A 56,312-nucleotide genomic window follows, 5' to 3' on the forward strand; every position below is an offset into this window, starting at 1 on the left:
GGGCGGGTCATCCGTTCGTTTTTGTGAAGGCCCGCCGTGACGCAGCCCTGCTTCCTCCCTGCTTTTGCGCCCATGCGCGGTCGCCTCGCCACCCGAAAATCGGAGGATTGAACGCGTGTCGGAAAAACTCGGATTGATGATTTGCGGCCATGGCAGCCGCAACAAAGCGGCGGTCGACGAATTTGCCCGTCTTGCAACGGAAGCGCGCAAGCTCTTCCCGCAATGGCCGGTCGAATACGGTTATCTGGAGTTCGCCGAACCGGTTCTGCGCACCGGCCTCGATAAGCTGGTGGATCTCGGTTGCACGCGCATTCTCGCCGTTCCAGGCATGCTGTTTGCCGCTGGTCACGCCAAGAACGACATCCCCTCCGTCCTCAACACCTATCAGGCCGAGCGCGGCGTTCCGATCGATTATGGCCGCGATCTCGGCATCGATCCGCGTATGATCCGTGCCGCCTCCGACCGCATCTCGGAAGCTCTCGCCGCGGCGCCCTCCGACGTGCCGTTGCATGAGACGCTTCTCGTCGTCGTCGGACGTGGCGCCTCCGATCCCGACGCCAATTCCAATGTCTCCAAGATCACCCGCATGCTGTGGGAAGGCTTCGGTTTCGGCTGGGCGGAGACCGCTTATTCCGGCGTTACGTTCCCGCTCGTCGAGCCGGGCCTCGAGCATGCGGCGAAACTGGGCTACCGGCGCATCATCGTCTTCCCGTACTTCCTCTTCACCGGCGTCCTCGTCAGCCGCATCTACATGGCGACGGATGCCGTGGCGGCACGTCATCCGGAGATCGAGTTCCTCAAGGCGGGCTATCTCAACGATCATCCGCAGGTGATCGCGACCATGGCTGACCGGGTCAACGAGATCCTGAACGGCGCCAATCTCATGAACTGCCAGATGTGCAAGTACCGGGAGCAGATCCTGGGCTTCGAGGCGGAGATCGGTCTGCCGCAGGAAAGCCACCACCATCATGTGGAAGGCGTCGGCGCCGCCTGCGATCTGTGCAACGACGATGGCAGCTGCAACGGCCGCTGTCAGGACGAGCCGCACACGCACGGACATGGGCATGATCACGACCATGGGCACCACCAGCACGGCCACGGCCATGATCATGACCACGGACATTCCCACGATCATGATCATCCGCATACCGGGCACGATCACGGGCACAGCCACGATCACGATCACGACAATGGTCATGGCCATGACCACCATCATCATCCGTATCCGCATGCCGATCACCCGCTCGGCCCGCGTTCGATGAAGCGGCACTGAGCGAACATGGACTATCTGCGCGACGGCGCCGAAATAACCCGCCGCTCCTTTGCGATCATCGAAGCGGAATGCGAGTTGTCTGGGGTCCCTGCCGACCTCAGGCCGCTCGCCAAACGCGTCGTGCATTCCGGTGGGATGCCCGATCTTGTCGCCGATCTCGCATGGTCGGAGGGGGCGGGTGCCGCGGGGCGTGCGGCTCTTGAGGCCGGTGCCCCGATCCTTTGCGATGTAGCGATGGTCGCTGCGGGGATTGCGCGGCGGCATCTGACCGCCGGGAATGCGATCGAGGCTGCGGTCGCGCAGCCCGATGCGGCGCGGCTTGCCGGCGAGCTTCAAACGACGCGGACAGCCGCGGGCTTTTCGGCTCTTACCGAACGGCTTTCGGGTGCCATCGCGGTCATCGGCAACGCGCCGACGGCTCTCTTCCACCTTCTGGAACTTGCCGAAGACCCTGCTTTGCGCCCAGCCTTCGTCATCGGCTTCCCGGTCGGTTTCGTCGGTGCGGCGGAATCCAAGGAGGCGCTGATCGCCAACCGTCTCGGCTTGCCCTTCGTCGCGCTCAGGGGTCGGCGTGGCGGATCTGCGATGGCGGCTGCGGCGCTCAACGCGCTCATGATCGGTGAGGAGGCAGCATGAAACCCTGGCTTTTCGTCATCGGCATTGGTGAGGATGGTCTTTCTGGTCTTTCCGCCGCCGCTCAGCGGCTGGTCGACGACGCCGAAATCCTCATCGGCGGCGAGCGCCATCTCACCATGCTGCCCGAGGACGAGCGGGAAAAACTCGCTTGGCCCAGCCCTTTAAGTGAACTCGTGAGTCGTCTGACTGAGTATCGCGGGCGGCGGGTCGTGGTGCTTGCGAGCGGTGATCCGATGCATTTCGGGATCGGTGCGACGCTTGCCCGCTCCATTCCGCCCGAAGAGATGCTCATCATCCCGGGTCTGTCCGCTTTCGCGCTCGCGGCCTCAAGGCTCGCCTGGCCCTTGGAGCGTGTCGAGATGGTGACGCTGCATGGCCGGCCGATCGGTCGGCTGGCGCTGTCTGTCTATCCCGGTGCGAAGCTTCTCATTCTCTCGCATGATGGCACGACGCCGGCTGCCGTTGCCGCCTATCTGACGGCGCGCGGTTTCGGCGACAGCCGCATGGTGGCGCTTGCCCATATGGGCGGGAAGAAAGAAACCGGCATCAAAGGTCGGGCGCGTGACTGGTCGGCGGAGACCGCCGATTTCCACACGCTTGCGGTCGAATGCATCGCCGGACCTGGCGCCCGCTTCATGCCGCGCTCCGGCGGATTGCCGGACGATGCCTTCACGCATGACGGCAAGATGACGAAGCGGGAAGTGCGCGCGGCCGCGATCGCGCGGCTTGCCCCGTTCCCGGGCGCTCTTCTCTGGGATATCGGCGCGGGTGCCGGATCGGTCGCCATCGAGTTCATGCGTGCGGCGCATCATGCGCGTGCGATCGCGCTCGAGCCGCGGTTGGAGCGACGGGCCATGGCGGCGAAGAACGCCTTGGAACTCGGCGTACCGGAACTCGACATTCGCGAGGGCGAGGCGCCGGAGGCGCTTGCGGACTGGCCTGCGCCCGATGCGGTCTTCGTGGGTGGTGGCGTGCGGCCGGAAACACTTGCACTGGCGCGCCGGGCCTTGAAGCCCGGTGGCCGGCTCGTCGTGCATGCGGTGACGCTTGAAAGCGAAGCCGTCCTTCTCGCCGAGCATCAAAGCTCAGGGGGTGAGCTTACACGCCTTGCGGTCTCGCATGCGGAGGCGATCGGCCCGTATCACGGCTGGCGACCTGCGATGCCCGTCACGCAATGGGCCTGGGTTAAGGGGAGCGTTGGCGAAACCAGAATGGATGACGGAGGTCTGCTCCCGGAATGAGTGGCAAACTTTATGGCATTGGTGTCGGGCCCGGGGATCCGGAGCTCATCACCTTAAAGGCGGCGCGCATCATCGAAAGCGCAGAGGTGATCGCCTATCCCGCCCCGGATCCCGGCGAGAGCTTTGCACGAGCGATCGCGGCAAAGCACATTGCAGGCGACACACGCGAGATCGTCATCCGCATTGCGATGCGCGCCGGACATGTCCCGAGCGAGCCTTATGACCGCGCCGCGGAAGAGATCGCCGCCGAGCTCGAAGACGGTCGAGACGTGATTGTGCTGTGCGAAGGCGATCCGTTCTTCTACGGCACCTTCATGTATCTGCACGACCGGCTGTGCCCGCGCTTCGGCTGCGAGATCGTGCCGGGCGTTTCCTCGCTCACCGCCGTTGCGGCGGCCGCGAGCCGGCCCCTGACACGGCGCACGGGTACGCTCAATGTCTTTCCGGCGACGCTCGACCCGGCGATCCTCAAGGCGCGCCTCGGTGAAAGCGAAGCGGCGGCGATCCTGAAAGTCGGCCGTCATCTGCCGCAGCTCAAGGAGCTCATCGCCGATCTCGGGCGGCTCGACGAAGCCGTCTACGTCTCGCATGCGAGCCTGCCGCAGCAAAAAGTGGTGCCGCTTGCCGAGCTCGAAGCCGACGAGGCGCCTTATTTCTCGATGATCCTGATTGCGAAGGTTGAACGATGACGCCCGTCTTTCTCGCTTTGACCGAACGGGGCCTTGTGACCGCGAACAGGTTGCGGGAAGCGATCGGGGGCGACGTCCACGCCCTGAAGAAGGCCGTGGAAAGCGGTGCTGCTCCTGCCAATTGTGTCTTCGAGGATACGGGGGCGCATTGCCGGATGCTGTTCCAGGCCGGTCGGCCGATCGTCGGTATCTGTGCGGCCGGTATCCTGGTGCGCGTCCTTTCCCCGCTTCTCTCCGATAAGCGCAGCGAGCCCGCCGTCCTCGCTCTTTCCGAGGATGGTCGCACCGTGGTGCCGCTTCTCGGCGGCCATCACGGCGCCAACGGTCTGGCGCGGCAGATTGCGGCCAAGCTCTCGGGCTTCGCCGCCATCACCACGGCCGGTGATACCCGCTTCGGCATCGCGCTCGACGAGCCCCCGCACGGCTTTGCGCTCGCCAATCCGGAAGACGCCAAGGATGTGATGTCGGCGTTTCTCGCTGGTGCGACGGTAGAGCTTGAAGGGGATCTACCTTGGATCGAGGAAAGTGCCCTGCCGCGCGGAGCCGACAGCTCCGTTAAGCTCGTCGCCACGACCGAAGATCGCAAGGGCGATGCGCAGACGCTCGTCTATCACCCGAAGGCGCTTGCGATCGGGGTCGGCTGTGAGCGGGGTGCCGACACGGAAGAGGTGATGACCCTCGTCCAGGAAACGCTCTCAGAAGCCGGGCTCTCTCTGCATTCGGTCGCCTGCCTCGTCTCGCTTGATCTGAAGGCCGACGAGACGGCGATCCTGGAAACGGCCAAGATGCTCGGCGTGCCGGCGCGCTTCTTCACCGCTGCGCGCCTCGAGGACGAAACACCGCGCCTCGACAATCCTTCAGAGGCGGTCTTCCGCGAAGTCGGCACGCATGGGGTCGCCGAAGCGGCAGCCCTCGCCGCCGTCGGACCCGAAGGGCTTCTCGTCGTCGCCAAGAAGAAGAGCGCGCGTGCCACCTGCGCCATCGCCGAGGCACCATCGCCGATCGAGACGGCGTCCGTCGGGCGTGCCCGCGGCAAGCTCGCGGTCGTCGGCATCGGGCCGGGTGACGCAGAATGGCGCACGCCGCAGGCGGACGCGCTCATCGCCGGTGCCGATACGGTCATCGGCTATTCTTACTATCTGGACCTGATCGCCGCCCATATCACCGATAAAACCCGCATCGATTCGCCGCTCGGCGAAGAGCGGGACCGTTGCCAGAAGGCGCTCGAACTCGCGGCCGAAGGCCGATCGGTCGCTCTCATCTGCTCCGGCGATCCGGGCATCTATGCGATGGCCACGCTCGTTTGCGAGGTCTTGGAAGGTGCTGCTCCCGCTTCCGCGGTGAAGCGTGTCGACCTCGTCGTGGCGCCAGGCATTTCAGCCTTCCAGGCTGCGGCCTCGCGCCTCGGTGCGCCGATGGGCCACGATTTCTGCCTCATCTCGCTGTCCGATCTTCTGACTCCGTGGGAGACCATCCGTTCGCGTGTCGAGGCGGCGGCGCAAGGCGATTTCGTCGTCGCCTTCTACAATCCGGTCTCGCAGCGCCGGCGGCATCAGCTTGCCGATTCCCGCGAGATCTTTCTCGCCCATCGTCCGGCGGAGACGCCGGTGGTGATTGCCCGGCTTCTCGGGCGGGAGGGTGAGCGCTTGCATTTCACCACACTTGGCGAACTGTCCGTCGACGACGTCGACATGATGAGCCTCGTCGTCGTCGGATCGTCGACGAGCCGAACCTTCACAGCAGGCGGACGCGAATTCCTTTTCACGCCGCGCGACTACCACCGCAAAGTTCAGGCCCCCGAAAAGGAGACGACAGCGTGACCAGTCTCGACAACAAACCCACTGGCAAGGTGCATTTCATCGGTGCGGGGCCGGGCGCGCCGGACCTCATCACCGTGCGCGGACTGAAGCTCATCGAAAGCTGCCCGGTCTGTCTTTATGCCGGCTCTCTCGTTCCGGAAGCGATCGTCGCCGCCGCGCCGAAGGATGCCCTCGTGCGCGATACGGCGCCGATGGCGCTCGACGAGATCCTCGCCGTGATGGAAGAGGCTTGCCGCGAGGGCCAGGACGTCGCCCGCGTTCATTCCGGTGACCCCTCGCTTTATGGCGCGATCGCCGAACAGATCCGGCGACTGAAAGAGCTCGGCATCGCCTATGACGTGACGCCGGGGGTTCCCGCCTTTGCGGCCGCCGCGGCAGCTCTCGGACAGGAGCTCACCATTCCCGAGGTGAGCCAGTCGGTCGTCATCACGCGGACCGCAATGCAATCGTCGAAGATGCCGGAGGGGGAGAACCTTGTTGCCTTCGCCAAGACCGGTGCGACTTTGGCGGTGCATCTTTCGGTGCGCAATCTTCTCGCGATCGAGCGTGATCTGACGCCGGTCGTCGGTGGGGATTGCCCCGTCATCGTCGCGTATCGCGTCGGCTGGCCGGATGAGGATTTCATCCGCACCGATCTCGCCAATGTGCGTGAGAAAGTGCGCGAGAAGAAGCTCACCCGCACCGCGCTCATCTTCATCGGCCGGGCACTCGATGCGGACGAATTCCGCGACAGTGCGCTTTACGACGCGTCGCATTCCCACATCCTTCGCGCCGCCACGCGCGACGCTTGAGCCACCGCGCCTTACGCGGCGCGGTCGATCACATGCAGGAAGGAGCCCGATACGCTGCCGCGGCAGAGGCCAACCTCGCCAAGCGGCGTATCGGCAGCATCCCGGCTGTCGAAGAGGCGCTCCGCCGGGCCTTCGCTCACGATGCTGGCGTAGTGGAACTCATGTCCGCCGAGGGGGCCTGCGAAGGGCCTGCCGGCAAGCGGCGTCAGCCGGCGGTAGCCGAGATGGAGACGCCGCGCGGCGAAACTCGTCACGAGCGGCAGAAGCCCAAGCATTTCGTGCCGTTCGCCTTCGGCGTCGATCAAACCGTCGCCGAGCGTCATGAATCCCCCGCACTCGCCATAGACGAGCTGGCCTTTCGACGCCGCGTTGCGCATGGCACGCTTGAAGGTCGTGGCCGCGGCGAGCTTTCCTGCATAAAGCTCCGGATATCCGCCAGGCAAAAAGATCGCACCCGCATCGTCTGCCGGCGCCTCGTCGGCGAGCGGCGAAAAAGTGGTGATCTCCGCACCGGCGGCGCGCCAGTCCGCGAGCCAATGGGGATAGGCGAACCGGAAGGCGACGTCGTCCGCGAGGGCGATTTTTTGGGCGAGAGGGGGAAGGGTCGCGGCGTTTTCGTGGTTTTCGCCGAGCGGTTCGGCCGCCTGGAGGACAGCATCGAGATCGACATGTTTCTCGATCAGCGCTGCCGATGCCTCAATGACGGCATCGAGCGTCTCATTCTCCTCCGCCTGGACGAGCCCCAGATGCCGTGACGGCAGCGCCAGTCGCTCGTCGCGCGGCACGATTCCGATCAGCGGCACGGATGCACGCGCAAAGCCTTCCTGGATCAGACCCTGGTGGCGCTCGGAACCGGCGCGGTTGACGATCGCGCCTGCAAGCGAAAAACCGTCGGCCAGTCGCGCGAAGCCCTCCGCCACGGCCGCCGTCGATTGCGACATGCCGTTGGCTGCGACGACGAGGAAGGTCGGAAGCGCGAGGTGCGCGGCGAGGCTCGCGGTCGAACCGAGACCGTTCGCACCGCCGTCGTAAAGCCCCATCACGCCTTCGACGACGAGAAGGTCCGCGCCTTCCGCCTGACGGGCGGCGAGCGCGCGAAGCCGCTCCGGCCGCATGGCGAAGGGATCGAGATTGATCGCCGGCGCGCCCGAGGCCGCTTCCAGAAAGCGCGGGTCGATGTAATCGGGCCCGCATTTGGCGGCCTTCACTTTCAGCCCGCGTCGGATCAGGGCGCGGATGAGGCCTGCCGTCAGAACCGTCTTGCCGGAATGGCTGGAGCCTCCGGCGATAAGAAATGCCTTCGGCCCACCCTTCATGCCGCGCTACCGGCCTCCTTGGCGTAGAGATCGAGGCCGGTGCCGAGAGGGTCCGGATCGAGCTTACGGCCTTGCAGAGCCCCGAGCCAGTCGAGGCCTTTGCGCAGTTTCACCACTTCGCCGAGAACGACGAGTGCCGGCGGCTCCATCTTGGCAGCCGCGCAATCCTCCGCCGCGCGGCCAAGCACGGTTTCCAGAACGCGCTGACGTGATGTCGTCGCTTCTGAGACGATCGCTACAGATTCGTCGGGACCGCGACCCGCCGCCATCAGCGCGTCGGCGATGCCGGCCAGATGCTTGATCGCCATATACATGACGATCACCGGTGAGGCCTTGGCGAGGGCCTGCCAGTCGATCGAGGAGGGGGTGAGGCCCGTCTGATCATGGCCGGTGAGGAAGGTCACGACATGGTTGATGTCGCGGTGCGTGGAGGGAAAGCCCGCGTAGGCGAGGCCACCGACTCCGGCCGTCACGCCCGGCACGATGCGGAAGGGGATGTTGTGGGCAACGAGCGTCAGGGCTTCTTCGCCTCCGCGCCCGAAGATCAAGGGATCGCCGCCTTTCAGACGACACACGCGCTTGCCGGCACGGGCGAGCTCGACGAGATGCAGCGAGATATCGCGCTGCTTGGCCGAGGGCTTGCCGCCGCGTTTGCCGGCATATTCGATGACGGCGCCCTGGCGCGCATATTTCAGCACGGAGGAATCGACGAGCGCGTCGTAGATGACATGATCGGTCTGGGCGAGGGCGTTGGCAGCGTGCAACGTCATCAGACCGGGGTCGCCCGGACCGGCGCCAACGAGCCAGACATGGCCGGGTTCGAACTGGGGCAGGTCCGCAAAGAGGGGGGAGGGGGGCAGAGCGTCCATGTCGCTCTTTTTGCAGGAGGAAAACGGCAAGACAAGTGCCTTCGCGGGCTTGCCTGTGCTGCATTCAAGGCGTTTTGATCAAAGCACAATCTGGCGGCGCGTTTCGGTCTATCGGTACACGCGGGAATGAATGGAGAGCTCATGGCCAAGGTGATGATCCTGGGCGGTACGGCGGAGGCCGGAGAACTGGCGGCGCGGCTTGCGGGAGACACCCGCCTCGACACCGTCACCTCGCTTGCCGGGCTGACGCGTCTGCCTCAGGCGGTGGCCGGCAATGTCCGCCGCGGTGGCTTTGGCGGGCCTGATGGGCTCGCCCAGGCTCTGCGAGAGGGCGGTTATGACGCACTCGTCGATGCGACGCATCCTTTTGCCGCACGCATCGCGCAGCACGCCAAAGAGGCAGCCGAAATGGCGCAGGTGCCGCGCATCAAACTCGTGCGCCCTGGTTTCGAACGCCGGCCGGAAGACCATTTCATCGAGGTTGTCGATATGGCGGGGGCCGCGGCCTCGATTCCGCAGGGCGCGCGTGTCTTTCTCGCCGCGGGACGTCGCGAAATCCGGGCCTTTGCGGCGCGCCAGGATCTGTGGTGCCTGATGCGCATGATCGAACCGCCAGTGGCAGGAGAGGAGTTTCCGCGCGGCGAGGTCATTTTGGGTCGCCCGCCTAATGACCCGCAGGCGGAGATCGCGCTCTTCAAGGAACACGGGATCGAATGGATCGTGTCGAAAGATTCAGGAGGTCGTGCAAGCGCCAAGATCGAGGCGGCGCGCCTTTTGGGCCTGCCCGTCGTGCTGGTCCGCCGACCGAAACCGCCGGAGGGGCCAACAGCGGCTCAGCTTGAAGCGATCCTCGACTGGCTGGAGACGACGCTCTTTGCTGCGGCCGACGCGCCGGCGTCGCTCAGCTGAGCCCTCGGTGCACGGCCGTCGCGCGCGATCCAGCTGTCTAAAAAGCCGTCGAGCCATTGGCGCACGGGCGGATCGTAGCGGAACCATTTGGCCATGTGGTCAGGCCTTGGCCGCGCCCCTGGCAGGTTCATGCGCTCCGCGCCTCGCACCGTCCAGCGGCAGGCCATCGCATATGTGAGCTCGGAGTGGAATTGCACGCCGAAAGCGGCCGGACCGATTGAGAACGCCTGGTTTTGAAAGAGCTCTCCACGAGCGAGCAGCGTCGCGCCTGTCGGCAGGTCGAAGCCTTCCCGGTGCCATTGATAGACATGGCTCGGCCAGTCCATCATCGCGGCCCCTTCAGGCGTCGCGTCGAGCCGGTAGAAGCCGATCTCCGCGCAACCTTCGCAATGGCTTTTGACCTCGCCGCCCAATGTCTTCACCAGCATCTGGGCGCCAAGGCAGATGCCGAGGAAGGGGGCTTCTTCCTTGAGAGGGACATTGATCCAGTCGATCTCGCGCTTGACGAAATCGTCGGTGTCGTTGGCGCTCATCGGACCGCCGAAGATGACAGCGCCGCTGTGATCGGCCATCGTCTCAGGCAGCGGATCGCCGAAGCGCGGCCGACGGATATCGAGGGGGTAGCCCTTCGCCTGCAGCATCTGGCCGAGCTTTCCGGGGCTCGATGTTTCCTGGTGCAGGATGACAAGCACAGGCCGTCTGGCGGCGTCTTCCGAGAGCTGACGCCTCAGATAATGGATTTTTGCATCACTCATCGTGTCATTCGCGCTCGCTCTGGGCGTGACGCTCGGCCACGGCGTGCTTCAGACCGATGCGCGCATTGCGATCGACGCCCAGAAGCTCGGCGACGCGCCAGACGAGATTGTCTTCGAATTCATGCACTTCGCCGTCAACATAGATGACTTCCCAGAGCCTTTCCACCGCGCGGATGCGCTCTTCGATGGTCATCTGCCGTTTCAACACGCTGGTGAAGCGGTAAAGGTCGATCGCTTCGGCGTCGACGCGCTCGGCCTCGGCGATCAGACGCTCCAGATCGTCCCCGCTCAAACCGTAATCCGCCTTAAGAATTTCGCGCATACGTGCGCGCTCATCTTCGCCGGCAGCGCCATCGACGGCGACGCAATGGACGAGCAATGCGGCAAAGGCCAGTCGCTGATCGTCGTCGGTGAACGGGCGTTGTTGTTCTTCGCCCTTGAAAGTCAGGAAGTTGCGCAGTGCATCGAGCATTGTTGGATCCCTTTGGCACTGAAGCTAGTGCAAGAGGCGTGCCGTTGCCAGTGACGGCTTGGTAAGGCGCGCCAACCTTCGGGTGTGCCCCGCTCTAAATCTCGATCAGATCGAGGTCTTGGCCCAGAGCCTGCTCGGCTGTTGCCACCACGCTTCTGTGATGTGTGAAGAGGATCGGCTGGAAGTGTGTGCTCGAAGCTGCAAGCGTTTTGATGCCGGCTGCCGTGCGCTCATCGTCGAAGGTCTGGAAGAGATCGTCGCCGATGAAGGGCGCCGGTTCGTTGTGGCGGCAGTAATCCTCCAGAAAGGCGAGGCGAAGCGCGAGATAGAGCTGGTCGCGCGTCCCGTCGCTCAGACCCGAAATGGCGATCTGCTCGCCGCTCTTCCGCACCGCTTTGAGTTCCGGCTCGTCTGCCTCGTTGAGCTCCTGCGCAAGTGTTGCAAATGCGCCGTCAGTCAGCATGGAGAAGAGGGTGCCGGCGCGCTCCATCATCGGATCGCTCTCTTTTGCCCGGTGGTGCTCCATCGCGGCCGTGAGAAGCGCCGCTGATAGTTTCAAGACCGCCCATTGGCGTGCGGCCTCGACGATTTCGACCTCCGCGGCCTGTTTTGCGAAGGCAGCCGCCTCCGAGCCGGGCGCGCGTTCCAGGCGTTCGCGCTCGCCACGCTTTTCTGCGAGACGGGCATAGAGCTCAGCCATCTCCTGGTCGAGTTGCTCTTCGTCCCGCCTCAGCGTTTCCATGTCGATCTCGGCGCGACTGCGATCGAAGGCGGCGAGTTCGGTGCGCACGGCGTCTTCGCCTGCGCCGTCCGATATCTCTGCAAGGCGCTCCCGGCAGCGGGCAAGATCTGCTGCCAGCCGATCGCGTTCCCGCAGCCGCGCGATCAGCTCGCTCGGATTGGCCTCCGGGGTGGCGGTGAGCGCTTCTCCGAGCGCCTTGCGGGCGCGCTCGCAACTCTCTTCACTCGCGATACGGGCCGCCTTTGCGTCGGCGAGCGCCGTCTGGGCCGCGCGCCGTTGCGCCGCGTCGGTGCGGGCTTCCTGGACCCGTTCCTCGAGAAGCTTGATGGCATGGCCGGCTGGAAGTCCTGCGAGCTCTGTCTTAACCTCCGCGACGGCTGCTCCCACCTTCGTCTCGAAATCGGCAATGTCGCGGCGCATCCCGGCAACCCGACGCTCGCGGGCATCGCGCTCGCGTCGCAAATCGGGCAGGCGCTCCCACAGACGGATATTGGCGGCGGCCTCTGCGATCGTTGTCTTCGGCGACAGACCGACCGCGTTGGCCGCTGCGCGAAAGCGTTCCTGCCAGAGGCGCTCTTGCTCGTTCAGCTTTGCTGCCTCCTCCTCAAGGCGCTTGATACGCAACTCGGCGTCCTCACGGCGTCCGGCGAGCGCGCGGCTCTCGGCCCAGGTGGTGGCGAGCGCCCGCAGCCGCTCCTCGATGGCGCGCAGCAAGGCCGGCTGCGGCAGGGCTTTTGCCTCTTCAAGGCCGATACCCTCGGCGATCGCGGCAAGCGCTGGCGCAAGCTCGTCGGCCAGGCGCTGAAGAGCGGAAAGTTCGCTCTCTCGCTCAAGCAGGACGCGCCGCTCGTCGAGGAGACGGGAAATCTCACCGCGCCATGCCATCATGTCGTCGGCGCCGACAGGCGTTACGCCGCAATAAGCGAAGAGCTCGCGATAGGCCCGTTCGGCCTCCTGGAGGGTTTCTCGCGCCTTTGTCTTCTGCCGTTCAAGCGCTTCTGCCTCGCGGAGCTGCGTCTCTCGTTCCGCCTCGTCGATCGCCAACCGGGCGAGTGTTTCGGCACCCGCCAAAGCATGATCAGCCAGCCGGTCGGCTTCTTTCGTCAAAACTTCGAAGGTGGCGACCGCGTGTGGGGCGGCCTCTTCGGAAAGGGGAGCCGTCTCCCCGAGGAGGGGGCCACGAAGTGCGGCAAAAGCCTGGTCGCGCAATTCGCGTGCCTCATCGATCTCCGCGGTGCTGGGCGGTGCGCTCTTGCCTGCCTCCGCGCTTTCGACGCGGAGTGCTTCTTGCTCCTGATGGTTGCGCATGAGGGCGGCTTCGACCTGACGCAACTCTTCTGAAGCCGCCTTCAGCCGGTTGCGATGATGGGCAAGTGTTTCGACGGACGGAAGTGCGACCGCAGCGATGCGACCGAGATCGTCGACCGTCGGGACGAGAGCTGCGGCGCTTTCGGCGAGTTTTTGCCGCTGCACGAGGCAGCCGCGCTCGAGCTCGTCGCGCTTCTCCAGCTTTTTCAGATCCGGGCGCAGCGCCAGGAGCTGGTCTTCCCAGCGCCTTGGATCGATCAATGGCGTTACCGGCGCTTCACGGGCAAGTTCCGTGAGAGCATCGCGCTCTTCCGCAAGGCGCTTTTCGGCCGTTTCCCGAGCGGCTTTGAGGCTCTGTCCCTCGCTGACGGCAGCTTCGAGCGCAGCGAGAGCGGCATCCGTCGGCTGCAGGCGTTCAAGATCGGTGGCGGCGATCCCGAGGCGGCCGCCAAGCTCTGTCATCTGCGCCGTGTAATCGTCGCGCTCGGCGATGACGCGGGGAAGGTCGCGCTGGCTCTTGGCATAGTCGCCCGAATTTCCGTAAAGCGCGCTGATCGCCTCAGCCTTGTCGATGAGCGCATGATCGACAGCGATGGCGGTGAGCTTTGCTTCCGCCGCCTTCACGCGGTCCTGGGCCGCGCTCAGAGCCTCTTCGACGCGGGCGGCCCCGTTCAGCCGGGCTTCCAGACCTTCGGCGGTGCCGGACGGGTAGGGTGCAAGATCTGAGAAGTCGGCGAGCCGTGCCGTCTCGCGATCGATCTCAGCGACCGTCGGTTCGATCTGGCGCAGCCGCTGCAGCGTATGCAGTTTCTGACGTATTTTCGCGCGCGCAGAGGCCAGAGCCTCGTGTTCTTCCTGAAGCTCGTCGATTGCGCGGTTGAGGTCGCGCCAGTCGCCGGCGCGGAGCTGACTTGCACGCTCCTCCTTGCGGGCCTCCTCATGGCGGTCGCGGATCTGGTAGAAGAGGCGGTCTTTGGAGGCGCGTGGCGCGAAGATGCGGGTGGCGTCTGCCTCCAGCTTGGCTTTGGTGGCGCGTAGATGCAAAAGCCCCGACGCGGCAGCAAACAAAAGACTGCCGAGTTCACCTTCGGCGGCGAGCATGGCATCGGCTCCGGCACGCAGGCGCGTTGAATCAAGACCGAATGCCCGCTCGAATACATCGCGCGACAGACCGCCGGTGAAGGGCAGAAGCGCGTCGTCACGCAATGGCGTTTCGCTGTCGTCGTCGGAGAGCAGCGTGAGCTTGCGTCCGCGCTTTCGTCGAAATGTGAGGCTTGTTCCGTCCCCCGCCCGGAGGCTCGCGGCCACACGGAGTGCTTTCGTCCCGTGCAGGAATTCAAAGCCGTTGGTTCGTTCTGGAAAGCCGAAAAGAAGGTCGGAGATGGCGGCAAGCGCGGAGGATTTGCCGGCTTCGTTGCGCCCATAGACGAGATGCAGCTTCGCCCCGTCGCGGAAGCTGATCTCCCGCTCGGAAAATGCGCCGTAGCGTAGCAGCGTGAGGCGCTCAAAGCGCATCGGTATCCTCCTCGGCTGCGAGACGGACGCGCAGAAAATCTGCGGCTTCGGCGAGAAGAGCGGTGGTATCTGCACCGAGCGGTGTCTTCTCCGCGCCCAGCCCGCCCGGCAGCTTGGCGGTGATTTCGGCGATGATCGCCTCGGCCTGCTCGGCGATCTCAGGATCGTGCACGAGCGTTTGAAGCAACGGTTCGATATCGAGTTTCTGATCAGGGCTGACCGCTTGTGCCGGCGTTGCCGGCTCGCTCACGCGCAGATCGAGCTTTTCCAGCCAGATGTCGGGATGGCAGCGATGGCAGGCGGCCTGCACGTCATCGACGAAATTGGCGCGATCGGCGACCAGCCTCCGCCGCAGCGGCGAGGGGCCGGTGAGGCGGAGACGCAGGGCCAGGAGCCGGTCTTTTGCGGCCTCGGCATGGGTGGCGATGCGTTCTTCCACCGCTGTCAGAAGCTGCGGCATGGTCTCGATGCCAGCAAGATCGAGCGTCGCCTCGGCAAAACGGGCCTCATCGACCAGAAGTCGCTCTTTGTTTGTCACATGCCCGTCCTCGACGGTGACGAGGACGGCGCCTTTCTCGCCGGTCTCGCGGATGGAGCGGGCCTGAAGATTGCCGGGAAAGACGATCGGCGGATCCTCGGCCACGATCTCGAAATCGTGGACATGGCCGAGTGCCCAGTAATCATAGCCGCGCGCGGCGAGCTCCTCGGCCGAACAGGGGGCATAGCTCGCATGTGGCGGGCGTCCCGTCAGCGCCGTGTGCAGGACGCCAACGTTGAAATAACCGGGGACGGGCGGTGGATAGGCGAGCGCGAGATTGTTGCGCTCCGCACGTTCCCGGAACCCCTGGCCGTGCAGGGCCACTTTGAGGTCGTCAATGCGGAAGCTCTCCGGCTTCGCGGTGTCGAAGGCATGCACCGAGCCTGGAAGCGCGATGCTCTTTGTTACGACACTGTCCGCATCGTGATTGCCTTTGAGGAGGAAGACCGGGATGCCGGCGCGGTCGAGACGCGCGACCTCGCGGTTGAAGAAGAGGCCGACATTGTTGTCCGGCCATTCGCCGTCATAGATATCGCCGGCAATGACGAGGAACGCGACTTTGCGTTCGATCGCCTGGGCGACAAGGTTTTGGAATGCGCGTCGGATCGCTTCTGCAAAGCGCGCGGCGATGTCCGGATCCTTGACGCTCAGACCCTGCAGCGGGCTACCCAGATGCAGATCGGCGGCGTGCAGGAAGGTGAACGATGCCAAGGAATCCTCGTCGCGGGCAAAGAGCGGATAGGTTCAGCTATGGGATGCGTGGGCGATGATCGCAAGCCGGCCTTTTGCCGGGACGGGTCGTCGCGCGACACCGTCGGTCGCGCTCCTGCCTCTTGAGGACCTTATCCCCTCTATGCACATTGCCCCCAGGCGGGGCGCAGATCGATCACAACGGAGAGGTTCCCCATGGCTCAGACACAACCGGATCCAGACGCGGTCGACAAGCAACCCTCGGAATCCGCGCAGAACGGTGACGGCCGCTTCCGTATCGCCGACCTTTCGCGCTTTCATGCGGATCCGGACAAGTTCTTCGACTTTTCCTACCGGCAGACGCTGCACGATATGGTTCAGGCGGTGATCGAGGCCGAAGCGCCGGTGCGGGAAGATATCCTGGCGCAGCGCATCGCCCGCGCTCATGGCTGGCAGCGGACTGGCCGGCGCATTCGCGACCAGATCGCCAAACATCTGCGCGAGGTCGATCGTACGGAAGAATCGTCCGGCGACTTCCTGTGGAAGAAGGGAACGGTTGCGAGCCGCGTCGCCTACCGGCCGCCGGCAGGGCCTGCGCATCGCCGCGCCGTCGGCGAGATCGCCATCGCAGAATTGAGCGACGTGGTGGAGGCCAATCTGGCGCTGCTCGACGAGGATGATCCGCCGCTCGTGCTCGCCCGTCTTATCGATGTGGAGCGTCTGTCGGCGAGCGCCCGCGCGCGGCTCGAAGAGGCGATCGAACGCACCAGGCCGTAGCTTGGGAGTGTCGGTCTCCTAAGGGTGGAGCTTCGGAGAGGTGGTTTCGCTGTCGGCAGTCAGAAAGCGATAGCGCTGATCGAGATAGGACGCCCACGGATCGTCGAGGCCGAGCTCGTCGATCAGAGGCCGAAAGAGCGCCTCGGTCGAACAGCTGACGAAGTCGTCCCGCGTTTGGAGAAGGCCGCTGAAAACGGCAAAGGCGTCCCGGCCGAATGGCCTGAGCGCTGGCGATGTCACTTTGCGCAGAGCCAGATTGGCGGACGGGGCGATATGCAGGACGCGGACCCGCTCTGCGCCTTCTTCGTGCGCTTTCTGCATTTGAAAGGCGAGCATCTGCTGGCGCAGGAGCTGATAGAACGGCTCGTAGAAGAAATCGGCCAGCGAGAGCCCGATATCTGAGCGGATCGGACCATCTGGAGCGAAGGCAAGATTCCCATAACGTGAGATGCGGACCTCATGGCCTGCCGGAGCGAGCGGTGCGCCGTATCTTTCAGTGTATTTCCACTCGATCAGCAGCGTCTCGCGCCGGCCCTGATGCTGGAAGGCGAGGCAGGCATCGGCGCTGGTGCAATTGGCGCCGCGGGTGCGCCCTCCGACTCCCGATCCCTTTGCGGCTGACCGGCTCTCATTGAGATAATCGCCGCCGATCCACTCGAAAGCGACATACCAGGGACGTCCTTCAGGCCCGGCTTCGACCGGCAGCATTTGAGGCTGGGGAATGTCGAGCGCCAGCGAGACGAGCCGTGACAGGACTTCGGGTCGCTCGGCGAGAGGCATCAGAAAGTTGAGACAGCACGCCTGCGATGAAAGCGCATGGTCCGCGGCGAGATGCCAGGTGATGCGGCGCTCAGAGAAAATAGGCGGCGGCATCGGCGCGAATCATCGGGGCGAGGTTGAGGCGCTCACCACCCGGCGTCAGCCAGAAATCATAGCCGCGGTGCCCGATCTGCTTCGGGAAATTCTTACGAAAGTAAGCCGACTGGCTCTGTTTTTCGGACGCCGCAAAAGATCGGGCCAGCATAATAGTCAGCGCTTTTTCCGTGACCGGACTGCCGGAGGGGTCGACGCTGCATCTGGCTGGGTTTTCATGGCTGCCTCCCGGGTTGGAGAAAGGGAGGCGATGGTGCCGCATGCCGGACTCGAACCAGCGACCCCCTCATTACGAATGAGGTGCTCTACCAACTGAGCTAATGCGGCCCGGCCGAGCCTTGGCTCGGCGACAGGATGTCGTCGATCGACACCGGGCTGTGAGGGGCGGTGCCCCTTAGCGCGCCACCTCTTAGCGAAATGTGGGCGCGCGGGCAAGCGGGGAAGAGATCCGTTTGCCATGGGCGTTTGCCATGGCGAAAGTCTCAGAAAAGCCTGAAGCGGCTGCGTCCGGCCTCTTCGTCGGGTTTCTTTTCCTCTGGCCCCGGATCGTCCGGGAGGCGCGGCCGATTGCCCTGACCGCCATTGGCACGGGGAGAAGCATCCTCTTCGTCGGAATGTGCGTCCTTTGGCGCATCGACCGGTACGGGCGGTGCCTTAGGTGGCTCGCCCTTGCCCTCGGCCAAGGGGTCAGGCCGCTTGGGCGCTGTATTTGCCGATGCAGGACTCCCTGTCATTGCTGCGGAAGGTGCGACACTTGCGGGCGTAGGGCTGGCCGCAGGCGAGGTGGTCGACGGTTTTTCATCCGTCCGCTTCGTGTCCGCCGCCTGGTTGGCTGTGCTCGCTGCCACTTTGTCTTGTGGGGCGACGGGAGCTGCGAAGGATGTTGCGGACTGCGAGCCCGCGCCGCTCTCTTTCGGCTTTGCGGCATCCGTTGCTGTGGCGCTTTTTGCGCTCTCTGGCGCGGCCGATGCCGCCGGCGTGTCGGTTGCGGCAGGTGCAGGCTCCCGCGGTTTTGGCGGCTGGATCGCCCCAACTCCGGCTGCCGCGCCGGCCCCGCTAAGGATGGCAGTCGTTTTGGAAGGTTGCGGTTGCGCCGCCGCAGAGGAAGCGCCTGCGCCCGGACCGGCCTTAGGCTTATCGGCAGATGCTGCCGTCTGCGTTTCGGGCTTTGTCGCAGTGGCTGCGTGCGAAGGAGAATCGGTCGGCTTCGCCGCCGCCGGCTTTTCGGCGTCGGCGGGTTTCGTGGCTGCGGAGGCGGCTGCCGGTGCGATGGTGGAGTTCGTTGCTGTCGCTGTCTGTGCCTTCGCTGAACCCGCCGCCGGTATGGTGGTGGTGTCGGGCTTGCTACCGGCCGGCTTGGTGGGGGGCGTCGAGGCTCCGCTTGCCGCAGATGCCGCGGAGACCGGGGTTGCAGTCAATGTCGGGGCCGAGCTCTCGTCGCGCAGGGGGCTGATCTCGCGTGGACGGAAGCTCGCCTCATCAATGTCGATGGTGCGCCGGCTCTCCGGTTCCTCGATCGGCACCTTCCATTCCACCGTGTCGATGCGGCCGGTCACCGGCGAAACCGGCGCCCATTCGTCGAGGATCACGCCATCGGCGGTCCAGGCCGGATCGCGTGGCGCGTGTACTGCGCGTGACAGCCATTCGCGAGCGCGGCCGCGATCGCCATGCTCGCCTTCTTCGATTTCGGCCATCATCAGAAGCGCGTTTTGCGTCGGACGCGTGCGGATCATCGGCAGGAGCGTCTCGCGGGCGCGCTCCCAGTCACGTGAGCCGATTGCTGCGCGTGCCATCACCATCCGCGCGGCATCTTCCTGCGGGCGCAGCTTCATCAGGGTTTCGAGACGCTGGAAGCGGTCGCGGGCGGAATCCCCGGGGCGCACATTGGCGTAGGCGTCGGCAATGTCGGGATGCGGATTGGCCTTCCACGTGGTCTCCAGAACGCGCGTCGCGCGACGGATGTCGCCGAGACGGGAGGAGAGGCGGCCGGCGAGAACCGCCGCCGGAACGAGGTCCGGCTGCAGGCCATGGGCCTCGAGCGCCGCTTCCTTGGCCTTGTCTGGCTGGCCGTCTTCCCAGTCGATTGCCTGGGCGGTCAGGATGACGGCGCGCAGACGGCGCGCTTCCTTGCGATCGATATCGCCGGTCTCGGCATAACGCGAAAGCGTCTTCAGAGCCTCTTCCCAGGAGCCTTCCGCCGTCTGATAGCGCATCAGGGCGCGGGAGGCCCAAGCGGCCGAAGGTGAGGTCTCGCGGGCCTGCTCGGCGAATGCGCGAGCGGTGTCGTGGTCGCCCTCGCGCGCTGCCTCGATGAACAGGCCTCTCAGGCCGACGATGCGGGTGCGGTCATGTCCGAGCATGCCCTTGAAGGCTTCGCGCGCCTTGGCGTGGTCGCCGCGCAGCTGCGCCGTCTGCGCCCGAAGCAGCAATGCCAGAGGCTCGTCGTCGCGGCGTGCCAGGTCGTGAGATGCACGCTCGGCGGTCCGCAGATCTCCGGCGGCGACGGCGAGAAGGCCCGTCGAGAGCGCCTCGCGCTGGCGGCGTTCGCGGCGGCGGCGCCAGGATTGGCGGGCTTTCAAAGGGAAACGCAGGATGAGAACGATCAGCCCGACGACGATGAAGCCGGCGGCGATTGCCAAGAGCGCCGCGAGAGCGGCGCGGGCAAGCCCGATCGTATAGGCCGTGTCGGCGAAGGTGAGGGTCACTTCGCCGGGAGCCTCCTTCAGCCAGGAGAAACCCAGCACGAAGGCGAAGACGACGGCGATGAGAATGAGGAAGCGAATCATGTCAGGTCCTCAGCCGGCGGCGTTGAGGCGGGAGAGAGATTTCGCCCGCAGATCTTCCGCGAGCGCTTCCGCGTCGGCTCGAGCCTTGAGTTTTTCGGCCCAATCGGCGGAGGGTTGGCGAACGTCTTCAGGCAGGCTCTGCCATTCGGTGTAAGCCTCGTTGAGGCGACCGGCAGCGAGATCGGCCTCGATACGGGAGACAATGGCATCCGGTTCGTCGCCCTGGCGCGGCCCGGCGGGACGCACCTCCACGAGGCCGCGCGCACTCGCGATGAGCCGGTCCATCACGCCGACATCCTCTTCAGGGGCGTCCGCGGCGCGCAGGATTTTCGGAACGTAGGTGTGAAACTCCGCGGCGAGGGCTTCACGCGTCGGCAGCCCCTCGGCTGCGTGCGCCGACAGCGTCTCGCTTACCGCGTCTTCCCCGGCAAAGCCTGCGACGGCCTTGAGCTCGGTTTCGTATGGCTGGCCGCTTGCCACAGTGTCGGCGAAGGCTTCGGCGGCAACGGCCGGCGCAATTGCCGTCGCGTTTTCCATGCTTCCTTCAAGCTTCGTCATGCGCTGAGAAAGCTCTTCGCGCTGGGCTCGCGTCTCCTCGGTCGTGCTCTGCGTCTGCTGAAGCGCATTTTGCAGATCCGCAACGGAATCGCGGACGTTCGACAGGTCGCTGCTGTTTGCCGCGCCGGAGACGCTCTGCTGCAGCGTGGTGAGCATCTGCTGGTTGGTCGTCACCGCCTGTTGCAGCGGGCCGAGATCGACGGGTGCGGCGTTTTCCAGATTCCCGAGGCGCCCGGAAAGTTCATCGAGACGGCCGGAGAGGGCCTGAAGCTCTTCTTCGCTGGCGCCGGTGCTAGCCTGGGCGGGCGCGCTTTCGCCGCTGCCTCCTGTAGCGCTCATCTGCTCTTCGAGCGAATTGATACGGTTGCGAAGATCATTGAGCGCAGTCGGTTCTGCCGACGCAGCGCCGTTTTGATCCATGAGGTTTGCCACGGAACGCTGCAACTCTGAGACTTCCGCGCGGAGATCGTCCGATCCGCGGCCCTCTGCCACAGCGGGCCGGTTCTGCAGAGCTTCGAGTTGTTCCTGAAGCTGCGCTTGCTCGTCCTGTAGGCGGGCGATTGCCGCATCGTAGCTGCCTGTTCCCGCCGTCGCGCCCGTTCCTCCGCCGCCATTGGTGCCCGGAAGCGTCACGCCGTATTGGGGACCATAGGTCTGCAGTGCCCAGGCGCCGCCAAGCGCAACACCGCCGCCGACGATGCCGGCGAGGAGGAGCCCGCCAAATCCCACTCCGCGCTTCGGCGGCTTGGGCGGGGGTGGCGTCTTGCCGGAAGCGGATTTTTCGGATCCCGGCTTCGGAGCGCCTTTGTCGGTGCCCTTGTCGGCGCTGCCGGCGGCGCCCGCTTTCGTGCCCGTGCTCGGGACCGTACCCGGCTTGCCCGTCGCCGTACCAGTTGCGGCAGTGCCAGTTGCGGTCGCGCCAGCCGTTCCGGCAGCGCTCCCGCTGGAAGCGTTTTTGCCTACAGCGCCGGGGGCGGTGGTCTTGCTCTCCGGCCTGGCCGGTTCCTTATCGGATGTCTTGTTCGAGGTCGCAGAAGCTTTGTCTGGGGTGGCCTTCTCCGCGGCGGTGGCCGATGTCGAGGGTTTCTCGCCGGCCTTCGCGGTTGCTGCACTTGATGCTGTCGCGGCATTGCCTTTCGCCGCTGCGTCCGTGCCGCTTGCGTTTGTTGCACTCGCGCTGTCGGCGCCCCGGCTCGCGGCGCCGGTCTTAACGGCATCCTCGCGCTGTGCGTTCTTGTCTTCCGATGGCTTTACGGGTCCGGCCGGTGCGCCGGTCTTGCCGGGCTCTTCCTGGCGTCCCTCGCGGTCAACCGCCATCTTCGGCGTTTCGTTCTTTTTGGGGTCGGCGGGGCCGCCCGCGGAGCTCTGCTTCACTTCTTCGGCCTTCAGATCGATTGTCACGGGTTTACGCTTGTCGCCCGAGGCGGACATACGCTTGTCCTCAGGTTGCCTGGCCACCTGCCCCTCCTGCAGCTGAAAGCCGATCGCGGCGATCGGTTCCTCAATTGTTATGCCCTAATGCGGGCGTTGGTGGAACGCCTCGCCCATTCTGCCACCCTATCCGTCGCAAGAAGGCCCTCGGTAGCGCGCAATCATATCAAAGAGCGAAGCCTGATCGGGGCGATCTGACACAAGGACCGGGCCGCGGACAATGGGTCTGAGCGGCGCGGCGGCTTGGTCGGACAGGCAGAAGCAGACGATGTTTTCTCCGAGCGGTGTCAGCCCGGCGGTCTCCAGAGTGCGCGCGAAGGTGGCGGCACTTTGCTGTGAATAGATGAGGATACCGGCTTCTTCACCTGAGGCCAGCATGTCGCGCGCGCGGCTCTTCAGCTCGTTGACCGGCTCTGAACGGTAGATCTCTCGCAAGACCACTTCGAAGCCAGCGGCCGCCAGCTTGTCCTCGAGTGCCCCGGCGCGGCTATTGGCGGCGAGGTAGAGAACCGGGCCGTCTTCGGGCTTCAGTGTTTCGCGAGCCAACACGGCAAGCGCGTTCACATCGCCGCCTGCGCTGCGCACGTCCGGGAAGCCGAGGTGATGTCCTTCGGCGGCCGTGCGGTCGCCTACCGCAAGCAATGGCAGATGCTGCAGGCGGGCGAGTTCCGCATGGGCGGCAAGCGCCCGCACTGCATTGGCGCTCGTCACCAGCACCGCCTGAAAATCGTCCTCCGGCAAAGGCGCCTGAAGCGGCACCACGGCAAGGGCCGGCGAACGCACCACCTCATGGCCGAGAGCAATCAGCGTATGGGCCGTGCGGCTGCCATCAGGTTCGGGGCGGGTGACGACGAGACGCATCAGGCGATCCCGATCTTGGCCAACAGTTCGGCAGAGGCGCGACCGCGCACCTCGGCGCCCGTCTCGCGACCGATCTTCTCTGCATCTGCGGCCAAACCTTCGGCGGAGCCTTCCAGAACTTCTGTGCCGTCGGGCGAAAGCAGAAGGCCTCGGAAGGAAAGCCTATCGCCCTCCACCTGTGCCCAGCCGGCGATCGGCGTGCGGCAGGATCCGTCCAGCGTATCGAGGAAAGCGCGTTCGCAGGTGACGGCAGAGGCGGTTTCGGGATGACCGATCTTGGTGAGAAGATCGCGCATCTTCGCATCGTCCTCGCGGCACTCGATGACCACTGCGCCCTGACCGCAGGCCGGCGGGAATTCCAACGGATCGAGAAGCGCCGTTGCATGGCTGTCGACACCGAGGCGGCACATGCCGGCATAGGCAAGCAGCGTCGCGTCGAGTTCGCCGTCCTCGACCTTCTGGATGCGGGTCGGCAAATTGCCGCGCAGAAGCGTGATCTCGAGGTCGGGTCTGGCTCGCCGCAAAAGCGCCTCACGGCGCAAGGAGGCGGTGCCGAAGCGGGCACCTTCGGGCAGATTTTCAAGCCCGCCGCCGTGATGCGAAATAACCGCATCGCGAATGTCAGCGCGCGGCAGATAAGCGGCAAGCGTCAGCCCTTCCGGGAGGCGCGTCGGCATATCCTTGGCGGAATGCACGGCAATATCGATGGATTTGTCGATCAGCGCCTCTTCAATTTCCTTGGTGAAGAGGCCTTTGCCACCTGCTTCCAGCAGTGCACGATTTTGAATACGGTCGCCCGAGGTCTTGATGACGACGATCTCGATGTCGGCTTCGTCGATCCCGGTCGCGACCAGCGCGTCACGCGTCGCATGCGCCTGCCATAGAGCCAGGCCGCTGCCGCGTGTCCCAATTCTGAGCCGTTCCATTTGCCCCTTCAGCTTAGCCGGTGCTACACGCCTAGGGTCTAATCAGCCAAGGGGATAAGTGCAATGGACCCGGTCCTCCCCGGCGTCCCCCCAGGCGCCGCATCGAGTGTCCTCGGCATCGAAACGAGCTGCGACGAAACCGCCGCATCCGTCGTGACTCGGGGCCCGGACGGGAAGGGAAAAATCCTTTCAAATGCGGTGTTCAGCCAGATCGCGGAGCATTCCGCCTTTGGTGGGGTCGTGCCGGAAATTGCTGCACGCGCGCATGTGGAAGCCCTCGACGGCATCATTGCCGCAGCCCTTGCGGATGCGGACAAACGTCTTTGCGATGTCGATGCGATTGCTGTGACCTCCGGGCCGGGCCTCATCGGCTGTCTCCTCGTCGGCGTGACCACGGCGCGGGCGCTTGCGGCCGCTGCCGGGCTTCCGCTTCTCGGTATCAATCATCTGGAAGGCCATGCGCTCACCCCGGTTCTTACCGATGATGTTGCCTTTCCCTATCTCCTTCTCCTCGTTTCCGGCGGACATACGCAACTCGTCGCCGTCGAAGGCTATGGTCGCTACCGACGTCTCGGTTCCACCATCGACGATGCGCTTGGCGAAGCTTTCGACAAGACGGCAAAGCTCCTTGGTCTTGGCTATCCGGGCGGTCCGGAAGTGGAGAAACGTGCTCTCAGAGGAAATCCGGGCCGCTTCAACTTGCCGCGGCCGCTACTCGGCACAAAAGGCTGCGACTTTTCCTTCTCGGGTCTGAAGACGGCGTTGCGCATCAAGGCGGAGACACTGGTTCCGCTGTCTGAGACGGATATCGACGATCTTTGTGCCGGCTTCCAGGCGGCCGTGGCCGCGATTGTCGCCGAGCGCACAGCCCATGCGCTCACCCTGCAGCCGTGGAACGCCCTCGTTGTCGCCGGCGGGGTCGCCGCCAACCGGGCCGTCCGTTCCGCCCTGTCCGATCTTGCCGACAAAGCCGGCATCGCCTTCGTGGCGCCGAGATCCGACCTATGCACCGACAATGCGGCGATGATTGCCTGGGCAGGGCTCATGCGCCTTAGCGCAGGCGAGGCGGTCGCGGAGATCGTTGCCCGTCCGCGTTGGCCCCTCGATCAGGCCGCCGAACCACTTCTCGGCTCGGGCCGTCATGGAGCTCGCGTTTAATGGGTACGTCTTTTCGCAAAGTCGCTGTCGCGGGAGCCGGTGCTTTCGGCACCGCGCTTGCTCTTGTTGCAGAGCGCGCCGGGGCTTCGGTGACCCTCTGGACAATCGATGAAGCCGCCGCCGCACGACTGGCAGCGAGCCGTGAAAACAGTGATTTTCTGCCCGGTCCGCGCTTGCCGGAGACGATCGACGTCACCAGCGATACGTCGCGTCTCGGCGACGCCGATTGTGTGCTTCTCGTCGTCCCCTCGCAGGCGACACGGTCGCTGCTGGCCGGAATCGGCACAACGCTTTCGGACGACGCCGTGGTTGTCGCCTGTGCCAAGGGCATCGAGCAGGAAACCGGTGCGTTGCAGGGTGAGATCGTGCGGGCGGCGCTGCCGAACCATCGGATCGGGGCATTGTCGGGTCCGGGCTATGCCGCGGAGATCGCCAGGGGGCTGCCGACTGCCGTTACGGTGGCAGCGAGTAAGATTGCCGTCGCGGAGCAGGTGGCCGCCACCCTCTCCTCGGACAGTTTCAGGGCTTATGCGAGCGACGACATCATCGGCGCGGAGCTTGGCGGCTCGCTCAAGAACGTCATCGCCATCGCCGCCGGCATCGTCGAAGGCCGCCGGCTCGGCGAGAGTGCGCGTGCCGCGCTCGTCACCCGCGGTCTTGCCGAGATGAGCCGTCTCGGTGCGAGAATGGGGGCTCGGCCTGAGACTTTCATGGGGCTCTCTGGTCTCGGAGATCTCATGCTGACGGCGATGAGCCGGCAATCGCGCAATACGAGTTTTGGCATTGCACTGGCCGAGGGTCGATCAGTTGCAGAGCTGACCGCTCCAGGCAAGCCGCTCGCGGAGGGGGCTTTCACCGCCGCCATCGCCGCGCGCCTTGCCCGCGAGCACGACATCGACATGCCGATCACGAATGCCGTCGCGGCGGTGCTCTCGGGCAGGCTCACCCTCGACGAGGCGATCGCAGCCCTGGTCTCCCGGCCCTTGAAGCAAGAAATCGCCTGAGGCACGAAGACGGACCGCTGCAAGTCCTTGAAAGGGGTGGGTATGGCCTATTGGCTGTTTAAGTCGGAGCCGCACAAATGGTCGTGGGACGACCAGGTCAAAAAGGGTGCGAGCGGACAGGAATGGGATGGCGTGCGCAATTATCAAGCGCGCAATTTCATGCGCCAGATGAAAGCTGGTGAGCGTGGTTTCTTCTACCACTCCAATGAAGGCAAGGCGGTCGTCGGGGTTGTCGAGATCGTCGCCGAGGCGCATCCCGATTCCACGGACGAGAGCGGGAAATGGGAGTGCGTCGACATCAAGGCCGTGGCGCCGTTGAAGGAGCCCGTCTCGTTGGAGACCATCAAGGCGGACGAACGCCTCTCCGATATGGTGCTCGTCAAAAATTCGCGCCTGTCGGTGCAGCCTGTCAGCGATAACGAATTCGCAATGATCTGCCGACTGGGAGGGTTGGTAGCCGACGACGTCAAAGCCGGTTAAGAGCTGGCGCGAGGCTTTTTTGAGGTTGCGGGGCGGTATCGATCCGCCTTGCGAGGGGGAGACGGAATGGCTTTTGCCGGAATCAATTATTTTGCCGTCATTGTGGCCGGGTTTGCCGCATTCGGCTTCGGCGCCATTTATTACGCGGTGCTGGCAAAGCCGTTTACTGCCGCGACCGGCCTCATCCAGGTGAAGGTCGATGATGGCGATGAAAACGTCGATCGCACGCCGCTTCTCGTCTCTCTCACCGGCGAGATATTCATGGCCTGGATGCTTGCAGGCCTCATCGGTCATATCGGCGAGGTGTCGATCATAACCGGCCTCGCCTCCGGCTTCTTCGTGTGGTCGGGATTCATCCTGGTGCCGCTCGTCGTCAATCACCGCTACCAGATCATGCCGTGGACGCTCACCTTCATCGATTCCGGCCACTGGCTCGGCGTCGTCATGCTGCAGGGCCTCATCATCGGCGCGTTCGGGACGTAAGGTCGGGGCGACCGAAGACGGCGACGGAGCACGCTCTTGCATTTCGGCAGCATGAATTATTGGGCGATCCCGCTCGCCGCGGTTTTTGGCTTCCTCGCCCATCTCTTGTGGCTGCGTATATTGCCTGCCCCTAAGGACGTTAGCGGCGATGTCCGTCGCTCGCTTGCAGTGGGCGTCCCCGCGGTTATGCGGCAGATCTTGGTCTTCATCCTTATCTTAGTCATGGCCTATGTGCTCGCCGGCGCGATCGGCCATCTCGGCCCCGGTCAGGCGACCACCCGCAACGGCGTCATTTCCGCGGCAATTCTCTGGGCGGGCTTTGTCGCCACAACGTCCGGCGTCAATGGCATTCTCGCCGGGCAACCCGCACGACAAGTTTTCATGACGATCGGCCGCTGGTTTTTCGTCCTCGTCGTCGAAGGCTTTTGTCTCGGCGTTTTGGGGGCATGAAGGCCCGCCCTGGTCACCACTTCGAAGTGCTCGATATTATGTACGAAAGTGCGAGGGTCGCGGCATGGACAGCCGCGACCGCCTCGGCATAATGCCGCGGTATAATCCGGGCTGTAAGGTCCGACACAACCTTGGGGAGGCTCATCCATGTCTGACGCGAAAGTACATTCCGTGACGCCCGAATGGGCCGAGCGTGCCTTCATCGATTGGGACAAGTACCAAGACATGTACGCCCGGTCCGTTGAAGACCCGAACGGTTTCTGGGGTGAGCAGGCGCAGCGGATCGACTGGATCAAGCCCTTCACCAAGGTGAAGAACACCTCCTACGACTACCACAACGTGTCGATCAAATGGTTCGAGGACGGCACGCTCAACGCCTCGGTCAATTGCATCGACCGCCATCTTGCCGACCGCGCCGATCAGGTCGCCATCATCTGGGAGGGCGACGAGCCTTCCGATCACAAGCACATCACCTATCGCCAGCTTCACGAATATGTCTGCCGCCTCGCCAATGTGATGAAGGCGCACGGCGTGAAGAAGGGCGATCGTGTCACGATCTATATGCCGATGATTCCTGAGGCGGCCTATGCGATGCTCGCCTGCGCCCGCATCGGCGCCATCCATTCTGTCGTGTTCGGGGGCTTTTCGCCAGATTCCTTGGCGAACCGCATCGAGGACTGCCGTTCCGATTTCATCATCACCGCGGATGAGGGCGTGCGCGGGGGTCGTAAAATCCCGCTGAAGGCGAACACCGACAAGGCCATCGAGCGCGCTGAGAAGGATGGTGCTTCAGTCCGCAACGTCTTGGTCGTGAAGCGCACCGGCGGCAACGTCACCATGAAAGAAGGCCGCGATCTCTGGTATCATGAGGAGATCGAAAAGGTTGACGCCGATTGTCCCGCCGAGGAGATGGGCGCCGAAGATCCGCTCTTCATCCTCTATACGTCGGGCTCAACCGGAAAGCCGAAGGGCGTGATGCACACGACCGGCGGCTATATGGTCTATACCTCCATCACCCACCAATATGTCTTCGACTATCATGACGGCGATATCTATTGGTGCACGGCCGATGTCGGCTGGGTGACGGGCCATTCCTATATCGTCTACGGGCCGCTCGCGAACGGCGCTACGACGCTCATGTTCGAGGGCGTGCCGAACTACCCTTCGGGCTCCCGCTTCTGGGAAGTCTGCGACAAGCACGGCGTCAATATCTTCTACACGGCGCCGACCGCCATCCGTGCCCTGATGGGTGCCGGCGACGAGGCGGTGACGAAGACCTCGCGCAAATCCCTGCGGCTTCTCGGCTCCGTTGGCGAGCCGATCAATCCGGAAGCCTGGGAATGGTATTACCGTGTCGTTGGCGAAGAGCGCTGCCCGGTGGTCGATACCTGGTGGCAGACGGAGACGGGCGGCATTTTGATCACGCCGCTGCCGGGCGCCATCGCGCAGAAGCCGGGTTCGGCCACGAAGCCTTTCTTCGGGGTGCAGCCAGCGGTCGTCGACAACGAGGGGAACATTCTCGAAGGCGCCACGGAAGGCAATCTCGTCATCCTCGATTCCTGGCCCGGCCAGATGCGCACGGTCTATGGCGATCACGACCGTTTCGTGCAGACTTATTTTGCCACCTACAAGGGCACTTACTTCACCGGTGACGGCTGCCGGCGCGATGCGGACGGCGATTACTGGATCACCGGCCGCGTCGACGACGTGCTCAACGTCTCCGGTCACCGCATGGGCACGGCGGAAGTCGAATCCGCGCTCGTTGCCCATCCGAAGGTGTCGGAGGCTGCAGTCGTTGGTTACCCGCACAACATCAAGGGTCAGGGCATCTATTGCTACGTCACCTTGATGGCGGGCGAAGAGCCGACCGAGGAGCTGAAGAAGGAGCTCAGGAACTGGGTGCGTTCGGAGATCGGACCGATCGCCTCGCCGGACCTCATCCAGTTCGCGCCCGGCCTGCCGAAGACGCGCTCCGGCAAGATCATGCGCCGCATCCTCAGAAAAATCGCCGAGGACGACTTCTCCAATCTTGGCGACACCTCGACGCTCGCCGAACCCGCCGTCGTCGACGATCTCGTCGAACATCGGCAGAATCGCGCCAACTGAGGCAAACGGCTTTTGGTCTGACAACCTGGGGTGCTAGTGGCTTGCGCCGGCACCCCAGGTGCCGAATTTTCTTAAATTCTCAACCAAACCAGAACTTTTTTCGTCTGGTCTCCGATGACGGCCGCATAATCTAAGAAAAATCAGGGCTCTGGGGGCTTTGGATGCGGATTGTGCAGAAGTGGGCGACGGCCGTTGTTGTCGTCGCAGGCGTTGCGTGTGCGGGTGTGGCCGAGGCGCGGGAGCCGGTGCCATTCAAGGACACTTATCGTCCTGGCACGATCGTCGTCAAAACTAAGGAGCGCCGGCTTTACCTCGTCATGCGCGGTGGCCAGGCTTTGCGCTACACTGTTGGCGTTGGACGGCGTGGCAAGCAATGGGAGGGGCGCACGCGCATTTCGCGCAAGGTGGTCGATCCCACCTTCTCGCCGCCAAAGGAAGTCAAACACGACATTCCCTCACTGCCGGATCTGATTCCGCCAGGACCGCGCAATCCGCTTGGGCCGCGCGCCATGACACTTGCGGGCGGCGAATATGCCATCCACGGCACCAACCGGCCGAAATCGGTTGGCGGTTTTGTTTCCTATGGCTGCATCCGCATGTACAACCAGGACGTGGTCGATCTCTTCGAACGCGTGCGCGTCGGAACGCCGGTTGTTGTTTTGCCCTAACGCCAATCGGTTTGTTTTCATCGCTTTTTCGGGACCTATGCGGGCCGTCGGTCAACAACGATTGCGGCACGCAGCATTTGGCTCTTGCCGGATGCCGGTCGGGGTGCATGTCTTGCCTCAGAGATAGGCGGCCGCTGCGAGAAAGGGCGCTATTTGCGTCCGTTTCGTGCGTCAGGCGGCTGAAAGAAGAGGCGAGGAGACCCAATGCCCGACCGCTACGAGCCGGAAAAGAAAAAACGCATCGAAGATGCCACAGCGAGGCTTGAGGCAGAGGCCGAAGAGACGGGAATCGACGCCGCGCCACTCAAACGCTTTGCCGAGATCTTTTTTGCACATGCGGCGGGCGAGGATATTACCGTTTATCCTGCCGAAAGCCTGGCGGGTATTGCCAAGGCTGCTTTCGCATTCATCGCTCAGCGCGACGCCAATGTGCCGAAGGTCAGCCTGAGAGACATCGATGCGGCCGACGAGCGCGGTCGTCCGGTCACCGCGATCGATATCGTCGGCAAGAACCGGCCGTTCATCTTCGATTCCGTTCTCGGGGAGATCCAGGCCGCCGGGCAACCGATCCATCTTGTCCTGCATCCGATCTTTGAGGTTTCGCGCGATGAAGCCGGACGCCTGACCGAATTTGCTGCCGCGGGTGCGGAATCGAAGGGCCGCCCGAACCGGGAGAGCTTTCTGCATATCGAGATTGCGCGCCTGCCCGACGAGGCGGCGAAAAGCGAGCTCGAAGCGTCCTTGAAGAGCCTTCTGCAAGAGGTGCGGGTTGCGACCGAAGACTGGCGCGCCATGCGCGACCGCTTGCGCATGGCGATCCGCGACTACCGTATCGATCCGCCCGAGCTCGACGAGGACGAGCTGGAAGAAGCGATCGCCCTGCTGGAATGGCTCGAGGATGACAATTTCACTTTCCTGGGCACGCGTGAGTTCACCTACGAGCAGGATTCGGGTGGCGCACTCGACCACGCTCATGGCGAGGGGCTCGGCCTGCTGCGTGACCCCGAGGTGAAAGTGCTGCGCCGTGGCGCCGAACTTGTCACCATGACACCGGAGATCCAGGAATTTTTGATGAGCCCGGAACCGCTCATCATCATGAAGGCCAATGTCCGCTCGCGCGTGCATCGCCGCGACCATATGGACTATATCGGCGTCAAGATTTTCGACGACCACAACCGCGTGACGGGGGAATTGCGCGTCGTCGGCCTGTTCACGTCGAGCGCGTTCACCCGTTCCGTCCAGTCGATTCCCTATATCCGCCGCAAGGTCGACCAGATCCTGAAGCGCGCCGGCTTCGATCCCTTCAGCCATTCCGGCCGCACGCTCCTCAACATCCTGGAGAGTTTTCCGCGCACCGAGCTTTTCCAGGCCGATCTCTCCACGCTCTATGACCAAGCCATGGCCGTCCTGCATCTGCAGGAGCGTCCGCGCGTGCGTGCACTCAGCCGGGCCGACAAGTTCGGCCGCTTCGTCTCCGTCCTCGTCTATGTGCCGCGCGACCATTATTCCTCCGACATCCGCGCCAAGATCGGTCAGGCGTTGGCGGAGATGTATGACGGGCGGATCTCCGCCGCCTATCCAGCTTTCCCCGAGGGACATCTCGCCCGCGTGCATTTCATCGTGGCGCGGGAGGCCCGCGATCCCAAAACGGCTCCCGTAGATCCGGATCAGGGTGAGGTCGAGGCACGCATTCGAGCCATCACCCGCACCTTCGAAGACGGGTTACGCGAGGCGCTCGCCAATGCCTTCCCGCAGCAAACAGAGCTCTTCGGAGAGTATCGGGACGCCTTCGGACGCGAATATCAGGCCGCCTTTAGCCCGCAAGATGCCGTTGAAGACATCCGCATCGGTCGTGAGCTTTCCGACCGGTCGGTGATTGCCGCGCATTTTCACCGGCGCATCGCCGGCGGATTGAGGCGCACGGCTTTGCGCTTCCATCATCTCGATGCGCCGATCCCGTTGTCGCGGCGCGTGCCACTTCTGGAAAATCTCGGTTTCGCGGTCGTCAACGAGCGCACCTATCTGGTTCGCCCGGCGACCGGCTCGGCCGTTTATATCCATGACATGACGCTTGCCGCCAAGGATGAAGCGGGTTCCGGCGAGGTTGATCCTGTCGGCGATGCCGCTTCTCGTCTCCAGGAGGCGATCAGTGCCGTATGGGGTGGGCGCGCCGACAATGACGGCTTCAACGCGCTTGTCCTTTCCGCCGGCATCACCTGGCGCGAGGCTGCGCTCTTGCGCACGATCGGGCGGTATCTGCGGCAGACCCAGCTGCCTTATTCGCTCGACTACATCTGGCACACGCTCGGCCGCAACGCGCTTTTGGCACGCCTTCTCGTAGACCGCTTCCGGGCGCGCTTCGATCCGGCGATCGAGGACCGTGAGGCCGCAGAGGCTGATGCGGAAAAGGCTCTAGATGGCCCGCTCGATCGGGTAGACAGTCTCGACGAGGACACGATTCTGCGCGCCTACCGGGCTGTCATTCTCGCGACCAAGCGGACCGATTATTTCCAGAGGGATGCCGAAGGTGCCCCGCCGCTCGCCATCACCATCAAGCTCAAGCCGCGTGACCTCGCTTTCCTCACGCCGCCTCGGCCGTTCCGGGAGATCTTTGTGCACTCGCCACAGGTCGAAGGAGTGCATATGCGGTTCGGGCCCGTCGCCCGTGGCGGTCTCAGATGGTCGGATCGGCCGCAAGATTTTCGCGTCGAGGTTCTCGGTCTCGTCAAGGCACAGCAGGTGAAGAACGCCGTTATCGTGCCGGTCGGAGCGAAGGGTGGATTCTTTCCACGGCTCCTGCCAGCGGAGGGCAGCCGCGAGGAAATCTTCGAAGCGGGACGCGATGCTTATGTCGCCTTCGTTGATCGGTTGCTTGCGCTTACCGACGACCTTGAGGGTGACGAGGTCATTCCGCCCAATGACGTCGTGCGCCATGATGAGGACGATCCGTATCTTGTCGTTGCAGCAGACAAGGGTACGGCGACCTTCTCCGACACTGCCAATGCCGTCTCCGAGACTCATGGGTTCTGGCTTGGCGATGCGTTCGCCTCGGGGGGCTCGGCCGGCTACGACCACAAGGAAATGGGCATTACTGCCCGCGGCGCGTGGGAAGCGGTGAAACGGCATTTCCGCGAGGTTGACCACGATATCCAGAGCGAGCCGTTCACGGTTGCCGGCGTCGGCGATATGTCGGGCGATGTCTTTGGTAACGGTATGCTTCTGTCGCGTGCGATCCGTCTTGTCGCCGCCTTCGACCACCGCGACATCTTCATCGATCCCGATCCGGACCTTGAGGCGAGCTTCAAAGAGCGTCAGCGGCTATTCGACCTCCCGCGTTCGTCGTGGAAGGATTACGACACGAGCCTTGTCTCGAAGGGCGGTGGTGTTTTCTCTCGCCATGACAAGACGGTGCCGCTTTCGCCCGAAATCTGTACGCTGCTTGGACTTTCCGGGACATCCGCGCGCCCCAATGAGGTCATCCGCGCCATCTTGAAGGCGCAGGTTGATCTTCTGTGGTTTGGCGGCATCGGCACCTATGTGCGGGCGCCGCACGAAAGCGATGCCGAAGTGGGCGACAAGGCAAACGATCAGATCCGCATCACCTCTGCAGAGGTCGGTGCAAGGGTGGTCGGGGAAGGCGCCAATCTCGGTATGACGCCCCAGGCGCGTGTCGATTACGGCCTACGCGGTGGACGCTGCAATTCCGACGCGATCGACAATTCCGGTGGTGTCAACTCCTCCGACCTTGAGGTCAATATCAAGATCGCCCTGGCGCCCTCGCTGAGGTCGGGCAAGCTGGAGCTGGAGGAGCGCAACCGCTGCCTGGCCGCGATGACCGACCAGGTAGCCGACCTCGTCTTGCGCAACAACATCCAGCAGACGCTGGCCATCAGTCTGGAGCAGATGCGCGGCCTCGACGCGCTCGCCAATCAGGCGCGTTTCATGAACGAACTTGAAGCCGCGGGCCGGCTCGATCGGGCGGTGGAAGTCTTGCCGGACAATTCCACCCTGTCGGAGCGCCAGGCCCAGCGTCAACCGCTGACGCGGGCGGAGATTGGCGTTCTTCTCTCCTACGCCAAGATCGTTCTCTTCGATGATCTCGTGGCAAGCGACATCCCCGACGATGAATATCTCGCGCGCGAACTCTTCCGCTATTTCCCGGAGAACATGCAGGAGCGGTTTGGTGATGAGATTTCAGGCCATCGTCTGAGGCGGGAGATCATCGCGACGCAGCTCGCCAATTCGCTCATCAACCGCGGCGGGCCCACCGCGATTGTTCGGCTGCGTGACCGCACCGGCGCGACGCCGGCGGACATCACCCGCGCTTACACGGCCGTTCGCGATGCCTTCTCCATGCAACGTCTGCATGCGGAGCTCGAAGCCCTCGACAATAAGATCGGCGGCCAGCTGCAGCTTGAGCTCTATCTGCGGGTGCAGGATGTTCTTCTCGACCGCATCGGCTGGTTCCTGCGCAATGTCGATCTCCGGTCCGGCATCGGTGCAGTGGTCGATCGTTTTCAGGAGACGCTGGAGGCTCTGCGGCAATTGCTGCCCGACCTCCTGCCCGAATTCGCTGCAAATGCGGTCAAATCGCGAAAAGCCTGGCTCGTCGAGGCACAAGTCCCCGACGAGCTTGCCGAGGAGCTCGCCATCCTTCCCGAACTTGCCAATGCGATCGATGTGGCACTTATCGCGGAACGCTGCGGACGGCCGATCGAGGCGGCCGCGGCGGCTTATTTCGAGGTCGCCGATCGCTTCTGCTTCTCCAGGCTCGAGGCAATGATCCTCGCTGTCGAAAGCCCTGACTATTACGAGAATCTGGCGACGGAGAAGGCGCGCGATCAGCTCGCTTCAGCGCATCGGGCGCTCGCCCTCGACGTTCTCTCTTATGCCGATGGAGGGTTCCCGGACGTCTCCGCCTGGGAAGAGGAATACGGCCGCAATGTCAGCGCGACCGCGAGCCGGGTTGCCGCGATCCTCGCCGATGGCCGCGCGACGACGGCCAAGGCCACCGTCGCAGCGAGCCTTCTCGCCGAGCTTGCGGAACAGCAGGCGGACCTTGGTAGCCGCCTGCCCCACTCGAAAGTTAATGCCGGAAGTGGCGAAGCCCCGTGAACACCATCGCAAGGCCTGCCTCGTCGGCGGCGTCGATCACTTCCTGGTCGCGCAGTGATCCGCCTGGCTGAATAACGGCGGTGGCGCCAGCTTCCGCGGCGGCCAGGAGACCGTCCGCAAAGGGGAAGAAGGCATCCGAGGCAACGACGGAGCCACGCGTCAGAGCATCTTCGAGCCCGGCGGCACGCGTTGCCTCCTGCGCCTTCCAGGCGGCGATGCGGGCGGAATCGACACGGCTCATCTGACCCGCGCCGATGCCGACAGCGGCTCCGTCCTTCGCATAGACGATTGCGTTCGACTTCACATGCTTGCAGATGCGGAAGGCGAAGATCAGATCAGCAAGTTCCTGTTCGGTCGGCTCGCGCTTCGTGACCACCTTGAGATCGGCCATCTTGACTTGCGCGGCATCGATCTCCTGGACCAGAAGGCCGCCAGCAATCGATTTGACCATCATGCCTGTCGCCGGCATGGCGGAGCCCGTCAGGAGCACACGGAGATTGGCCTTTGCCTTGAGGATCTTGAGCGCCGCTTCGTCTGCGTCGGGCGCGATGACGACCTCGGTGAAGAGAGCCGTGATGGCCTTGGCCGCCGCCTCATCCAACTGCCGGTTTGCGGCCACGACCCCGCCATAGGCGGAGACGGGGTCACATATCAGCGCTTTGGCATGTGCTTCGGCCAGCGTGTCAGCGACGGCGACGCCGCAGGGATTGGCGTGCTTGATGATGGCGATCGCCGGCCTTTCCGGATCGAGATCGGCGGCAAGCTGGAACGCGGCGTCGGCGTCGCTCAGGTTGTTGTAGGACAGCGGCTTGCCGTTGACGAGGCAGGCATTCGCAGCACCTGGCTTGCCCTTGTCGGTCGAATAAAGTGCCGCCTTCTGATGCGGATTTTCGCCATAGCGAAGTTCCGATGCGCGGGTCGCGGCGAACACCATACGTTCCGGGAACTGCGTCTCCGACTGCTCAGCGAACCAGCCGGAGATGGCGGCGTCGTAGGCGCCCGTGCGCGCAAAGGCTTTTGCGGCAAGCTCACGGCGCAGCGCCTTGTCGACGCCGCCGGAGGCAACGGCTTCTGCGACACGTCCATAATCGGCGGGATCGGTCACCACGGCGACGAAGGCGGCGTTCTTGGCCGCGGCGCGGATCATGGCGGGCCCGCCGATGTCGATATTTTCGATGATCTCGAGCGGGTCGCTGCTTTTGGCAGCCGTCTCTTCGAACGGATAAAGGTTGATCGCGACGAGATCGATCGGCTCGATCTCGTGTTCCTGCATGGCGGCCTGGTGCTCGGAATCGTCACGGATTGCAAGAATGCCGCCATGAACCGCCGGGTGCAGCGTCTTCACGCGCCCGTCCATGATCTCGGGGAAACCGGTTACCTCGCTCACGTCCTTCACGGGCAGTCCGGCTTCTTTGAGCGCCCGCGCGGTGCCGCCGGTCGATAGAATTTCGGCACCGGCTGCAACGAGCGCCTGGGCGAACTCGACCGCTCCGGTCTTATCGGACAGGGAAATGAGGGCGCGTTTGACGACAACGCGTTCAGGACCGGAAGAGCCCTTTTTGGAAGAAACCGACATTGTGAGCCTCGGGGACGTCGCGAAGAAAGGAAGAACGTCCGGTCTTAATCCCTCAGGCGAGGCGCGCAAGTCTCCAGGCGACAGCGTGTGCATCGCCGACCTCGCCGCTCACCACAATCTGCAGGCTGCGGCCGGATCCTCTGGAAAGAGAAAAAATCGTGCTTTCTTCAAGAGCCAGAGGTTGGTCGGCCGTGAAGCGCCAGACTGCCCCATCGGAGAGAACAAGATCGATATGCGGCGGCATGTCCGTGTCTTCGGGCACTTCGACCCCGACGCTCGGCTCCAGGTGAAAGCGGATGTCGAAAGGGGTTCGCTCCGAACCGTTGCCTTCGAAGAGGTCACGTCCTTCCAACGCGAGACCGTTGCCGGAGAGGACGAGCTGGCGCCTGTGCACGAAACCCAGCGTCTTTGCGTAGCCGTCATGGGATAGTTCGAGCAAAATCGTGCCGTCTTTCTCCTGGCGGCGGTTTCTCTCGACACGCTTCGGTCCGCTGACAAGGAGGACGCGTTCGCCTTCGGCTTCCAATCGGCTCGAGGACGTATCGGCGAGCGTTGCGGTGGAATGCGCCGCGGTCAGCCGAGCGGCGCGCCTCAGGGCTTCATAGCGGGCGCGGGGTGCTCCGCAATTGATGATAAGGCGCTGGCCGTTATGGGAGAATTCGAAGGCGAGAGTGCCGGCATGCGCTTCGGCGCTGAAGGCGAGCGGTGGCGGCGGGCCGGCATCGACGATCAAGGCTGCCTCTCCGGCTTCCAGACGTTCGAAGGCCGAATAGGGGGCGGAGGCGACGGGTTTGCCGAGCGCCTCGTCATAAGCGAGCACGGTGGAGAGCTGATCGCGGCCGCCTGCGGAGGCACCGTTGAACTGGGCGAAGGCGCCGTCGGCATGGCGGAAGAAGCGCAGCATCGGCATGGCGCGGTCGATCGCGCCCAGGATCGCTTCCGGCGGGTGCTGGCCGCGCGCGACCACCGTCTGACGCAGGGGCAGAAGGTCGAGAAGCGCTTCCAAAATCGCCGCAGGCGAGCGGGAGATATGGCCGCCATCGGGCAGGAATTGCACGCCAATCTCGTGACTTACACGCTCCAGCCCGCGCTTGGCGAGACGCTCCTGGCGCGACAGGCACAGCCCGGCCATGGCAAGCGCAATCGCCACTTGCAGGCGCGGCAGGCCAGGCTCGGCGGCATAGAAGGATCTGCGAAGGAAATGCGCGTGGCGCAGCATGGAACGCACGTAAAGGCGGTAGAAATCGTGGTCGGCACCTTCGAGCACCAGCGCTGATTGCGACAACAGCGACATGGTGCGCCGTGCTGCCACCGGCGGTTCCCAGGCGACGGCATGATGGCGCCTTTCGGCGCTCATCCAATCGTGCACGATGACCTGCGCATTGGAGCGGGCAACCGGCGTCGCGGCCGCCTTCAGATGACGCAGCCAGCCGAAACCGTGCAGCTCTTCGGCCCAGTCCGAGCTTGGCGGAATCATTTCGAAGGGTGATTTTCCCTTCGTTTCAACCCATTGTCCTGCAAAGGAAAATCGACCCGAATAGACCTCTTCCGCGATCGTCGGATCGGCGGTTCGGAGGTCGGGTGGGGCAATCAAAAGCTGTGATCTGCTGCCGCCACCAATGAAAGCGGGTGTTCCGATGAGCGTGCCCAAGCGGAGACGGCGGCTCACGCGTTCGGCGCGTGAGAGCGTCAGCCTCCATCGGTCGCTCGAGGCCAGGGGTGCCATATTATTGGCGCGTAACGGGGTTTGCGATTCTTGGCAAGCGAGGCGGGAGGCCCGGAAACCGCGCGCCCACTGCTTTTTCGCTCAATTGAGCCGCCGCCAGCGGGCGGCGAAGAAGCCGTCGACGCCGCGAAGATCGCCACCAAAGGCCATTCCAGGCAGCGAGCGGAAGAAACCCTCAGGCGTGGAAAAGTCCTGAAGCTCGGGGAATTCCGCGGTCTTGAGCGGCATCGGCTCGAACATGTCGTGGCTCTTGGTGAAGATGTGGGCCTGCTCCTCGCCCTCCTCGGGCTCGAGAGAGCAGGTGGCATAAACGAGAATCCCGCCTGGTTTCAGCCAGTTAGCGGCCTGTGCCAGCATCTTTTGCTGCAGTTCGCGCAGCGTCACGATGTCGTCTTCGCGCTTCGTCCAGGGCAGATCCGGATGCCTGCGAATGGTGCCGGTCGCCGAGCAAGGTGCGTCGAGAAGGATAAAATCGAAGGATTCCGCGGGCTGGAAGGAAAAAACGTCAGCCTCGGCGAATTCCGCCGAGAGACGCAATCTTTCAAGATTGCCCTTGAGCCGGCGCATACGCGAGGCGGATTTCTCGACGGCCGTCACGAGAGCACCGGCGGCTGCAAGCTGCGCTGTCTTGCCGCCGGGTGCGGCACAGAGGTCGGCGACGCGCTTGCCCGAGATATCCCCGAGGAGACGCGCGGGGATAGAGGCGGCCGCATCCTGCACCCACCAATCCCCGCTGTCGTAGCCGGGAAGTTTGGAGACGGTGTGGAGACGATCGAGACGGATGCTGCCATTCGGCAGAAGATCGCCCGACAAACGTTCCGCAAGGGCGGCGGGATCTGATTTCGCCGTGAGATCGAGCGGGGGCGCGTCGGCATGGGCGGCGAGGATCGCGGCGGTGCGCTCCGGACCCCAGTTCTTTTCCCAGCGCGCGATCATCCAGTCGGGCGCGCCGTTCACTGAAGCCGCAGAGGCCAGGATCTCGCCCCGCTCGCGGGCGATGCGCCGCAGCACGGAATTGACGAGCCCTTTGGTCTTGGCCGTGCGCCGGTCGCGGCCGGCCGCCGTCACGGCGAGATTGATCGCCGCATGGTCGGGAACGTCGAGATAAAGGATTTGCGTGGCACCAAGATGCAGGAGGGCGGAGAGGCGGTGGGCCTTCTCGTCGAGAGGGCGCTCCAGGCGCTTTCGGATGGCATCCTCGATGGCGCCGCGGTGGCGTAGCGCCGCATCGAGGATCGCCCGCACCAGCCCCTTGTCCTGCGCCGACAAGGCACGAAAGCCCGGCGCGCCGCCGGCCTCCAGAAGAGGACCGAGCGGAGAGCCGTCGCGCACCACTTTGAGGAGGATGGCGGTCGCGGCATCGCGCGCGGCAAGGCCTGGCGGGCCCGGCTGCGCCGTGCCCCTTCCACTAGCCTTGGCGCCCGTCTTGCCGCTGCTCTTGCTTGCGCCTTTGCCAGCGCCAGAGCGATGCGGCCGTGCTCCGGATGCGGCGCGGCTTTCCTGCGTGTCGTGCGGTTCGCGGATATCGCGACGCGCGCCCTCGTCAGCGCTCATGAGCGGCTCGCCGATTCTTTGTCGTCATTCTGTCTTCCTAACCGCGCGACCAGCACTTGGCCATCGCCGCATCGCAGCTCTGCGGCAGGGACGCCGCAAAGCGACGGCGCCACCCGGGGTGGCGCCGTTCAAATCTTCCCTCTGCCTGTCGCATGCAGGAATGGTCAAAAGATGGTGGTGAAGGCGAGCTCAGCTATCTGTTCTCGCGTTTGTCTCCGCGCCGCGTCAGCACGCACGCGGCTTTGGCGCCCATCTGAGTTCCAGACACCTCAGCCCCAGGGACCACGGCGTTTGCGACCGGTCTGCGGCACCGTGCCGGAGCTCGGGCGGCTCGTGCCGACGGAACCCCAGGGGCCGGAAGGGCCACGCGCGGCGGGGCCGGGCTCCCTTGCGGGGCGGGAGGATTGGCGCGGAATGGCCGGCCCGCCGCCGCCTGATGCCATCTCCTGCAAGGCGGCGATGCGGTTTTCCGTGGACGGGTGCGTGGAGAAGAGGTTGTCCATGCGCGCACCCGACAGGGGATTGATGATGAAGAGATGCGCGGAGGCGGGATTTTGCTCCGCGCTCATCATCGGGCGGCGTTTGGCCGAGCCGGCGATCTTGCCGAGTGCGGAGGCGAGCCAGAGCGGATTGCCGGCGATCGCCGCCCCATCGCGGTCGGCAGAATATTCGCGCGTGCGCGAAATCGCCATCTGCACGAGCATTGCGGCGAAGGGCGCCGTCAGCGCGGCGAGGAGCACGCCGGCGAAGCCGAAAGGCGAATTGTTGTCGCGCGAGCCGCCAAAGAAGAGCGCGAAATTGCCGAGCATGGAAATGGCACCGGCGAGCGTCGCCGTGATCGTCATCGTCAAGGTGTCACGGTTCTTCACATGCGCGAGCTCATGCGCCATGACGCCCGCCACCTCTTCATGGCTGAGCTGCTGCAACAGGCCGGTCGTCGCGGCGACGGCCGCATTTTCCGGATTGCGTCCGGTGGCGAAGGCGTTCGGCTGGTCGCTGTCGATGAGATAGACTTTCGGCATGGGCAGATCGGCGCGCTCCGCAAGCTGGCGGATCATGCCGACGAAATCGGGCGCCGAACGTTCGTCGACCTCATGCGCATTGTGCATTTTGAGGACGAGCTTGTCGGCGTTCCAATAGGAAAAGAGGTTCATGCCGGCGGCGAAGAGAAAGGCGATGAAGGCACCTCCGGAACCGCCGACGAGATAGCCGACGCCCATGAAAAGGGCGGTCAGGGCGGCCAGCAACATGGCCGTCTTCATCATGTTCATCGTCTTTTTGCTCCGACCCACAAATGGCGTGTCTGCATATTTTGGGTGTCGATGAGCCGGCTTCAATCCGCAACTCCATTAAGGCGGAGAAAGCCATGTCGACTCAGCTTCTTAAGCCGTCATCGTACAGTCATCCCGGTCTCCAGAGGGCGCGTTTGTCGGTTCTCCTGCCCAATTTTGCAGCATTCGAGGCGCGCCTGAAAGGCCTCGGTGATGCTTCGGATTCCCTTCCGGAAGAACTCTCATGCAACGTCACGCAAGCCCGGCACCAGTTATCTTGTGAACGTTGCCGCCGTTGCAGGGCCTGTTTCGGACGAATTGGCAGGGCGGAGCAGGATTCCGGCAAAGACGCCGGACGCGGGCTCGCCGCAAATTTCACGTCCGTCTCAGAGAAAGTCCTGCAACATCACCTTGAGGGGGTTACATGTCGAAATTTCGGTCGATCGGGTTACGGCTCGCCCTGGCGAGCGTCGGCCTTATCGCTTTTCTTTTAATCGTCGGGATCGCCACGATCTCCACTTTCGTCACGAACTCGGTCAACGAGCTGGCGACGCAGCGGCTGGAAGAGACCGGGCAGGCGCAAGCGCAGAATGTGCGCAGCCGGCTCGGCGGAATGATGCAGACCGCCAAGACCCTCGACAGTTCGGTCGAGGCGTTGATGGAGACGGGGTATCGTGAACGCTCCGGCGCAACGCGGCTCCTGGAGCAGATGATGGAGCGGGATGCCGCTCTCGCGGGAGCCTGGCTCGTGTTTGAGCCGAACCTCTTCGACGGACGCGACGCAGAGCTGGCAGGCCAGGCCGACGTCAAGACGCAGACCGAAACCGGCCGCTTTGCACCCTATTACTACAATTACGGTTCCGGCTTGCAGGCAACGAGCGCGGGAAAGACCGATCTGCCGTGGTATCAGGAGCCTTTCCAGAGCGGCCGTGCCTTCATGACGGACCCGACGATCTACACGATCGACGGCAAGGACATCATGCTGGCTTCGGCCGCGTTTCCGCTCGAGGTCGACGGGAAGACGGTCGGTGTGGCAGGTGTCGACATCGAGCTTTCGGGTCTTTCGAAGGAATTTGGCGCGATCCATCCTTATGATGTCGGCCATGTGCGCCTCGTGTCGCATGGCGGGTTGTGGACGGCGACGGACGAAGCAGAAAATCTCGGCAAGTCGGTCAGCGACACGGCGCCGGAGCTGGCGGCCGGGATTGATAAAGCTCTGAGTGAGGGAACCCGTCAGCTCGTGCGTGACGAGGCCGGTATCCTTCACGTCATCGTGCCGACCCCGATCCAGGATTTCGGGCGCAATTGGGCGGTCATCGTCTCCGTGCCGGAGGCCGTGATCATGCGCCCGGCGCACCAGCTGTCGCAATGGCTCGTGATCGGAGGATTGGCGCTGGTGGTGCTGCTTGGGGCGGTGCTTGCGCTTCTGACGCATCGCATGATCCGCCGGCCGCTGGCACGCAGCGTCGGCACGATCCGCGCGCTTCAGGACGGGCATCTCGATACGCCGATCGTCGATACCGACCGTGGCGACGAGATCGGTGACATCAACCGCGCCCTTTCCGATTTCAAGGCGAGCATGATCAAGGCGGAAGAACTTGCCGAGGCGCAGGCCCGCGAGCGTGAGCTGCGCGAACAGCGGGCGAGCCGCATCGAGGCGCTCAACGGACGGTTCGATCAGGCGGTTTCGGGGGTTCTCGAAACGGTCGGGGCCTCCGCCACGACACTCAAGCTCACCGCTCAGAACATGTCGGCGATCGCCGAGGAAACGAGCAGCCAGGCGACCACCGTTGCTGCTGCTTCCGAACAGGCCTCGACGAATGTGCAGACCGTCTCGGCCGCGGCCGAGGAATTGTCGTCGTCCGTTCAGGAAATTGCCCGTCAGGTGCAGCAATCGACCGATATGGCGAAGACGGTGAGCGACAGTGCCGAGCAGAGCCGCGGCGTGGTGCAGGGGCTTGCCGCCTCGGTGAAGAAGATCGACGAGGTCGTGCACCTGATCGCCGATATCGCCAATCAGACGAACCTGCTGGCGCTCAATGCGACGATCGAAGCGGCGAGAGCCGGCGAATCCGGCAAGGGCTTCGCCGTCGTCGCCGCCGAGGTGAAAAGCCTCGCCACGCAGACGGCGAAAGCCACGGAGGATATCAGCCGGCAGATCGGCGACGTGCAGGCCGGGACCGGCAGCGCCGTGGAGGCGATCGAGAATATCGTCACCGCGATCCGGGAGGTGAGCGAGGTCACCGTCGCGATCGCCGGATCGGTGGAAGAGCAGAATGTCGCCACCCAGGAGATCGCCCGCAACGTTCACGAGGCGGCATCCGGCACCCAGGAGGTGTCGAGCACCATCGTCGGCGTGACGCAGGCGGCCGGCGAGACGGGCTCCGCCTCCGGCCAGGTGCTGTCGGCGGCCGAGGAGCTCAACCTGCATGCCGGCTCGCTGCGCGCCATGGTGCGCGAATTCCTTGAGGATGTGCGCGCCGCATAAGGGACGGCACGTCGCCTCACCGAAAAGATCTCCGAAGCAATCCCGGTCGGTCGAAATGACCGGCCGGGATTGCTAGATATCGCTCAGTGACGAGGCGATGATGACGGAGACGACGATGAACGAGGCGTCGAAGAAATCCTCCGAGGAGGACATTCAGGCCGAAACGGCGGCAACGCCGCGGCGCGAGCTCCCGGAGGCCGCCAAACGGGCGCTCGCCGAGGCCGAAGAGCGCCGCAGACAAGAGGCCGAGGCGCGCTCGGCCGCCGAGGCGGCGCGGGCAAAGGAGTTCAACGGCGGGGAGGGCCCAGAGCCGGTGCGCTTCGGCGATTGGGAACGCAAGGGCCGCGCGATCGATTTTTGACGGGCTGATCAGGGCGAATTGATCAGGGGGAAGGCGGGCCGGCGCGTTTGCCGGCTTCAAAGCCGCGACAGGCGAGGGCCACGACGCGGGGGATCAAACTCTGCGAGGCGACATAGCCCTGAATGGCTCGCAGACTGCGGCCAAGCTCGGCCGCGGCTGCGTGGCGGGTAAGATTGTTGCGCCTCAGGAATGCTTCGAAATCGGCGCCGGTCATCTGCTCTTCCGCGAGGCGTTCCACGCTGGTGGCTGGCATGTCGATCCGGCCGCCGTCCCATTCGAGCGTCTCGCCATCATCGGCAAGAACGACGCCGGCAAAAAGGGCGGGGTCGTCGCGAAGCGGCGCATAAATTCTGAACTGGCCGATCAGCGGGGAGAGGTCGATGATCTCCGAACGGCCCCGGCGCGAGCCTTCCGCCCAGGCCACGGACACGCAGAGACGCTCAAGCGGACGAATGCCCACAAGGCGGGGCATCGGCCGCGGATCCCGTGCGGGAGCCTGAGGCAGGGGCTCAATCGCGCTCATTGTATTCGGCCCATTTCGTCATCAGCAGCGGTTTGTTCCTTCGTGCCCATTCCAGCGCTTCTTTCGTTGCGCCCGCAGGGGCTCCGCCGCGGGTGATCCGCAACGAACGGATATCGACGACGCATGACCAGCCATTTCCCTTCAGATGAAAATGCGGGGGAAGATGGTCATCCGCATAGATCACCAGCTTGCAGGCCGCAAAGCCCTGAACGGTCGGCATGTGCGAACCCAATATATGCAATGATTGCATATTTTTCCAGACGGAAGGCGGGGTCCAGAGCCTTCGGTGTCGCGGGCTTCAGGCTCGACTGCTGCAAGCGGCGGGCACCCCCAAAGCCGCTCGCATATTGTCAATTAACCGGCATCCGCTATTATAGGAACATGTTCCTATTGCGATTCGCCCTGTCGATTTCGGTTCTTTTCTCGACGGCCCTGCCGGCTGCGGCGGGTTCCGAGCTGCCGGGGCTCTACCGGGCGGTGGTGGAGCGGGTCGTCGACGGCGATACGCTGGCGGTGCGGGCGACGATCTGGCTCGACCAGGAGGTGCGGGTGCTGGTGCGGCTGCGCGGCATCGACGCGCCGGAGCTGCGTGCGCGTTGTCTGGCGGAAAAGTTGCAGGCTCTGGCGGCGACGGATGCGCTCGCCGCGCTCGTCGCCGATCCCGCCGTCACCTTGAGCGAGGTGGAGGGCGACAAATATGGCGGGCGTGTCGTCGCCGATGTGCGCGATGCGAAGGGCCGCGATCTCGGCGCCCTGCTGCTGCAGGAGGGGCTGGTGCGGGCCTATGCCGGCGGCCACCGGGACGGGTGGTGCGGAAAGCTGTCGCTCAAGGCGGACTGAACGCGTTTCAGCGCGGGTGTGCGATGGGGCGGCGGCCTGGGCCGGCCGCCCCGATCTCTGGCGTCGGGCTCAGACTTCGACGAGCTTGTCCGGCAATTCGTTCGGGTTTTCCCGGCCCGCCGGAATCTGCTCTTCGAGGATCTTTCCGCAGGCGGTGATTGCCTTCACCAGGCCGTCGGCCAGGGCACCCTTGCGGCTGTCCTCGATGAGCTCGGCCACGATTTCGTCCCAGACGCTCTGGTCGACATGGGCGTCGATGCCCTGATCGGCGATGATCGCCGCATAGCGCTCCGCCAGCGACACGAAGATCAGGATGCCGGTGCGGCCGGCGGTTCCGTGGAGATTGTGGGCCATGAATTGCTGCATGGCATGACGCTCGGCGCGCTGGCGGCGGACGAATTCCGGCACCAGGAGGGGCCGGAGCGACGGCAGCGAGGCGAGGAGCCCGAGAAGGATCAGGAGGACGATCTCGCCGGCGGCGACGACGCGGGCATCGAGGGCGTCGCCCCAGAGGTCGTGCGATTGCGCGAGCCATTCATTGCCGGGCGCAGGCGCCGTGAGCCAGGCTTCGGCGAGCGGGTAGAGGAAGGCGACGGCAATGCCCGCAAAGAGCGCGGCAAGCGCCGCCCACAGAAGCGGGATGAAGCGATAGCTGTCGCTGGTTTCCGCGGCGACGGCAAAAATCTCGCCGGAGGTGCCGCTTTCGGCCGACCGGATCGCTTCGGCGATGCGGGCGTGTTCGGTGGGGTCGAGAATGGCCATGTCCGTCTCCTACCAGCTGCCCGACGAGCCGCCGCCGCCGAAGGAGCCGCCGCCGCCGGAAAATCCGCCGCCGCCGCCACCGAAGCCGCCGCCGTAATTGTTGAGGCCCCCGACAAAGCCGCCGGTGCGGCGGCGGCCCTTTCCGCGCGGGCCGAAGAGGCCGGAGAACATGATGATGAAGAAGACGGCCAGGAAGATCATCGTGAAGATGGTGGGGCCGATGTCGCCCTCCGGCACGCGTTCCTTGGCGCGCTTGACCCAGGCCTCGCGGTCGCCGCCGAGGACGGCGACGATGTCCTCGACGCCGCGCTTGATGCCGCCTGGGAAATCGCCCGCCTTGAAGCGGGGGATGATCGAGCCTTCGATGATGAGTTTGGAGATCGCGTCGGTGAGGGTGGGCTCAAGGCCGTAGCCGACCTCGATCCGCACCTGACGCTCGTTGGGCGCGACGAGGAGAAGGACGCCGTTGTCCTTGTCCTTCTGTCCGATCTGCCAGGCGCGGCCGAGATCGACGCCATATTCTTCGATGGAGCGCCCGTCGAGAGAGGGGACGGTGGCGATCACGAGCTGGTCGGAGGTTTTCTTTTCGAGATCGTCGGAAAGGGCGACGAGCTCCGCCTCTTCGGTGGGCGAGAGGAGATCGGCCGCATCGACGACGCGGCCGGTGAGTTTCGGGAAATCCTGGGCGGCGGCCGGCGCGATGAAGGCCGGCGCGACGAGGATCAGAACAGCAGCAAAAAGGGCGCGCAAAACGTCTCTCGTCTCAGATCAGTTGCCGGTGCCGGTGGCGGGTTCGTTGGCCGGCTGATTCTCGTTGGCCGGGGCGGTCTCGTTGGCGGGGGCATTGAAATTCACCCCCGGCGCGTTGCTGCCGCCGAAATCGACCTGCGGGGCGTTGGCGTTTTCGGGTGCGGTCTCGAAATTCGCCATCGGCTCGTAGCCGGAATAAAGCGTCATCGCCCAGAGCCGGCCCGGAAACGTCTTGAGCTCGGTGTTGTATTTGCGGACGGCCTCGATGTAGTCGCGACGCGCCACCGCGATGCGGTTTTCCGTGCCTTCGAGCTGCGATTGCAGCGCCAGAAAATTCTGGTTGGATTTGAGATCGGGATAATTCTCGGTGATGGCGAGAAGCCGGCCGAGGGCGGCGCCGAGTTCGCCCTGCGCTTCCTGATAGCGGCGCATGGCTTCCGGATCCGTCGGATCGACGTTGAGATTGGTCTGCGTCGCCTTGGAGCGGGCCTCCACGACGGAGGTCAGGACGTCTTTTTCCTGACGGGCAAAGCCCTTCACGGTCTCCACGAGGTTCGGGACGAGATCGGCACGGCGCTGATACTGGTTCTCGACCTGGCTCCAGGCGGCCTTCGCCTGTTCTTCGTAGGTCGGGATGGTGTTGACGCCGCATGAGGCGAGAAAGATGGCCACGAAGCCGATGAGAGCGACGCGAAGGCCGGTGAGCGGGCGCATGAAAACCTCCGGTGAATGCGGGCGAAAGGTAGTGCCGTGTGCCCGAGGCGCAAGCGATAATCGCGGGCAATCTGGCCGAAAAGCGAGGATTTGCCGCGGATCGACCCGGCCTAGCCCCCCAGCCTAGCCGCCGGCGTGGCGCCCGGCGAGAAGCCAGTAGACGAAGGCGCCGACCGTGCCCGCGGCGGCGAAGATCGCAATGTCGGAGAATTCGGACGCCGGCGGGCCGGCAATGCCGAGGATGGTCGCGGCCGAACCGACCACTGCGCCGAAGACGAGATGCAGGATGAGCGAGCGCCAGCCGAAGCTTTCCGCAAACAGGATCATCAGGAAGGCCGGGATACCGGCGACGGCGCCGACGACGAAGGCGGCGAAGAAGGAAATGAGCGCCGCCTTGATGGCGTAATCCTGAAGCGCCTCACCGGGATGAAGCTCCGGCGGGACGGAGAAATAGAGGACCGCCGCCGCCGCCCAGCAGGCGGCGATGAAAGCGAGCGGTATGAGGAGGATGATCCGCCAGACCCGGGCCATGCCGGTGGCGCTCAGCCTTCCGCTGCGAGCGCCGGCGCTGTTTCGCGCTCACGCTTCTTCAGACGCTCGCTGGCGCTCTTCAGCTGGCCGCAGGCGGCGAAGATGTCACGCCCGCGCGGCGTGCGGATCGGCGAGGCGTAGCCGGCGCGGTTCACCACCTCTGCGAAACGCTCGATCTGGTCCCAGTCGGAGCATTGATAGGGGCTGCCGGGCCAGGGATTGAACGGGATGAGATTGATTTTCGCCGGGATGCCTTTGAGGAGCCGCACGAGCTCCTTCGCCTCGGCGAGCGAATCGTTGATGCCCTCGAGCATCACGTATTCGAAGGTGATGCGGCGGGCGTTCGACAGGCCCGGATAGGCGCGGCACGCATCGAGAAGCTCGGTGATCGGCCATTTGCGGTTGATCGGCACGATCTCGTCGCGAAGATCGTCGCGCACGGCATGGAGCGAAATCGCCAGCATGCAGCCGATTTCCTCGCCGGTGCGGAAAATGCCCGGAACGACGCCCGAGGTCGACAGGGTGATGCGCCGCTTCGACAGGGAGAGGCCCTCGCCGTCGGAGGCGATCAGAAGCGCGTCGCGCACATTCTCGAAATTGTAGAGCGGCTCGCCCATGCCCATCATGACGATATTGGAGACGAGACGGCCTTCCGTCGGCACGATCGCGCCCTGCGGCGTCGCAAGATCGGGAAAATCGCCGATGCGCTCGCGTGCCACCAGGATCTGCGAGACGATTTCGCCGGGGGTCAGGTTGCGCACGAGCTTCTGCGTGCCGGTGTGGCAGAAGGTGCAGTTCAAGGTGCAGCCGACCTGGCTCGACACGCAGAGCGTGCCGCGGCCTTCTTCGGGGATATAGACGGTTTCCACATCGACCGGGCGGCCCGCTGTCGGGCCGGGACGATCGGCGCCTTGCGCGGGAAAGCGCATCAGCCATTTGCGCGTGCCGTCGACGGAAATCTGCTCGGAGACGATTTCCGGGCGGACAATGGCGAATTTGTCGTCGAGTGCGGCGCGCAGCTCCTTGCCCATATTGGTCATGGCATCGAAGGAGGTGGCGCCGCGCAGATAGAGCCAGTGCCAGAGCTGGTTGACGCGCATGCGGCGCTGCCGTTCCGGCACGCCGATTTCGCCCAGCGCATCGGCGAGCTCCGCGCGGCTCAGGCCGACGAGCGAGCGGCGGACGGCGGAAGCATCCGTGGAAAGCGGCTGTGCAGACGCGTCGAAGCGCGGCGCAGCCGCGGGTGTGGCAAGGCTCATATCGTTCATGGCGGTGTCGAAGGTGGGTCTTAGCACAGGCTCATGCAAACGAAAACGGACCGCCCGCAGGACGGTCCGCTTCGAAAATCTCGGCTTGTGGCCGTTATTTACATTCGGAAGCGACCTTGTTGCTCGCCGCCGTCACCCCGGAAAGGGAGAATTGATAGCTCGTCTCGTTGCCGCGGCGCGATGTGCCGGTCACCGTCATCTGGCGCCCGCTCTTCATCGCCGCATAGAGCTGCGGCTCCTCGGCCTCGTTCAGAAGCCAGGCGCTGTCGCCCTTGGTGAACATCGTGAACTTCTTGCCGTCGATGTCGACGGTCACCGTCGACTTGTCCTCAAAGGCGTAGCCGACGACGAAATTCGCCTCATGGCCGATGTTTTCAGCCGGACTTGTGCGCACGAAGAAGGCGACTTTGCCGTGATTGAGATTCGACGGCATCTCCTTCTTCGGAGTTGAGTGGATGAAGCAGACGGTGCCCTTGTCGCCCGGATAGCTCCAGGCCGTCCAATCGTTGAACTGACCCAGCGAATTCGGCGTCTGAGCGAAGGCTGCGGTCGCGACGATCAAAAAGAGGCTCGTCAGAAATGTCCTTAGCATGCCTGTCCCGCAATCGATGGTTTCTACGAAGCCGCGCCGCATCGGCGAGGCGTCGGTCGTGATGGTCGCTCTAGAGATGCGTCATCGTGGTTACTAAATCATGAACCGAGCGTAGGCCACAGGCGAAGCCTGCCGGCATCCGTTCGACCGGCTCGATGCCGGGAGTGTTGTTTGGGAAAAAACGGCCAGATTTTGACGGAGGGGGCGTTTCCTCAGGCTTCGGCGCCCACTTCTTCCTCAAGTGCCGTCGTTGCGGCGGTGCGATGCTCCTCGCGAATGGAGGAGGAGACGGCGGCCAGCGCTGCAGCCAGAACCGAGGCGTCGTCGAGAAAACCAAGGCCGACGATGAAATCCGGCACGAGATCGAAGGGGGAGACGAAATAAGCGAGGGCTGCGACCACCGTCAGCTTGGCGCGTGTCGGCGTGCGCGGATCGAGCATGGCGTAATAGGCCGACACAACTTCGTGCATGAAGGGAATCGTGCGCAGCGCCTTCCTGACCGTCGGCCAGAACCGGCGCTTGATTTCCGCTTCCTTGTCGGCCGCATCCTCCGGGCCGAGAATCTCGATATCAGGTACCGTACGTGGCATCTGGCGCTCCCATCTGATCGTGTTCAATTGGGGCGCGAGTGGTCCTTTCGCAAGACGCGGGGCTTGGCTAAGAGGAGGCTGAGCGAGGGAGAAGAGCCCGCCCGGCGGGTTTAAAGGGGAGGACAGAATGCAGCTCAATTCCGATATCGCAGCGATCGTGACCGGTGGGGCTTCAGGTCTCGGCGAGGCGACGGCACGCATGCTCGCCCATCAGGGCGTGCGGGTGACGATCTTCGATATGAACGAGGAGCGCGGCCGGATGACGGCGGGCGACATCGCCGGAACGTTCGTGCCGGTCGACGTGACCGATGCCGCAAGCGTCGCGGCGGGCTTCGAGGCAGCGCGCAAGGCGCATGGCGTGGAGCGCATCCTGGTGAATTGCGCCGGCATCGCGCTCGGGCGCAAGACGCTTGGCACCGACCGCAAGACGGGCGAGCTCAAGGCGCATGACATGGCCTCGTTCCGCAAGGTGGTGGAGGTCAACCTCATCGGCACCTACCAGATGATCGCGCAATCGGTTCCGGAGATGTCGCAGTTGCAGCCGATCACGGCGGACGGCTGCCGGGGCGTGATCGTCATGACCTCTTCGGTGGCGGCGACGGACGGGCAGATCGGCCAGGCGGCCTATGCCGCCTCAAAGGGCGGCGTTCTCGGCATGACGCTGCCGGTCGCGCGCGACCTCACCGAATACGGCATTCGCGTCTGCGCCATTCAGCCCGGCGTGTTCGAGACGCCGATGGTCTCCGGCATGCCGGAGAAAGTGCGCGAGAGCCTCGCCGCCGGCGTGCCGTTTCCGAAACGTCTCGGCCAGGCGCACGAATATGCGCATGTCGTGAAGTTCATCTGCGAGAACGATTATATGAACGGCGAATCGATCCGCCTCGATGGAGCGATCCGCCTCGCGCCAAGGTGAGGGGGCGGGTGCAGACGCTTGCACCGGCGAAAGCCGGTGCGGTTGTCCGGTGTGATTTGCGCGGTGGATGGGCAGGTCAGCTTACCGCGTCCGCAAGACGAGGAATGCTGCAAACGCCCGCTTTGCTTGAGCGGGGACCCTATCGAACCTGTCCAGCACAGCTTCTGTCTGCTCGATATCAAGCAAAACGTCAGATTTGTAGAAGCTTTCGCTCGGATCGTAATCGGCAATTTGCCGTTTCTCCTGCATTGCGACGAAGCGCAGTGCAAAGTCCTGCAATTCTTGCGGAAAGCCAACTAACGCAGATGTGTTGTTGCATCGGCTTTTCGCCGTTCCGTGATCGAGTGCGCGATAGGCCTGAAGCCAAGCGGCATCGCTGCGGGCCGACCCGGTTCCACCGATAAACAGATCCGCAGTTGTCTTCGCCAGGGTGTGAAAGAGCGCGTAATAGACCGAGCTGGTGGCGCGTCTCAGATTCGCCTGGCGCGGCTTGCCATGGCCAGATCGGGTGAGATCTCGCGCAGTTTCGAGCAGGTCACGCGGCTTCACCCATCAGACCCTTCGCCTCGTTGCGTGCGATGAACGAAAACAACGGAAACCCGAACTCGCCAAGGTCGCGCAGCTTCGGAAGGATATGACGTGTCAACATCGATAGCTTGCCTGCGTCGACGTCCTTGGCGTGTCCGTCGAAGATCACATCGATCCGGATGAGATCGTCGCCGTCGCGACCGCTTTCCTCCCGCACATTGATCTGCACGATCCGCATGTCGGCGAGTTCAGTCGCGAACACGTCCTTCACAAGGTTGCGTATGTCGCTGCCCCTGAACTTATGCGGCATGGCAAGTAACCTGCACTGACAAATATCTATATGTGTACGTTACGCCGTTCTCTAGGCGCCGACAATGAGAAACCCGCGCGACGAAACAGGCTGGCGAAGGGCGGCTGGTCGATATTTGGCTCGCTCTGCGCCGAATAACTCCGCTTTGCTTGGGCCCCCGCTGACGGATGATCGCGGTCACGCTCGGATGGTGCCGAAGGCCTTCCTGCCGCAGGTAAGCTTTGCTCTGGCCATAAAAAAGGGGCGCCGGAGCGCCCCTTTCGCGAACTTTGATGTCGGGCGGCGTCAGTAGACGCGCTTCTTCGGCTCGATATAGGGCACGTCGTTCGACATCGTGTAGGTGTGCACCGGCCGGTCTTCGAGGCGCACCGTGTGGGCGGCTTCGTCGATGAAGGCGAGGCTGTGCTTCATCCAGTTCTGGTCGTCGCGCTCCGGGAAATCCTCACGCGCATGGGCGCCGCGGCTTTCGTGCCGGTTGGCGGCCGCTTCCATCGTCACCACCGCCTGGGTGATGAGGTTCTGGAATTCCATCGTCTCGACGAGATCGCTGTTCCAGATGAGGGAGCGGTCGGTGACGCCGATGTCTTCGGCGCCGCGCCAGACTTCGTCGATCAGCTTGCGGCCTTCCTCGAGCACCGGGCCGTCGCGGAAGACGGCGCAGTTCGACTGCATCACCTTCTGCATGCGGTCGCGCAGCGCCGCCGTCGGCGTGCCGCCCTTGGCGTAGCGGGCGCGGTCGAGGCGGGAGAGGGCGAAATCGTCGGAGCCCGCCGGAAGATCCGGATGGCGCTCGCCGGGGCTCACCGTTTCGGCGCAGCGATCGCCGACGGCCCGTCCGAAGACGACGAGGTCGATGAGCGAGTTGGAGCCGAGGCGGTTGGCGCCGTGGACGGAGACGCAGGCGGCCTCGCCGACGGCCATCAGGCCCGGCACGACGGTATCGGGATCGCCGCCGACCTTGGTCAGCACTTCACCGTGATAGTTCGTCGGCACGCCGCCCATATTGTAATGGACGGTCGGCAGGACCGGGATCGGCTCCTTGGTGACGTCGACGCCGGCGAAGATCTTTGCGGTCTCCGAGATGCCCGGCAGGCGCTCGTGCAGGACGGCCGGGTCGAGATGCTCGAGATGCAGCTCGATATGGTCCTTTTCCTTGCCGACGCCGCGGCCTTCGCGGATCTCGATGGTCATGGCGCGCGAAACGACGTCGCGGGAGGCGAGATCCTTCGCGGACGGGGCATAACGCTCCATGAAGCGCTCGCCTTCGGAGTTCGTCAGATAGCCGCCCTCGCCGCGCGAGCCCTCGGTGATGAGGCAGCCGGCGCCGTAGATTCCGGTCGGGTGGAACTGCACGAATTCCATGTCCTGGAGCGGCAGGCCTGCGCGCAGCACCATGCCGTTGCCGTCGCCGGTGCAGATATGCGCCGAGGTGCAGGAGAAATAGGCGCGGCCGTAACCGCCGGTCGCCAGAATCGTCTTATGGGCGCGGAAGCGGTGAATGGAGCCGTCTTCCAGGCAGAGCGCGATGACGCCGCGGCACTGGCCCTCGTCCATGATCAGGTCGATGGCGAAATATTCGATGTAGAATTCCGCCGAATGCTTCAGCGCCTGGCCGTACATGGTGTGCAGCATGGCGTGGCCGGTACGGTCGGCGGCGGCGCAGGTGCGCTGCGCGGTGCCTTCGCCGAAGCGGGTGGTCATGCCGCCGAAGGGGCGCTGATAGATCTTGCCCTCTTCGGTGCGCGAGAAGGGCACGCCCCAATGTTCGAGCTCGTAGACGGCTTTGGGCGCGTTGCGGCAGAGATATTCGATGGCGTCCTGGTCGCCGAGCCAGTCCGACCCTTTGACGGTGTCGTACATGTGCCAGCGCCAGTCGTCCTCGCCCATATTGCCGAGGGCCGCCGAGATGCCGCCCTGGGCGGCCACCGTGTGCGAGCGGGTCGGGAAGACCTTGCTGATGCAGGCGGTCTTGAGGCCGGCCTGCGAGGCGCCGAGTGCGGCTCTGAGACCCGCGCCGCCCGCACCGATGACGACCACGTCGAAGGCATGGTCGATGATCGGATAGGCTTTGCCGTTTTGTTTGGGGGCGCCTGTCGCGCCGTTCGATTGTCCGTTCTGGCCGTTGGTCGCCAAGTCAGCCTCCAAGGGCGATGATCAGGATGGAAAGGATGCCGAGGATGGCCATCCCGTAGGTGAAGAGGGTGTTGGCGAGATAGCTCAGCACCTTCAGACCTTCGTGGTGGATGTAATCCTCGATCACCGATTCCATGCCGATGCGCATGTGCAGGGAAAGATTGAAGGTGAGGCCGATGAGGATCGCCGCGATGAAGGGATTGGCGACGCGGTCATGGGCCGTCTGGTAATCCGCCCCGATGAGCGAGGCGAGGATCAAGAGGAAGGCGAGAACCAGCGGGATGTTGGCGAAAGCCGTGATCCGCTGCTGCATGAAATGGCCGGTGCCCTCCTTGGCGGAGCCGCGGCCGCGGGCTTTTGCAAGCGGTGTGCGCATGACGGGGCCTTTCTAGAGGGCGAGGAGGATGACGATCCACAAGAGCGCGGTGAGGCCGACGGAGCCAGCGAGCGAAGCCCAGGCGAGCTTCTGCGTCACCGGCTTCTCGTAGCCCGCGCCCGTGTCCCAGATGAAATGGCGGATGGCGCCCATCAGATGCTGCATGAGCACCCAGGTGTAGCCGAAGAGGACCAGCCAGCCGAAGGGCGAGCCGAAAAACCAGGTCGCCCAGCCATAGGCTTCCGGCCCCAAAGCGAGGGCGACGATCCAGCCAATGAAGAAAAGCGAGCCGATATAAAGGCCGATGCCGGTGATGCGGTGCAAGATCGAGGTGACCATGGTGATCGGCCAGCGGTAGATCTGCGTGAAGGGCGACAGCGGTCGCTGTCGTTCAGTCAAATCTTTCATCGAACGCTCCTTGGCCCCTTCATAACGTGCCGATCCTGCGTTGCAAACGCGTCGGTCGGATAATGCTCATGCATGCCATGCATGCGACGAATGGCTTTGCACCGGCGCGGGAAAGCAAACTCCGCCGCGCCAAGACATGCTGTGCTCTTTGCGCGGCCGTTCATCAATAGTCGCTCAAGCGAAAATTCTCAGCGGTACTTTCGGCCTGCCAGTCGCCGTCGGCCTCCTTGACGATCGCCTGGGCGCAGATCGTGCGCTTCGCCTCCGTGTCGAAGGTGAGGGCGGGCGAGCCGTGCAATTGCCAGCCGGCGTTGAGGGCGGCGGAGACGCGCTTGCAGAAGGCGGCGTCGTCGGGGCCGGTGAGAAGACGGTAGAGCTTCATGCTGGATCTCTGTCGGCGATTGCACGCGCTCTGGCAAGCAGGCTTTCCGCGACATGTAAATGCAGCCTTTCGACCATGCGCCCTTCGATGCCGATGGCGCCCTTGCCGGCATGTTCCGGGCGGGCGAAGGCTTCGACGATCGCCTCGGCTTCGGCGATCTCTTCGGCGCTCGGGGCGAAGATGCGGTTCGCCGTGTCGATCTGGCGGGGATGGATGAGGCTCTTGCCGTCGAAGCCGAGGGCGCGCGCCTGTTCGCATTCCGCTTCAAGGCGGGCGTCGTCGCCGAAATCGTTCAGGACGCCGTCGATGGCGACGAGCCCATAGGCGCGGGCGGCGGCGACGACGCTCATCATCCAGGGCAGGAAGGCGCCGCGGTCCTGGGCCGGACGCACACCCGTCTCCTTGGCGAGATCGTTGAGGCCGAGGACGACGCCTTTGAGCGGCAGTTTTTCGGACGAGGAGGCGATGTCCGCGAG

General features: G+C 64.2%; 51 protein-coding genes, 1 tRNA gene and 1 pseudogene (1 of these 53 running past the window's edge). 20 read left to right on the forward strand and 33 right to left on the reverse strand.

From position 1 onward, the window contains the following. Positions 1–136: 136 nt before the first annotated feature. From EO094_RS01255 to cobM, 6 genes are read left to right on the forward strand one after another with little or no spacing between them, the layout of a single operon-like run. Positions 137–1,273 carry a sirohydrochlorin chelatase gene (locus EO094_RS01255; RefSeq protein ID WP_128291750.1) on the forward strand — a complete coding sequence of 379 codons (1,137 nt, stop codon included), beginning with the start codon at positions 137–139 and terminating at the stop codon, positions 1,271–1,273. 6 nt (positions 1,274–1,279) lie between these two features. Next, positions 1,280–1,909 (forward strand): precorrin-8X methylmutase, encoded by a 630-nt coding sequence (locus EO094_RS01260; protein WP_128290544.1) that lies wholly within the window; start codon positions 1,280–1,282, stop codon positions 1,907–1,909. Next, the gene (cbiE, locus tag EO094_RS01265; protein WP_128290545.1) at positions 1,906–3,150 is read left to right on the forward strand and encodes a precorrin-6y C5,15-methyltransferase (decarboxylating) subunit CbiE; all 1,245 of its coding nucleotides are present in this window, start codon (positions 1,906–1,908) and stop codon (positions 3,148–3,150) included. The genes EO094_RS01260 and cbiE overlap by 4 nt, the downstream gene beginning before the upstream one ends. Then, complete coding sequence (gene cobI / locus EO094_RS01270; protein ID WP_128290546.1) at positions 3,147–3,839, forward strand: precorrin-2 C(20)-methyltransferase; 693 nt, start codon at positions 3,147–3,149, stop codon at positions 3,837–3,839. Before cbiE ends, cobI begins: the two co-directional genes overlap by 4 nt. Beyond that, positions 3,836–5,659: a precorrin-3B C(17)-methyltransferase gene (gene cobJ / locus EO094_RS01275; RefSeq protein ID WP_128290547.1), complete on the forward strand. Its 1,824-nt coding sequence runs from the start codon at positions 3,836–3,838 to the stop codon at positions 5,657–5,659. Before cobI ends, cobJ begins: the two co-directional genes overlap by 4 nt. Further along, a complete protein-coding gene (cobM, locus tag EO094_RS01280; RefSeq protein ID WP_246008328.1) occupies positions 5,656–6,450 on the forward strand; it encodes a precorrin-4 C(11)-methyltransferase in 795 nt (264 codons plus the stop codon). Before cobJ ends, cobM begins: the two co-directional genes overlap by 4 nt. An 11-nt stretch (positions 6,451–6,461) precedes the next feature. Here cobM and EO094_RS01285 read toward each other — a convergent pair whose 3' ends face one another. Continuing rightward, positions 6,462–7,766, reverse strand: coding sequence for a cobyrinic acid a,c-diamide synthase CobB (locus EO094_RS01285; RefSeq protein WP_128290548.1), 1,305 nt, complete (start codon positions 7,764–7,766; stop codon positions 6,462–6,464). Beyond that, positions 7,763–8,635, reverse strand: a complete 873-nt coding sequence (gene cobA, locus EO094_RS01290; protein ID WP_128290549.1) for a uroporphyrinogen-III C-methyltransferase — start codon at positions 8,633–8,635, stop codon at positions 7,763–7,765. The genes EO094_RS01285 and cobA overlap by 4 nt, the downstream gene beginning before the upstream one ends. Positions 8,636–8,776: 141 nt before the next feature. Between cobA and EO094_RS01295 the strand changes: the two genes are divergently transcribed. Next, the gene (locus EO094_RS01295) at positions 8,777–9,544 is read left to right on the forward strand and encodes a cobalt-precorrin-6A reductase (RefSeq protein ID WP_164879508.1); all 768 of its coding nucleotides are present in this window, start codon (positions 8,777–8,779) and stop codon (positions 9,542–9,544) included. On the opposite strand, the gene EO094_RS01300 is transcribed toward EO094_RS01295, so the two are convergent. The 4 genes from EO094_RS01300 to EO094_RS01315 all read right to left on the reverse strand — a co-directional run bounded on the left by EO094_RS01300 (position 9,469) and on the right by EO094_RS01315 (position 15,585). Then, positions 9,469–10,299, reverse strand: coding sequence for a glutamine amidotransferase (locus tag EO094_RS01300; protein WP_128290551.1), 831 nt, complete (start codon positions 10,297–10,299; stop codon positions 9,469–9,471). The genes EO094_RS01295 and EO094_RS01300 overlap by 76 nt on opposite strands. Positions 10,300–10,303: 4 nt before the next feature. Further along, a complete protein-coding gene (locus EO094_RS01305) occupies positions 10,304–10,771 on the reverse strand; it encodes a tellurite resistance TerB family protein (RefSeq protein WP_128290552.1) in 468 nt (155 codons plus the stop codon). A 94-nt stretch (positions 10,772–10,865) separates the two neighbouring features. After that, complete coding sequence (locus EO094_RS01310) at positions 10,866–14,336, reverse strand: ATP-binding protein (RefSeq protein ID WP_128290553.1); 3,471 nt, start codon at positions 14,334–14,336, stop codon at positions 10,866–10,868. Next, entirely contained in the window at positions 14,326–15,585 is a 1,260-nt protein-coding gene (locus EO094_RS01315) for a metallophosphoesterase family protein (RefSeq protein ID WP_128290554.1), read from the reverse strand. The genes EO094_RS01310 and EO094_RS01315 overlap by 11 nt, the downstream gene beginning before the upstream one ends. A gap of 195 nt (positions 15,586–15,780) precedes the next feature. Here EO094_RS01315 and EO094_RS01320 point away from each other — a divergent pair, with 195 nt between their 5' ends. Then, complete coding sequence (locus EO094_RS01320; RefSeq protein ID WP_128290555.1) at positions 15,781–16,341, forward strand: DUF3320 domain-containing protein; 561 nt, start codon at positions 15,781–15,783, stop codon at positions 16,339–16,341. A gap of 18 nt (positions 16,342–16,359) precedes the next feature. Here EO094_RS01320 and EO094_RS01325 read toward each other — a convergent pair whose 3' ends face one another. From EO094_RS01325 to hemC, 7 genes are all read right to left on the reverse strand, one after another. Then, positions 16,360–17,214: a PGN_0703 family putative restriction endonuclease gene (locus EO094_RS01325; RefSeq protein ID WP_128290556.1), complete on the reverse strand. Its 855-nt coding sequence runs from the start codon at positions 17,212–17,214 to the stop codon at positions 16,360–16,362. Continuing rightward, a complete protein-coding gene (locus EO094_RS18365) occupies positions 17,192–17,476 on the reverse strand; it encodes a hypothetical protein (RefSeq protein WP_164879509.1) in 285 nt (94 codons plus the stop codon). Before EO094_RS18365 ends, EO094_RS01325 begins: the two co-directional genes overlap by 23 nt. Beyond that, a tRNA-Thr gene (locus EO094_RS01330) sits at positions 17,466–17,541 on the reverse strand. Before EO094_RS01330 ends, EO094_RS18365 begins: the two co-directional genes overlap by 11 nt. A 155-nt stretch (positions 17,542–17,696) precedes the next feature. After that, positions 17,697–20,000, reverse strand: coding sequence for a heme biosynthesis HemY N-terminal domain-containing protein (locus EO094_RS01335; RefSeq protein ID WP_128290557.1), 2,304 nt, complete (start codon positions 19,998–20,000; stop codon positions 17,697–17,699). Between the two features lie 9 nt (positions 20,001–20,009). Next, positions 20,010–22,016 (reverse strand): hypothetical protein, encoded by a 2,007-nt coding sequence (locus tag EO094_RS01340; RefSeq protein WP_128290558.1) that lies wholly within the window; start codon positions 22,014–22,016, stop codon positions 20,010–20,012. Positions 22,017–22,115: 99 nt separating this feature from the next. Further along, positions 22,116–22,850 carry a uroporphyrinogen-III synthase gene (locus EO094_RS01345; RefSeq protein WP_128290559.1) on the reverse strand — a complete coding sequence of 245 codons (735 nt, stop codon included), beginning with the start codon at positions 22,848–22,850 and terminating at the stop codon, positions 22,116–22,118. Further along, entirely contained in the window at positions 22,850–23,776 is a 927-nt protein-coding gene (gene hemC, locus EO094_RS01350; protein WP_205649796.1) for a hydroxymethylbilane synthase, read from the reverse strand. The genes EO094_RS01345 and hemC overlap by 1 nt, the downstream gene beginning before the upstream one ends. Positions 23,777–23,839: 63 nt before the next feature. Between hemC and tsaD the strand changes: the two genes are divergently transcribed. From tsaD to EO094_RS01390, 8 genes are all read left to right on the forward strand, one after another. Next, on the forward strand, positions 23,840–24,934 hold the full coding sequence (gene tsaD, locus EO094_RS01355; protein ID WP_128290561.1) for a tRNA (adenosine(37)-N6)-threonylcarbamoyltransferase complex transferase subunit TsaD: 1,095 nt from the start codon (positions 23,840–23,842) through the stop codon (positions 24,932–24,934). Further along, positions 24,934–25,938 carry an NAD(P)H-dependent glycerol-3-phosphate dehydrogenase gene (locus EO094_RS01360; protein WP_128290562.1) on the forward strand — a complete coding sequence of 335 codons (1,005 nt, stop codon included), beginning with the start codon at positions 24,934–24,936 and terminating at the stop codon, positions 25,936–25,938. Before tsaD ends, EO094_RS01360 begins: the two co-directional genes overlap by 1 nt. Positions 25,939–25,980: 42 nt before the next feature. Continuing rightward, positions 25,981–26,418: an EVE domain-containing protein gene (locus EO094_RS01365; protein WP_128290563.1), complete on the forward strand. Its 438-nt coding sequence runs from the start codon at positions 25,981–25,983 to the stop codon at positions 26,416–26,418. Positions 26,419–26,484: 66 nt separating this feature from the next. Further along, a complete protein-coding gene (locus tag EO094_RS01370; RefSeq protein ID WP_128290564.1) occupies positions 26,485–26,901 on the forward strand; it encodes a DUF1761 domain-containing protein in 417 nt (138 codons plus the stop codon). Between the two features lie 36 nt (positions 26,902–26,937). After that, positions 26,938–27,351: a DUF1761 domain-containing protein gene (locus EO094_RS01375; RefSeq protein WP_128290565.1), complete on the forward strand. Its 414-nt coding sequence runs from the start codon at positions 26,938–26,940 to the stop codon at positions 27,349–27,351. A gap of 147 nt (positions 27,352–27,498) precedes the next feature. Beyond that, the gene (acs, locus tag EO094_RS01380; protein ID WP_128290566.1) at positions 27,499–29,457 is read left to right on the forward strand and encodes an acetate--CoA ligase; all 1,959 of its coding nucleotides are present in this window, start codon (positions 27,499–27,501) and stop codon (positions 29,455–29,457) included. Positions 29,458–29,618: 161 nt separating this feature from the next. Beyond that, positions 29,619–30,125 carry a L,D-transpeptidase gene (locus EO094_RS01385; protein ID WP_128290567.1) on the forward strand — a complete coding sequence of 169 codons (507 nt, stop codon included), beginning with the start codon at positions 29,619–29,621 and terminating at the stop codon, positions 30,123–30,125. 204 nt (positions 30,126–30,329) lie between these two features. Further along, positions 30,330–35,240, forward strand: a complete 4,911-nt coding sequence (locus EO094_RS01390) for an NAD-glutamate dehydrogenase (RefSeq protein ID WP_128290568.1) — start codon at positions 30,330–30,332, stop codon at positions 35,238–35,240. Here EO094_RS01390 and purH read toward each other — a convergent pair. From purH to htpX, 4 genes are all read right to left on the reverse strand, one after another. Continuing rightward, positions 35,212–36,816 carry a bifunctional phosphoribosylaminoimidazolecarboxamide formyltransferase/IMP cyclohydrolase gene (gene purH, locus EO094_RS01395; protein ID WP_128290569.1) on the reverse strand — a complete coding sequence of 535 codons (1,605 nt, stop codon included), beginning with the start codon at positions 36,814–36,816 and terminating at the stop codon, positions 35,212–35,214. The two genes, EO094_RS01390 and purH, sit on opposite strands and share 29 nt — an antisense overlap. A gap of 52 nt (positions 36,817–36,868) precedes the next feature. Then, complete coding sequence (locus tag EO094_RS01400; RefSeq protein ID WP_164879510.1) at positions 36,869–38,293, reverse strand: heparinase II/III family protein; 1,425 nt, start codon at positions 38,291–38,293, stop codon at positions 36,869–36,871. 330 nt (positions 38,294–38,623) lie between these two features. Next, positions 38,624–40,096: an RsmB/NOP family class I SAM-dependent RNA methyltransferase gene (locus EO094_RS01405; RefSeq protein ID WP_128290571.1), complete on the reverse strand. Its 1,473-nt coding sequence runs from the start codon at positions 40,094–40,096 to the stop codon at positions 38,624–38,626. A gap of 269 nt (positions 40,097–40,365) precedes the next feature. Then, positions 40,366–41,367 (reverse strand): zinc metalloprotease HtpX, encoded by a 1,002-nt coding sequence (gene htpX / locus EO094_RS01410; protein WP_128290572.1) that lies wholly within the window; start codon positions 41,365–41,367, stop codon positions 40,366–40,368. A gap of 424 nt (positions 41,368–41,791) precedes the next feature. Between htpX and EO094_RS01415 the strand changes: the two genes are divergently transcribed. Next, the gene (locus EO094_RS01415; RefSeq protein ID WP_128290573.1) at positions 41,792–43,855 is read left to right on the forward strand and encodes a methyl-accepting chemotaxis protein; all 2,064 of its coding nucleotides are present in this window, start codon (positions 41,792–41,794) and stop codon (positions 43,853–43,855) included. A gap of 100 nt (positions 43,856–43,955) precedes the next feature. After that, entirely contained in the window at positions 43,956–44,216 is a 261-nt protein-coding gene (locus tag EO094_RS01420) for a DUF1674 domain-containing protein (protein WP_425455819.1), read from the forward strand. A gap of 22 nt (positions 44,217–44,238) precedes the next feature. Here the strand turns inward: EO094_RS01420 and EO094_RS01425 are convergent, their stop codons facing one another. Together EO094_RS01425 and EO094_RS01430 are read right to left on the reverse strand one after the other, a co-directional pair. Continuing rightward, on the reverse strand, positions 44,239–44,688 hold the full coding sequence (locus EO094_RS01425; RefSeq protein ID WP_128290574.1) for a hypothetical protein: 450 nt from the start codon (positions 44,686–44,688) through the stop codon (positions 44,239–44,241). A gap of 37 nt (positions 44,689–44,725) precedes the next feature. Next, a complete protein-coding gene (locus EO094_RS01430; protein WP_164879511.1) occupies positions 44,726–44,959 on the reverse strand; it encodes a DUF4160 domain-containing protein in 234 nt (77 codons plus the stop codon). Between the two features lie 161 nt (positions 44,960–45,120). On the opposite strand from EO094_RS01430, the gene EO094_RS18370 reads away from it, so the two are divergent. After that, entirely contained in the window at positions 45,121–45,579 is a 459-nt protein-coding gene (locus tag EO094_RS18370) for a thermonuclease family protein (protein ID WP_164879512.1), read from the forward strand. Between the two features lie 69 nt (positions 45,580–45,648). On the opposite strand, the gene EO094_RS01440 is transcribed toward EO094_RS18370, so the two are convergent. The 7 genes and pseudogenes from EO094_RS01440 to EO094_RS01470 form a co-directional block, all read right to left on the reverse strand. Further along, positions 45,649–46,341: a TPM domain-containing protein gene (locus EO094_RS01440; protein WP_128290577.1), complete on the reverse strand. Its 693-nt coding sequence runs from the start codon at positions 46,339–46,341 to the stop codon at positions 45,649–45,651. Between the two features lie 9 nt (positions 46,342–46,350). Further along, a complete protein-coding gene (locus EO094_RS01445) occupies positions 46,351–47,091 on the reverse strand; it encodes a TPM domain-containing protein (protein ID WP_128290578.1) in 741 nt (246 codons plus the stop codon). Positions 47,092–47,217: 126 nt separating this feature from the next. Next, positions 47,218–47,805 (reverse strand): annotated as a pseudogene (locus tag EO094_RS01450) (LemA family protein); the annotation flags it as partial. A gap of 123 nt (positions 47,806–47,928) precedes the next feature. Then, on the reverse strand, positions 47,929–48,336 hold the full coding sequence (locus EO094_RS01455) for a hypothetical protein (protein ID WP_128290580.1): 408 nt from the start codon (positions 48,334–48,336) through the stop codon (positions 47,929–47,931). Between the two features lie 11 nt (positions 48,337–48,347). Further along, the gene (gene rlmN, locus EO094_RS01460; protein ID WP_128291753.1) at positions 48,348–49,595 is read right to left on the reverse strand and encodes a dual-specificity RNA methyltransferase RlmN; all 1,248 of its coding nucleotides are present in this window, start codon (positions 49,593–49,595) and stop codon (positions 48,348–48,350) included. 103 nt (positions 49,596–49,698) lie between these two features. Then, positions 49,699–50,196 (reverse strand): invasion associated locus B family protein, encoded by a 498-nt coding sequence (locus tag EO094_RS01465; protein ID WP_092813112.1) that lies wholly within the window; start codon positions 50,194–50,196, stop codon positions 49,699–49,701. A gap of 212 nt (positions 50,197–50,408) precedes the next feature. Continuing rightward, the gene (locus tag EO094_RS01470; protein WP_128290581.1) at positions 50,409–50,786 is read right to left on the reverse strand and encodes a YkvA family protein; all 378 of its coding nucleotides are present in this window, start codon (positions 50,784–50,786) and stop codon (positions 50,409–50,411) included. Between the two features lie 127 nt (positions 50,787–50,913). On the opposite strand from EO094_RS01470, the gene EO094_RS01475 reads away from it, so the two are divergent. Further along, positions 50,914–51,699: an SDR family NAD(P)-dependent oxidoreductase gene (locus tag EO094_RS01475; RefSeq protein WP_092813117.1), complete on the forward strand. Its 786-nt coding sequence runs from the start codon at positions 50,914–50,916 to the stop codon at positions 51,697–51,699. A gap of 81 nt (positions 51,700–51,780) precedes the next feature. Here the strand turns inward: EO094_RS01475 and EO094_RS01480 are convergent, their stop codons facing one another. The 7 genes from EO094_RS01480 to EO094_RS01510 form a co-directional block, all read right to left on the reverse strand. Next, positions 51,781–52,248, reverse strand: coding sequence for a hypothetical protein (locus EO094_RS01480; RefSeq protein ID WP_128290582.1), 468 nt, complete (start codon positions 52,246–52,248; stop codon positions 51,781–51,783). Then, the gene (locus EO094_RS01485; protein ID WP_128290583.1) at positions 52,235–52,489 is read right to left on the reverse strand and encodes a hypothetical protein; all 255 of its coding nucleotides are present in this window, start codon (positions 52,487–52,489) and stop codon (positions 52,235–52,237) included. The genes EO094_RS01480 and EO094_RS01485 overlap by 14 nt, the downstream gene beginning before the upstream one ends. A 333-nt stretch (positions 52,490–52,822) precedes the next feature. Continuing rightward, entirely contained in the window at positions 52,823–54,670 is a 1,848-nt protein-coding gene (sdhA, locus tag EO094_RS01490) for a succinate dehydrogenase flavoprotein subunit (RefSeq protein WP_128290584.1), read from the reverse strand. Position 54,671: 1 nt separating this feature from the next. Beyond that, positions 54,672–55,046, reverse strand: coding sequence for a succinate dehydrogenase, hydrophobic membrane anchor protein (gene sdhD, locus EO094_RS01495; protein ID WP_128290585.1), 375 nt, complete (start codon positions 55,044–55,046; stop codon positions 54,672–54,674). 12 nt (positions 55,047–55,058) lie between these two features. Then, the gene (gene sdhC / locus EO094_RS01500; protein ID WP_128290586.1) at positions 55,059–55,454 is read right to left on the reverse strand and encodes a succinate dehydrogenase, cytochrome b556 subunit; all 396 of its coding nucleotides are present in this window, start codon (positions 55,452–55,454) and stop codon (positions 55,059–55,061) included. A gap of 163 nt (positions 55,455–55,617) precedes the next feature. Continuing rightward, positions 55,618–55,836, reverse strand: coding sequence for a DUF1737 domain-containing protein (locus tag EO094_RS01505; RefSeq protein WP_128290587.1), 219 nt, complete (start codon positions 55,834–55,836; stop codon positions 55,618–55,620). Next, on the reverse strand, positions 55,833–56,312 hold the 3' portion of the coding sequence (locus EO094_RS01510) for an HpcH/HpaI aldolase/citrate lyase family protein (RefSeq protein ID WP_128290588.1). It continues 390 nt past the right edge of the window; 480 of the gene's 870 nt are visible here — the last part of the coding sequence; the start codon falls outside the window, past its right edge; its stop codon occupies positions 55,833–55,835. Before EO094_RS01510 ends, EO094_RS01505 begins: the two co-directional genes overlap by 4 nt.

This window comes from Afifella aestuarii (assembly GCF_004023665.1).
Lineage (GTDB): Bacteria > Pseudomonadota > Alphaproteobacteria > Rhizobiales > Afifellaceae > Afifella > Afifella aestuarii.

Excerpts from the sequence above, each read along its gene's own strand:
- EO094_RS18370 (WP_164879512.1), top strand. The coding sequence starts at position 45,121 with ATGTTCCTATTGCGATTCGCCCTGTCGATTTCGGTTCTTTTCTCGACG.
- EO094_RS01475 (WP_092813117.1), top strand. The coding sequence starts at position 50,914 with ATGCAGCTCAATTCCGATATCGCAGCGATCGTGACCGGTGGGGCTTCA.
- EO094_RS01360 (WP_128290562.1), top strand. The coding sequence starts at position 24,934 with ATGGGTACGTCTTTTCGCAAAGTCGCTGTCGCGGGAGCCGGTGCTTTC.
- EO094_RS01285 (WP_128290548.1), bottom strand. The coding sequence starts at position 7,766 with ATGAAGGGTGGGCCGAAGGCATTTCTTATCGCCGGAGGCTCCAGCCAT.
- cobJ (WP_128290547.1), top strand. The coding sequence starts at position 3,836 with ATGACGCCCGTCTTTCTCGCTTTGACCGAACGGGGCCTTGTGACCGCG.
- EO094_RS01440 (WP_128290577.1), bottom strand. The coding sequence starts at position 46,341 with ATGGCCATTCTCGACCCCACCGAACACGCCCGCATCGCCGAAGCGATC.
- EO094_RS01385 (WP_128290567.1), top strand. The coding sequence starts at position 29,619 with ATGCGGATTGTGCAGAAGTGGGCGACGGCCGTTGTTGTCGTCGCAGGC.
- EO094_RS01390 (WP_128290568.1), top strand. The coding sequence starts at position 30,330 with ATGCCCGACCGCTACGAGCCGGAAAAGAAAAAACGCATCGAAGATGCC.
- EO094_RS01310 (WP_128290553.1), bottom strand. The coding sequence starts at position 14,336 with ATGCGCTTTGAGCGCCTCACGCTGCTACGCTACGGCGCATTTTCCGAG.
- EO094_RS01425 (WP_128290574.1), bottom strand. The coding sequence starts at position 44,688 with ATGCCCCGCCTTGTGGGCATTCGTCCGCTTGAGCGTCTCTGCGTGTCC.
- rlmN (WP_128291753.1), bottom strand. The coding sequence starts at position 49,595 with ATGAGCCTTGCCACACCCGCGGCTGCGCCGCGCTTCGACGCGTCTGCA.
- EO094_RS01325 (WP_128290556.1), bottom strand. The coding sequence starts at position 17,214 with ATGCCGCCGCCTATTTTCTCTGAGCGCCGCATCACCTGGCATCTCGCC.
- EO094_RS01300 (WP_128290551.1), bottom strand. The coding sequence starts at position 10,299 with ATGAGTGATGCAAAAATCCATTATCTGAGGCGTCAGCTCTCGGAAGAC.
- hemC (WP_205649796.1), bottom strand. The coding sequence starts at position 23,776 with ATGGAACGGCTCAGAATTGGGACACGCGGCAGCGGCCTGGCTCTATGG.
- EO094_RS01345 (WP_128290559.1), bottom strand. The coding sequence starts at position 22,850 with ATGCGTCTCGTCGTCACCCGCCCCGAACCTGATGGCAGCCGCACGGCC.
- EO094_RS01400 (WP_164879510.1), bottom strand. The coding sequence starts at position 38,293 with ATGATTCCGCCAAGCTCGGACTGGGCCGAAGAGCTGCACGGTTTCGGC.
- purH (WP_128290569.1), bottom strand. The coding sequence starts at position 36,816 with ATGTCGGTTTCTTCCAAAAAGGGCTCTTCCGGTCCTGAACGCGTTGTC.
- cobA (WP_128290549.1), bottom strand. The coding sequence starts at position 8,635 with ATGGACGCTCTGCCCCCCTCCCCCCTCTTTGCGGACCTGCCCCAGTTC.
- EO094_RS01420 (WP_425455819.1), top strand. The coding sequence starts at position 43,956 with ATGACGGAGACGACGATGAACGAGGCGTCGAAGAAATCCTCCGAGGAG.
- EO094_RS01365 (WP_128290563.1), top strand. The coding sequence starts at position 25,981 with ATGGCCTATTGGCTGTTTAAGTCGGAGCCGCACAAATGGTCGTGGGAC.
- EO094_RS01305 (WP_128290552.1), bottom strand. The coding sequence starts at position 10,771 with ATGCTCGATGCACTGCGCAACTTCCTGACTTTCAAGGGCGAAGAACAA.
- sdhD (WP_128290585.1), bottom strand. The coding sequence starts at position 55,046 with ATGCGCACACCGCTTGCAAAAGCCCGCGGCCGCGGCTCCGCCAAGGAG.
- sdhC (WP_128290586.1), bottom strand. The coding sequence starts at position 55,454 with ATGAAAGATTTGACTGAACGACAGCGACCGCTGTCGCCCTTCACGCAG.
- EO094_RS01405 (WP_128290571.1), bottom strand. The coding sequence starts at position 40,096 with ATGAGCGCTGACGAGGGCGCGCGTCGCGATATCCGCGAACCGCACGAC.
- EO094_RS01470 (WP_128290581.1), bottom strand. The coding sequence starts at position 50,786 with ATGCCACGTACGGTACCTGATATCGAGATTCTCGGCCCGGAGGATGCG.
- EO094_RS01465 (WP_092813112.1), bottom strand. The coding sequence starts at position 50,196 with ATGCTAAGGACATTTCTGACGAGCCTCTTTTTGATCGTCGCGACCGCA.
- EO094_RS18365 (WP_164879509.1), bottom strand. The coding sequence starts at position 17,476 with ATGCGGCACCATCGCCTCCCTTTCTCCAACCCGGGAGGCAGCCATGAA.
- cobI (WP_128290546.1), top strand. The coding sequence starts at position 3,147 with ATGAGTGGCAAACTTTATGGCATTGGTGTCGGGCCCGGGGATCCGGAG.
- EO094_RS01320 (WP_128290555.1), top strand. The coding sequence starts at position 15,781 with ATGGCTCAGACACAACCGGATCCAGACGCGGTCGACAAGCAACCCTCG.
- EO094_RS01415 (WP_128290573.1), top strand. The coding sequence starts at position 41,792 with ATGTCGAAATTTCGGTCGATCGGGTTACGGCTCGCCCTGGCGAGCGTC.
- EO094_RS01430 (WP_164879511.1), bottom strand. The coding sequence starts at position 44,959 with ATGCCGACCGTTCAGGGCTTTGCGGCCTGCAAGCTGGTGATCTATGCG.
- EO094_RS01370 (WP_128290564.1), top strand. The coding sequence starts at position 26,485 with ATGGCTTTTGCCGGAATCAATTATTTTGCCGTCATTGTGGCCGGGTTT.
- EO094_RS01455 (WP_128290580.1), bottom strand. The coding sequence starts at position 48,336 with ATGGCCCGGGTCTGGCGGATCATCCTCCTCATACCGCTCGCTTTCATC.
- EO094_RS01295 (WP_164879508.1), top strand. The coding sequence starts at position 8,777 with ATGGCCAAGGTGATGATCCTGGGCGGTACGGCGGAGGCCGGAGAACTG.
- acs (WP_128290566.1), top strand. The coding sequence starts at position 27,499 with ATGTCTGACGCGAAAGTACATTCCGTGACGCCCGAATGGGCCGAGCGT.
- htpX (WP_128290572.1), bottom strand. The coding sequence starts at position 41,367 with ATGAACATGATGAAGACGGCCATGTTGCTGGCCGCCCTGACCGCCCTT.
- EO094_RS01505 (WP_128290587.1), bottom strand. The coding sequence starts at position 55,836 with ATGAAGCTCTACCGTCTTCTCACCGGCCCCGACGACGCCGCCTTCTGC.
- EO094_RS01260 (WP_128290544.1), top strand. The coding sequence starts at position 1,280 with ATGGACTATCTGCGCGACGGCGCCGAAATAACCCGCCGCTCCTTTGCG.
- EO094_RS01335 (WP_128290557.1), bottom strand. The coding sequence starts at position 20,000 with ATGATTCGCTTCCTCATTCTCATCGCCGTCGTCTTCGCCTTCGTGCTG.
- cbiE (WP_128290545.1), top strand. The coding sequence starts at position 1,906 with ATGAAACCCTGGCTTTTCGTCATCGGCATTGGTGAGGATGGTCTTTCT.
- tsaD (WP_128290561.1), top strand. The coding sequence starts at position 23,840 with ATGGACCCGGTCCTCCCCGGCGTCCCCCCAGGCGCCGCATCGAGTGTC.
- EO094_RS01255 (WP_128291750.1), top strand. The coding sequence starts at position 137 with ATGATTTGCGGCCATGGCAGCCGCAACAAAGCGGCGGTCGACGAATTT.